Source organism: Rhodoferax sp. GW821-FHT10B06 (assembly GCF_059415605.1).
Genome location: NZ_JBWKNO010000007.1, coordinates 112624 through 169290, shown reverse-complemented (window position 1 = coordinate 169290; position 56667 = coordinate 112624). Strand labels below are relative to the sequence as shown.

At 61.1% G+C, this 56667-nt stretch carries 55 protein-coding genes (2 of these 55 cut by a window edge); 39 read left to right on the top strand and 16 right to left on the bottom strand.

Features of this window, described 5'->3' with window-relative positions; translation table 11 throughout:
- Nucleotides 1-451, bottom strand: the 5' end (the start) of a protein-coding gene (locus AC07O2_RS13395) for an aldehyde dehydrogenase (NADP(+)) (protein WP_495076235.1). The gene continues 1022 nt to the left of window position 1, outside the view; 451 of the gene's 1473 nt are visible here — the first part of the coding sequence; it begins with the start codon at nt 449-451; its stop codon lies off the left edge, out of view.
- Between the two features lie 161 nt (nt 452-612).
- Between AC07O2_RS13395 and AC07O2_RS13390 the strand changes: the two genes are divergently transcribed.
- Entirely contained in the window at nt 613-1845 is a 1233-nt protein-coding gene (locus AC07O2_RS13390) for a cystathionine gamma-synthase family protein (protein WP_495076234.1), read from the top strand.
- On the opposite strand, the gene AC07O2_RS13385 is transcribed toward AC07O2_RS13390, so the two are convergent.
- Nucleotides 1842-3047, bottom strand: a complete 1206-nt coding sequence (locus tag AC07O2_RS13385) for a GNAT family N-acetyltransferase (RefSeq protein ID WP_495076233.1) — start codon at nt 3045-3047, stop codon at nt 1842-1844. The genes AC07O2_RS13390 and AC07O2_RS13385 overlap by 4 nt on opposite strands.
- A gap of 45 nt (nt 3048-3092) precedes the next feature.
- Between AC07O2_RS13385 and AC07O2_RS13380 the strand changes: the two genes are divergently transcribed.
- Nucleotides 3093-4757 (top strand): NAD+ synthase, encoded by a 1665-nt coding sequence (locus AC07O2_RS13380; protein ID WP_495076232.1) that lies wholly within the window; start codon nt 3093-3095, stop codon nt 4755-4757.
- Between the two features lie 26 nt (nt 4758-4783).
- Nucleotides 4784-5122, top strand: a complete 339-nt coding sequence (locus AC07O2_RS13375) for a P-II family nitrogen regulator (protein WP_495076231.1) — start codon at nt 4784-4786, stop codon at nt 5120-5122.
- Nucleotides 5123-5127: 5 nt separating this feature from the next.
- Here the strand turns inward: AC07O2_RS13375 and AC07O2_RS13370 are convergent, their stop codons facing one another.
- The 5 genes from AC07O2_RS13370 to AC07O2_RS13350 form a co-directional block, all read right to left on the bottom strand.
- Nucleotides 5128-5535 carry a diacylglycerol kinase gene (locus tag AC07O2_RS13370; protein ID WP_495076230.1) on the bottom strand — a complete coding sequence of 136 codons (408 nt, stop codon included), beginning with the start codon at nt 5533-5535 and terminating at the stop codon, nt 5128-5130.
- Between the two features lie 47 nt (nt 5536-5582).
- A complete protein-coding gene (locus tag AC07O2_RS13365) occupies nt 5583-6101 on the bottom strand; it encodes an RDD family protein (protein ID WP_495076229.1) in 519 nt (172 codons plus the stop codon).
- Nucleotides 6098-6703 carry a DUF3106 domain-containing protein gene (locus AC07O2_RS13360; protein WP_495076228.1) on the bottom strand — a complete coding sequence of 202 codons (606 nt, stop codon included), beginning with the start codon at nt 6701-6703 and terminating at the stop codon, nt 6098-6100. Before AC07O2_RS13360 ends, AC07O2_RS13365 begins: the two co-directional genes overlap by 4 nt.
- 112 nt (nt 6704-6815) lie before the next feature.
- Entirely contained in the window at nt 6816-7256 is a 441-nt protein-coding gene (locus AC07O2_RS13355) for a DUF3619 family protein (RefSeq protein ID WP_495076227.1), read from the bottom strand.
- On the bottom strand, nt 7253-7813 hold the full coding sequence (locus AC07O2_RS13350) for an RNA polymerase sigma factor (RefSeq protein ID WP_495076226.1): 561 nt from the start codon (nt 7811-7813) through the stop codon (nt 7253-7255). Before AC07O2_RS13350 ends, AC07O2_RS13355 begins: the two co-directional genes overlap by 4 nt.
- A gap of 299 nt (nt 7814-8112) precedes the next feature.
- On the opposite strand from AC07O2_RS13350, the gene AC07O2_RS13345 reads away from it, so the two are divergent.
- The 3 genes from AC07O2_RS13345 to ilvC all read left to right on the top strand — a co-directional run bounded on the left by AC07O2_RS13345 (nt 8113) and on the right by ilvC (nt 11702).
- Entirely contained in the window at nt 8113-9909 is a 1797-nt protein-coding gene (locus tag AC07O2_RS13345; protein ID WP_495076225.1) for an acetolactate synthase 3 catalytic subunit, read from the top strand.
- Nucleotides 9910-10063: 154 nt separating this feature from the next.
- Nucleotides 10064-10555: an acetolactate synthase small subunit gene (gene ilvN, locus AC07O2_RS13340; RefSeq protein ID WP_295960339.1), complete on the top strand. Its 492-nt coding sequence runs from the start codon at nt 10064-10066 to the stop codon at nt 10553-10555.
- Nucleotides 10556-10685: 130 nt separating this feature from the next.
- Entirely contained in the window at nt 10686-11702 is a 1017-nt protein-coding gene (gene ilvC, locus AC07O2_RS13335) for a ketol-acid reductoisomerase (protein WP_495076224.1), read from the top strand.
- Between the two features lie 96 nt (nt 11703-11798).
- Here ilvC and AC07O2_RS13330 read toward each other — a convergent pair whose 3' ends face one another.
- Nucleotides 11799-12554 (bottom strand): PP2C family protein-serine/threonine phosphatase, encoded by a 756-nt coding sequence (locus AC07O2_RS13330; RefSeq protein WP_495076223.1) that lies wholly within the window; start codon nt 12552-12554, stop codon nt 11799-11801.
- A 130-nt stretch (nt 12555-12684) separates the two neighbouring features.
- Between AC07O2_RS13330 and AC07O2_RS13325 the strand changes: the two genes are divergently transcribed.
- Together AC07O2_RS13325 and yoaA are read left to right on the top strand one after the other, a co-directional pair.
- Nucleotides 12685-12888, top strand: coding sequence for a YdcH family protein (locus AC07O2_RS13325; protein ID WP_495076222.1), 204 nt, complete (start codon nt 12685-12687; stop codon nt 12886-12888).
- The gene (gene yoaA / locus AC07O2_RS13320; protein ID WP_495076221.1) at nt 12888-14897 is read left to right on the top strand and encodes a DNA repair helicase YoaA; all 2010 of its coding nucleotides are present in this window, start codon (nt 12888-12890) and stop codon (nt 14895-14897) included. The genes AC07O2_RS13325 and yoaA overlap by 1 nt, the downstream gene beginning before the upstream one ends.
- Here the strand turns inward: yoaA and AC07O2_RS13315 are convergent.
- Nucleotides 14860-15666 (bottom strand): outer membrane protein assembly factor BamD, encoded by an 807-nt coding sequence (locus AC07O2_RS13315; protein ID WP_495076220.1) that lies wholly within the window; start codon nt 15664-15666, stop codon nt 14860-14862. The two genes, yoaA and AC07O2_RS13315, sit on opposite strands and share 38 nt — an antisense overlap.
- An 86-nt stretch (nt 15667-15752) precedes the next feature.
- Between AC07O2_RS13315 and AC07O2_RS13310 the strand changes: the two genes are divergently transcribed.
- The 22 genes from AC07O2_RS13310 to AC07O2_RS13205 all read left to right on the top strand — a co-directional run bounded on the left by AC07O2_RS13310 (nt 15753) and on the right by AC07O2_RS13205 (nt 37064).
- A complete protein-coding gene (locus AC07O2_RS13310; protein WP_495076323.1) occupies nt 15753-16694 on the top strand; it encodes an RluA family pseudouridine synthase in 942 nt (313 codons plus the stop codon).
- Between the two features lie 135 nt (nt 16695-16829).
- Nucleotides 16830-17519 (top strand): SMC-Scp complex subunit ScpB, encoded by a 690-nt coding sequence (gene scpB, locus AC07O2_RS13305; RefSeq protein ID WP_495076219.1) that lies wholly within the window; start codon nt 16830-16832, stop codon nt 17517-17519.
- Entirely contained in the window at nt 17512-18852 is a 1341-nt protein-coding gene (locus AC07O2_RS13300; protein ID WP_495076218.1) for a pseudouridine synthase, read from the top strand. Before scpB ends, AC07O2_RS13300 begins: the two co-directional genes overlap by 8 nt.
- A gap of 128 nt (nt 18853-18980) precedes the next feature.
- Nucleotides 18981-19406: a nucleoside-diphosphate kinase gene (gene ndk, locus AC07O2_RS13295; RefSeq protein ID WP_490593745.1), complete on the top strand. Its 426-nt coding sequence runs from the start codon at nt 18981-18983 to the stop codon at nt 19404-19406.
- 76 nt (nt 19407-19482) lie between these two features.
- Nucleotides 19483-20631: a dual-specificity RNA methyltransferase RlmN gene (gene rlmN / locus AC07O2_RS13290; RefSeq protein ID WP_495076217.1), complete on the top strand. Its 1149-nt coding sequence runs from the start codon at nt 19483-19485 to the stop codon at nt 20629-20631.
- A gap of 3 nt (nt 20632-20634) precedes the next feature.
- Nucleotides 20635-21468, top strand: coding sequence for a type IV pilus biogenesis/stability protein PilW (gene pilW / locus AC07O2_RS13285; RefSeq protein WP_495076216.1), 834 nt, complete (start codon nt 20635-20637; stop codon nt 21466-21468).
- On the top strand, nt 21461-22369 hold the full coding sequence (locus AC07O2_RS13280) for a helix-turn-helix domain-containing protein (protein ID WP_495076215.1): 909 nt from the start codon (nt 21461-21463) through the stop codon (nt 22367-22369). The genes pilW and AC07O2_RS13280 overlap by 8 nt, the downstream gene beginning before the upstream one ends.
- Nucleotides 22369-23634, top strand: a complete 1266-nt coding sequence (ispG, locus tag AC07O2_RS13275; protein WP_495076214.1) for a flavodoxin-dependent (E)-4-hydroxy-3-methylbut-2-enyl-diphosphate synthase — start codon at nt 22369-22371, stop codon at nt 23632-23634. The genes AC07O2_RS13280 and ispG overlap by 1 nt, the downstream gene beginning before the upstream one ends.
- A gap of 78 nt (nt 23635-23712) precedes the next feature.
- Nucleotides 23713-25002: a histidine--tRNA ligase gene (gene hisS, locus AC07O2_RS13270; RefSeq protein WP_495076213.1), complete on the top strand. Its 1290-nt coding sequence runs from the start codon at nt 23713-23715 to the stop codon at nt 25000-25002.
- A gap of 13 nt (nt 25003-25015) precedes the next feature.
- On the top strand, nt 25016-25714 hold the full coding sequence (locus AC07O2_RS13265) for a YfgM family protein (protein ID WP_495076212.1): 699 nt from the start codon (nt 25016-25018) through the stop codon (nt 25712-25714).
- Nucleotides 25714-26850, top strand: coding sequence for an outer membrane protein assembly factor BamB (gene bamB, locus AC07O2_RS13260; RefSeq protein WP_495076211.1), 1137 nt, complete (start codon nt 25714-25716; stop codon nt 26848-26850). The genes AC07O2_RS13265 and bamB overlap by 1 nt, the downstream gene beginning before the upstream one ends.
- Before the next feature lie 31 nt (nt 26851-26881).
- Entirely contained in the window at nt 26882-28222 is a 1341-nt protein-coding gene (der, locus tag AC07O2_RS13255; protein ID WP_495076210.1) for a ribosome biogenesis GTPase Der, read from the top strand.
- A gap of 108 nt (nt 28223-28330) precedes the next feature.
- Nucleotides 28331-28582 (top strand): RNA chaperone Hfq, encoded by a 252-nt coding sequence (gene hfq / locus AC07O2_RS13250; RefSeq protein WP_490593736.1) that lies wholly within the window; start codon nt 28331-28333, stop codon nt 28580-28582.
- 107 nt (nt 28583-28689) lie between these two features.
- A complete protein-coding gene (gene hflX / locus AC07O2_RS13245; protein ID WP_495076322.1) occupies nt 28690-29859 on the top strand; it encodes a GTPase HflX in 1170 nt (389 codons plus the stop codon).
- A 20-nt stretch (nt 29860-29879) separates the two neighbouring features.
- A complete protein-coding gene (hflK, locus tag AC07O2_RS13240) occupies nt 29880-31244 on the top strand; it encodes an FtsH protease activity modulator HflK (protein WP_495076209.1) in 1365 nt (454 codons plus the stop codon).
- A gap of 9 nt (nt 31245-31253) precedes the next feature.
- Nucleotides 31254-32159 carry a protease modulator HflC gene (gene hflC / locus AC07O2_RS13235; protein WP_495076208.1) on the top strand — a complete coding sequence of 302 codons (906 nt, stop codon included), beginning with the start codon at nt 31254-31256 and terminating at the stop codon, nt 32157-32159.
- 2 nt (nt 32160-32161) lie between these two features.
- A complete protein-coding gene (locus AC07O2_RS13230) occupies nt 32162-32353 on the top strand; it encodes a DUF2065 domain-containing protein (RefSeq protein WP_495076207.1) in 192 nt (63 codons plus the stop codon).
- Nucleotides 32354-32461: 108 nt separating this feature from the next.
- Nucleotides 32462-33610, top strand: coding sequence for an ATP phosphoribosyltransferase regulatory subunit (locus AC07O2_RS13225; protein ID WP_495076206.1), 1149 nt, complete (start codon nt 32462-32464; stop codon nt 33608-33610).
- Between the two features lie 13 nt (nt 33611-33623).
- Nucleotides 33624-34967 (top strand): adenylosuccinate synthase, encoded by a 1344-nt coding sequence (locus tag AC07O2_RS13220; protein WP_495076205.1) that lies wholly within the window; start codon nt 33624-33626, stop codon nt 34965-34967.
- A gap of 72 nt (nt 34968-35039) precedes the next feature.
- Entirely contained in the window at nt 35040-35564 is a 525-nt protein-coding gene (locus tag AC07O2_RS13215) for a phosphoribosyltransferase (RefSeq protein WP_495076204.1), read from the top strand.
- A 22-nt stretch (nt 35565-35586) separates the two neighbouring features.
- Nucleotides 35587-36810: a PLP-dependent transferase gene (locus AC07O2_RS13210; protein WP_495076203.1), complete on the top strand. Its 1224-nt coding sequence runs from the start codon at nt 35587-35589 to the stop codon at nt 36808-36810.
- A gap of 74 nt (nt 36811-36884) precedes the next feature.
- Nucleotides 36885-37064, top strand: coding sequence for a hypothetical protein (locus tag AC07O2_RS13205; protein WP_495076202.1), 180 nt, complete (start codon nt 36885-36887; stop codon nt 37062-37064).
- Between the two features lie 15 nt (nt 37065-37079).
- Here the strand turns inward: AC07O2_RS13205 and AC07O2_RS13200 are convergent, their stop codons facing one another.
- Nucleotides 37080-37712 carry an arylesterase gene (locus AC07O2_RS13200; protein WP_495076201.1) on the bottom strand — a complete coding sequence of 211 codons (633 nt, stop codon included), beginning with the start codon at nt 37710-37712 and terminating at the stop codon, nt 37080-37082.
- Between the two features lie 15 nt (nt 37713-37727).
- On the opposite strand from AC07O2_RS13200, the gene AC07O2_RS13195 reads away from it, so the two are divergent.
- Complete coding sequence (locus tag AC07O2_RS13195; protein ID WP_495076200.1) at nt 37728-38408, top strand: ABC transporter ATP-binding protein; 681 nt, start codon at nt 37728-37730, stop codon at nt 38406-38408.
- Nucleotides 38409-38487: 79 nt separating this feature from the next.
- On the opposite strand, the gene pobA is transcribed toward AC07O2_RS13195, so the two are convergent.
- Nucleotides 38488-39675: a 4-hydroxybenzoate 3-monooxygenase gene (gene pobA / locus AC07O2_RS13190; RefSeq protein ID WP_495076199.1), complete on the bottom strand. Its 1188-nt coding sequence runs from the start codon at nt 39673-39675 to the stop codon at nt 38488-38490.
- 136 nt (nt 39676-39811) lie between these two features.
- On the opposite strand from pobA, the gene AC07O2_RS13185 reads away from it, so the two are divergent.
- Nucleotides 39812-40588: an IclR family transcriptional regulator domain-containing protein gene (locus AC07O2_RS13185; RefSeq protein WP_495076198.1), complete on the top strand. Its 777-nt coding sequence runs from the start codon at nt 39812-39814 to the stop codon at nt 40586-40588.
- Nucleotides 40589-40691: 103 nt separating this feature from the next.
- On the opposite strand, the gene AC07O2_RS13180 is transcribed toward AC07O2_RS13185, so the two are convergent.
- The 3 genes from AC07O2_RS13180 to map all read right to left on the bottom strand — a co-directional run bounded on the left by AC07O2_RS13180 (nt 40692) and on the right by map (nt 44413).
- Nucleotides 40692-40835: a hypothetical protein gene (locus AC07O2_RS13180; protein WP_490593722.1), complete on the bottom strand. Its 144-nt coding sequence runs from the start codon at nt 40833-40835 to the stop codon at nt 40692-40694.
- 124 nt (nt 40836-40959) lie between these two features.
- Nucleotides 40960-43578 (bottom strand): [protein-PII] uridylyltransferase, encoded by a 2619-nt coding sequence (locus tag AC07O2_RS13175; protein WP_495076197.1) that lies wholly within the window; start codon nt 43576-43578, stop codon nt 40960-40962.
- A 19-nt stretch (nt 43579-43597) separates the two neighbouring features.
- The gene (gene map / locus AC07O2_RS13170) at nt 43598-44413 is read right to left on the bottom strand and encodes a type I methionyl aminopeptidase (RefSeq protein WP_495076196.1); all 816 of its coding nucleotides are present in this window, start codon (nt 44411-44413) and stop codon (nt 43598-43600) included.
- 85 nt (nt 44414-44498) lie between these two features.
- Here map and purL point away from each other — a divergent pair, with 85 nt between their 5' ends.
- On the top strand, nt 44499-48575 hold the full coding sequence (gene purL / locus AC07O2_RS13165) for a phosphoribosylformylglycinamidine synthase (RefSeq protein ID WP_495076195.1): 4077 nt from the start codon (nt 44499-44501) through the stop codon (nt 48573-48575).
- Between the two features lie 280 nt (nt 48576-48855).
- On the opposite strand, the gene AC07O2_RS13160 is transcribed toward purL, so the two are convergent.
- Both AC07O2_RS13160 and AC07O2_RS13155 read right to left on the bottom strand, forming a co-directional pair.
- Nucleotides 48856-49551 carry a Bax inhibitor-1/YccA family protein gene (locus AC07O2_RS13160; protein WP_495076194.1) on the bottom strand — a complete coding sequence of 232 codons (696 nt, stop codon included), beginning with the start codon at nt 49549-49551 and terminating at the stop codon, nt 48856-48858.
- 127 nt (nt 49552-49678) lie between these two features.
- On the bottom strand, nt 49679-50038 hold the full coding sequence (locus AC07O2_RS13155; protein WP_495076193.1) for a hypothetical protein: 360 nt from the start codon (nt 50036-50038) through the stop codon (nt 49679-49681).
- Between the two features lie 258 nt (nt 50039-50296).
- On the opposite strand from AC07O2_RS13155, the gene AC07O2_RS13150 reads away from it, so the two are divergent.
- The 6 genes from AC07O2_RS13150 to AC07O2_RS13125 form a co-directional block, all read left to right on the top strand.
- A complete protein-coding gene (locus tag AC07O2_RS13150; RefSeq protein ID WP_495076192.1) occupies nt 50297-51937 on the top strand; it encodes a methyl-accepting chemotaxis protein in 1641 nt (546 codons plus the stop codon).
- Between the two features lie 189 nt (nt 51938-52126).
- Nucleotides 52127-53299, top strand: coding sequence for an ABC transporter substrate-binding protein (locus tag AC07O2_RS13145; protein ID WP_495076191.1), 1173 nt, complete (start codon nt 52127-52129; stop codon nt 53297-53299).
- A gap of 186 nt (nt 53300-53485) precedes the next feature.
- Nucleotides 53486-54358 (top strand): branched-chain amino acid ABC transporter permease, encoded by an 873-nt coding sequence (locus AC07O2_RS13140; RefSeq protein WP_495076190.1) that lies wholly within the window; start codon nt 53486-53488, stop codon nt 54356-54358.
- Nucleotides 54358-55338 carry a branched-chain amino acid ABC transporter permease gene (locus AC07O2_RS13135; RefSeq protein ID WP_495076189.1) on the top strand — a complete coding sequence of 327 codons (981 nt, stop codon included), beginning with the start codon at nt 54358-54360 and terminating at the stop codon, nt 55336-55338. The genes AC07O2_RS13140 and AC07O2_RS13135 overlap by 1 nt, the downstream gene beginning before the upstream one ends.
- Nucleotides 55335-56129 (top strand): ABC transporter ATP-binding protein, encoded by a 795-nt coding sequence (locus AC07O2_RS13130; protein WP_495076188.1) that lies wholly within the window; start codon nt 55335-55337, stop codon nt 56127-56129. The genes AC07O2_RS13135 and AC07O2_RS13130 overlap by 4 nt, the downstream gene beginning before the upstream one ends.
- Nucleotides 56122-56667, top strand: partial view of an ABC transporter ATP-binding protein gene (locus AC07O2_RS13125; RefSeq protein ID WP_495076187.1) — the 5' portion only. It continues 180 nt past the right edge of the window; 546 of the gene's 726 nt are visible here — the first part of the coding sequence; it begins with the start codon at nt 56122-56124; its stop codon lies beyond the right edge, outside the window. Before AC07O2_RS13130 ends, AC07O2_RS13125 begins: the two co-directional genes overlap by 8 nt.

The following is a 56667-nucleotide window of genomic DNA, read 5'->3' as shown; positions in this document are numbered from 1 at the left end:
CGCCACCCAGTACCGAGAACGCAAACGGAAAGTTGCTGGCCGAGAACATGGCGACAGGGCCCACGGGTACGCGGACCTTGGCCAGGCGTGGGCGGCCTACGGGCGGGGCACCGGCAACGGCCGGATCGTCCACCACGGCGTGGGCAATACCTTGGTCCAGCACATCGGCAAAGCCGCGCAATTGGAAGGCCGTGCGGTCCAGCTCGCCGTTCAGGCGTGGCAGGCCCAGGCCGGTTTCGCGGTCGGCCAGGGCCACCAGGCTTTCACGGCTGCCTTCCAGTGCGACGGCCAGGGCACGCAGCAGGCTGGCACGTTGGGTGGCCGAGGTGGCGGCGAAGGCGTCAGCGACGGCAACTGCAGCGGCTACGGTCTGGTCGATTTCAGCGGGAGTGGATTCAGGAAATTGTGCGCCAACGGGGGTGCCGGTTCGGGCTTCTATGGATTGCAGCATGGTGTTGTAACGAGGCAAGAAGTTGCAAGAAGTGGCCGAAGCAGGGTGACATGGCCGCGAAGGCAGAATGTAACACCGGCATGGTCTGCTGGCGGGCTGACTGGATACGCCCGTAGGGATGATTTAATTGCTGCTACTGATATGAATTCAAGGAAATGAGCATGGCTACGCAAGGATTTACCACCACCATCGTGCACGGCGACAAGGCCATGGGCGTGGAGCACGGAGGGGTGCACAAACCCATCCACACCTCGGTGCAGTACGGGTTTGACAAGGTTGAAGACCTGATTGGCGTGTTCCAGGGTACGGTCAAAGGCGGCTTCAACTATGCCCGCCAGGGCACGCCCACCACGGCGGCGCTGGAGGCCAAGATCACGCGCATGGAAGGCGGCCTGGGCTCGGTCTGCTTTGCCACCGGCATGGGTGCCATCGCGGCGATATTTTTGACCCTGTTGAAGGCGGGCGACCACCTGGTAGCCAGTCGCTATGTGTTTGGCAATACCAACAGCGTTTTCGGCACGCTGCGCAGCCTGGGCATAGAAGTCACGACGGTGGACGCCACCGACGTGGCCCATGTGGAAGCCGCCGTGCAGCCAAATACCCGCATGGTTTTCGTCGAGACCATTGCCAACCCCGGTACCCAGATTCCCGACCTGGCGCCCATCGGCGCGCTGTGCCGCAGCAAGGGCCTGGTGTACGTGGTGGACAACACCATCACCTCGCCCGCGTTGTTCCAGCCCAGGACGGTGGACGCCAGCCTGGTGGTGAACTCTCTCACCAAGACCATTGCTGGGCACGGCACGGCGCTGGGTGGCGCGGTGACGGATACCGGTTTGTTCGACTGGTCGGCCTATCCCAATATCTTTCCGGCCTACCGCAAGGGCGATGCGCGCCAGTGGGGCTTGGCGCAGATTCGCAAAAAGGGGCTGCGCGACATGGGCGCGTCGCTGTCGTCCGAGCAGGCGCATAGCATTTCCGTGGGGGCCGAAACCATGGCTCTGCGTGTGGCCCAGACCAGTGCCACGGCGCTGGCGCTGGCGCAGTTTCTGGAGACCCACCCGGCGGTCGTCAAGGTGTTCTACCCCCGGCTGGAGTCGCATCCGCAATACGCCGTGGCCCAGCAGCATTTCAGCGCCGGATCCTGGCTGCTGTCGTTCGAATTGGCCGATGCCGATGCCTGTCTGGCCTTCATCAATCGGCTGCAGCTTCCGGTGAAGGCCACCGGCATGGGCGACACCCGCACGCTGATCATCCCGGTGGCACCCACCATTTTCTGGGAGGCCGGCGCTGAGGTGCGGGCCCAGATGGGCATTGCCGATGGCCTGATTCGCCTGTCCGTGGGCCTGGAAGACGCAGCCGACCTGCTGGCTGACTTTGCGCAGGCGCTTTCCTAACTTTCTTGCCGGAGCGGACTGCGCTGAGCCAGCTCGCCCAGGTAGTCCGTGATGCCTGCGCCCTCGCGCTCCAGGAAACGCTCCACCGCATCGGCAAATGCCGGGTGGGCCAGCCAGTGCGCGCTGGTGGTTTTGACTGGGAGCAGGGCGCGGGCCATTTTGTGCTCACCCTGGGCGCCGCCTTCGAAGCGTGACACGCCGTGTTCTATGCACCACTGCAGCGGCTGGTAATAGCAGGCCTCGAAGTGCAGGCAGTCCACCCGCTCCAGGGCACCCCAGTAGCGCCCATAGGCCACCAAATCTTGCGGGCTTTTTAGGCCGCTAGCGCAATCAATATCTGCGCTGATAGCTATTAAACTTGTAGCAATAGGCTTGGCGACACCATCGAGCTCGCGTTCGGCTACAAACAGCACCCAGTTCTCCGGCATGGTGTCGGCCATGCGCTGGAAGAAGTCGCGGCTCAGGTAGGGCGCGTTGCCGTGCTCGTAATAGGTGCGTTCATAGCAGCTGTAGAAAAAGTCCCAGTCCTGCGGCGTGATGTCGCGCCCGCGTGCCCAACGGAAGCGGATGCCCGCGTCGGCCACCTTGCGCCGCTCCTGGCGTATTTTCTTGCGCTTGTCTTGCGCCAGCGAGGCCAGGAAGTCGTCGAAATCTCGGTAGCCGTCCACTTTGTTTTGCCAATGAAACTGCACGGTGTGGCGTAGCATCAGTTTGGCATCTTGGGCCGCGGCTATGTCGTCCGGGTTGGCAAACAGCATGTGCAGGGACGAGAGGCCTTGCTCCTCGCACCAGGCAACCGCCGCCTGAATCAAAGCGGCCCGCGCGCCAGGGTCACGCGCCAGCAGGCGTGCGCCGGGCACTGGGGTGAAGGGCACGGCAATCACGGCCTTGGGGTAGTAGGGCACACCGTGCTGCTGGTAGGCGCTAGCCCAGGCCCAGTCGAACACGTATTCGCCATAGGAATGGCTTTTCAGGTACAGCGCGGTGGCCGCGTGCAGCGTGTCACCGTGCCAAAGCGTGATGAGCTGTAGCGTCCAGCCGGTGGCGGGCAGGGCGCTGCCGCTTTGGTGCAGCGCGGCCAGGTATTCCCAGCGCATGAAAGGGCTGGCGTCGGCCTGCAAAGCCAGCAGCCCGTTCCAGTCTGCGGCAGGCAGCTGTAGCGGCGAGTTCAGTACCCGGATGACATAATCAACCGAACTCATTTCCCACCCCGCAGGCCTGCTGCTGCCACCGTCTTTTTTGTTTCCATGACTCTCAAACTCTGTGTTGCCCAGCTCAATTTTGTCGTCGGCGACCTGGCCGGCAACGCGCAAAAGATCGTCGATGCGGCACGCACCGCCTATGCCGAAGGAGCGCGCCTGGTGTTGACGCCGGAACTCTCGATTTGCGGCTATGCCGCCGAAGACCTTTTTTTGCGTCCGGCCTTCACCGCTGCCTGTGATGATGCCGTGAAAACAGTGGCCCGCGAGCTGGCCGGGTTAAAAGGCCTGGTGGTGGTAGTCGGCCACCCCAGCGGCGGCGATGATCGCACCAAATCCGTGGCGGTGCAGCGCCGCTTCAATGCGGCCAGCGTGCTGCGCGAAGGCCAGGTGCTAGCTACCTATGCCAAGCGCGAGCTGCCAAATTACCAGGTGTTCGACGAACGCCGCTATTTCACGCCCGGGCATGGGGTCTGCGTGTTCGAGGTAGAGGGCGTGAAGGTCGGCCTGTTGATCTGTGAGGACGCCTGGTTCGACGAGCCTGCCGCGCTGGCCAAGCAGGCTGGGGCAGAGCTGCTGGCCGTCATCAACGCCTCGCCGTTTCATGTGGGCAAGGGCGGCGAGCGGGTGCTGCGCATGGCCGACCGGGCGCGCGCTGCTGGCCTGCCGCTGATTTACGCACACATCGTGGGCGGACAGGATGAGGTGGTGTTCGACGGCAATTCCTTCTGCGTGGATGCCGACGGCGTGCTGAGTGGCCACGCCCCGGCATTTAAGGAAGATCTGTTCTACGTGCAGGCAGTACCTGCGCAGGCTGCTATCAAATTGGAAGCGAGCATAGTGCCCGAGCGCAGCCTACAGGCCGACTTGTGGGACGCGTTGGTGCTGGGTCTGCGCGACTATGTGGGCAAGAACCGTTTCCCTGGCGTGCTGCTGGGGCTGTCGGGTGGTATCGATTCGGCCCTGGTGCTGGCCATTGCGGTGGACGCGTTGGGCAAGGAGCGTGTACGCACGGTGATGATGCCGTCGCCCTATACCGCCGATATTTCCTGGATCGACGCGCGCGACATGGCTTCGCGCCTGGGTGTGCAGTACGACGAAATCTCCATCCTGCCCGAGTTTGAGGCCTTCAAAGCCTCGCTGGCGCCGCATTTTGTGGGCCGAGCCGAAGACACGACCGAGGAAAACATCCAGGCGCGTATCCGCGGCACACTGTTGATGGCCATGAGCAACAAGTTCGGCAGCATTGTGGTCACCACCGGCAACAAGAGTGAAATGGCCACCGGCTACTGCACCTTGTACGGCGATATGGCCGGCGGCTTTGCCGTCATCAAGGATGTTGCCAAAACCCTGGTGTTCGCCCTGGCGCGTTGGCGCAATGCCAATGATCCTTATGGCACCGGCAGCAACCCGATCCCGGAGCGCATCATCACCCGCCCACCCAGCGCCGAGCTGCGTGCCGACCAGACCGACCAGGATAGCCTGCCCCCTTACGAAGTGCTGGACGCGATCCTGGAGCGTTATATGGAGAATGACCAAAGCCTGGAGGCCATCATCGCCGCCGGCTTTGAGCGCGCCGATGTGGAGCGCGTAACCCGGCTCATCAAGATTAATGAATACAAACGCCGACAATCTCCAGTGGGAATTCGCGTGACCCACCGTAGCTTTGGTAAGGATTGGCGCTATCCTATTACCAGCAGCTTCCGGGCTTAACTTTTCCACTCTATAGCGAGAAAACCATGAAACAAATTACCGCCGTTCTGAAACCGTTCAAGCTCGAAGAAGTCCGTGAAGCCCTGGCTGAATGTGGCGTGACCGGCCTGACGGTGACCGAGGTCAAGGGTTTTGGTCGCCAAAAAGGCCATACCGAGCTCTACCGTGGCGCCGAGTACGTGGTGGACTTTCTGCCCAAGGTAAAGGTCGAGGTGGTAGTCAAGTCGGATGACGTGGACCGCTGCGTGGATGCCATCGTGCGTGCAGCTCGCACCGGCAAGATCGGTGACGGCAAGATTTTCATCACCAGTGTGGAGCGCGTGGTGCGAATCCGCACCGGCGAACAGGACGAAGCCGCCGTCTAAACCATTTAGATCCAGGCCGTAAAGCGCTGGACCAGCGCCATGCCCCAGATGGCAATGGTCATCAGCAGGCTCAGCAGCACGGCCGCGCTGCCCATATCCTTGGCGCGTTTGGACAGCGAATGCCATTCCGGCCCGATACGGTCGATGGCGGTTTCAATTCCCGTATTCAGCAGTTCCACCACCATCACCATGACGATGGAGCCTGCCAGCAACGAAAACTCCACCCAGCTATGGGCCAGCCATACGGCCACAGGAATCAGCACCATGGCGGCGATGGCTTCTTGGCGAAAAGCGGTTTCATGCCAGCCTGCGCGCAAACCGGCGAGCGAATAGCCTGCGGCGTGCCAGATACGGCTTAGGCCGGTGCGGGATTTTTGGGGATTGGCTTCGGAGTGCATGGGGGAAGAGGACATGGCCTGATTGTCGCCGAGCCAAGGCACCATAAGTGCCTTAACGACCCTTAACGGCTTAAGGGCGGTGAGGCAACCAGGCGAGTGCCCGCTAGCGCATCGTGCCAGAACTGACGCTGCGGATGGAAGCGGCTCAAAACTGCCCAAACGGCAATCCAGCCGAAGAGCACCCACACTTTTTCCTGCACCGAAATTTCGAACGGCGCCAGTGCCGCCAGAGGTGGCAAGAACCACAGCCAGCTGGACAGGTAACGCATAAATGCCCTGCGTTGCGTGATGCCAACACCGTTTTTGTCTACGACCCGCATATGCCAGGTTTTCATGGCCAGGGTTTGTCCTTTGGACCAGAACCAGGTGAAGTAGATGCCGAATATGACAAACAAGAAGGCTTGCAAGGCACCTCGATTGTCCATGGCGTTGCGGGTTTGGCTGAGTGTGCTGAACAAGTAGCCGGCTATGAACACCACGCCGAACATCAGCATGCCCTCGTACAGCCAGCAGGCCATGCGCCGGCGCAAGCTGGGCGCCGTGAGTGTGTCGCCACCCAGCACGGAGGCAGGGGGCGTCATTGGGCCGTTGTTTTGGCGGGAGTGGATCCGGCCGAGTTACCCAGTTCTACGCGCTGTAAAGCCAGGGGGAGCAGGGTTTTGGGATCGATTTGGTGCGCTTCCGTCACGATGCTGGGATTTTTGATGACGTCTTTGCGCGCGGCTGGAACCACTACCAGTTTTTGCGGCGAAATAGGCCGTACCGCGGTGGCTGCACCGGGTAACTTGGTGGGTGCTTGTTTGGCCAGCTGGTGTTTTTCTTCGGCCGACAGCGTTTGGTAGGCCTCCCATTTGGCCTTTTTCTCGGAAGGTGTCAGACGTTTGGCTTCGGCGAAATTCAGGCGAGCACGGCTGCGTTCGGCCACACTTAGTGAGCCCCAGTCCAGCATGCGTTCATGCAGATTGGCCCGCTCAGTGTCATTCATTTTTCCGTAATTGGCAGACAAGGCCAGCCATTTGCGCTTCTGGGGCTCGCTGATATCGTTCCAGTGCATGGCCAGGGGCTTGAGAGCCTCTTGCTGGGCGGGCGTCAACTCCTTCCACAGCGGTCGCAGTTCGGTCTTTGCCGTGACCGCCAGGGGAATGGAGGCTGGGCCATTGGAAATAGCGGCGACTTGCGCCATTGCGGGCGCAGATATGGCCCAACCCGCCAGACACAAGCTTGCCACAGCTGCATAAGCTTGCAGCGAAAGAAATTGACCGTTGCTCGAAAGGAACATCCGTATCTGGTCCGGGTTATTGGGTGGTGTCTCGGCTGGTTTTGAGGAACTCTACAAATCCAGGGTCGGTGTAAGCCGCGGTCGGCAGGTCGTCCGTTAGCAAGGCGGAGTCCACTTCGGCCAATTCGTCAGTGCGATTGTCGTTTTGCACAACGTAAATGGTCAGCATGCCAACGACCAGCGCAAAAATCGGGACAGCAGAGGCAAGTCGGCTCCACCAGCCTGGGTTTTCGTTGCCCATACTCAGTGTTGCGCTGCCGCCTTGGCCCAGCACCACGGTGGCCGTACGGATGGACGGCGCCACCTTGCGTTTGGCCAGGGCCTGCATGCGAGCCACGCGCAGGCGCTCGGAAATATCGTGCGGCAGTTCGCTACTGCCTTCAGAGAGGCGCGCCGTGAGCTTGAGTGCATAACGGTCTTCCGCAGAAAGCGTGCGGGGTGCTAGCAGCTGTGTCATAAAAATATTCCTCGTGCCTTGAGTGCTTTGCTGAGCGATTGGACCGCGCGTGAGCAATGGGTTTTGACACTGCCTTCCGAGCAGCCCATGGCGCTGGCGGTTTCCGCAACATCCATTTCCTCCCAGTAACGCATGAGGAACGCTTCTCGTTGACGTGCTGGGAGTTCTTGTACCTGCGCATCGATTTCACGCAAAACTTGTGCCCGGCGGGTGGAGTCTTCCGCGCTTTCCGTTTGTTCGGAGCTATCGGAGAGCTCAAAGGTTTCCAGTAGATCGAACTCGCCGTCGCCGGACTCGAAATCGCTCATGTTGGAGAACAGTGTGTTTCTGGTTTTTTGGCGGCGAAACCAGTCCAGGGTGCAGTTGGACAGAATCCGTTGAAACAGCATGGGCAGTTCTTCTGCCGGCTTGTCGCCGTAGTGTTCGGCCAACTTCATCATGCTGTCTTGCACGATGTCCAGCGCAGATTCTTCATTGCGCACGTGGTACAGCGAGCGCTTGAACGCCCGTTTTTCGACGCCTTTGAGGAAATCAGAGAGTTCGCGTTCGGTAGCCAAGAAGATCGGGTCTGAAGGACGTTTGGTAAAGGCGGTGGACTCTCAGTGGGGAAATATGCACCGAGAAAGGGCTTGTCGGGCGAGATTATGGCATTGGGATCGCATTTTCTTGGACTGTTATGGATTTTGTGCGTTGCACAGTGACATAATCCAAGGCGCAAGTAAAACGCAAACGGATCATGGTTCGGTGGTGCAAGCAGCCCACCCATGGCTTTGGTCTTAAGTTTCAACACGTCTCCAAAAGAGTTCGTGAAGAAGCACCCAAGGTATTTCGTTAGAGAAATTCACAAAGGTTCATCATGGAAATGTCAAAAGCCGAAATCACTTCGGCGGCCGCAGCGTCTAGCGCCGCACAAAATACTCCGCGTACTACCGCCCAAGAGCTCATGGGTGCAGAGGTTCTGGTGAAATGTCTCCAGGCCGAGAACGTCAAGCACATCTGGGGCTACCCCGGCGGCGCCGTTCTGTACATCTACGACGCGTTCTACAAACAAGACACTATCCAGCACGTGCTGGTGCGCCACGAGCAGGCTGCCGTGCACGCTGCCGATGGCTATGCGCGCGCTACCGGTGATGTGGGTGTGGCGCTGGTCACCTCCGGCCCCGGCCTAACGAATGCAGTCACCGGTATCGCCACGGCGTACATGGACAGCATTCCCATGGTGATCATCAGCGGCCAGGTGCCGACCCACGCCATCGGCCTGGATGCGTTCCAGGAATGCGATACCGTGGGCATCACCCGCCCCATCGTCAAGCACAACTTCCTGGTCAAGGATGTGCGCGATCTGGCGGAAACCATGAAGAAGGCCTTCCACATCGCCCGCACCGGCCGCCCCGGCCCGGTGGTGGTGGACATTCCGAAAGACGTGTCCTTCAAGAAGACGCCTTACCACGGCTACCCAGAAACCGTCGCCATGCGCTCGTACAACCCGGTGCGCAAAGGCCACGGCGGCCAGATCCGCAAGGCCTTGCAGCTGCTGTTGGCGGCCAAGCGCCCATATATCTATACCGGCGGCGGCGTGCTGCTGAGCAATGCCTCGCAAGAGCTGCGCACCCTGGTGGACATGCTGGGCTATCCCTGCACAAATACCTTGATGGGCCTGGGTGCCTACCCGGCCAGCGACAAGAAATTCCTGGGCATGCTGGGCATGCACGGCACTATCGAAGCCAATAACGCGATGCAGCATTGCGATGTGCTCTTGGCCGTTGGCGCCCGGTTTGACGACCGCGTGATCGGCAACACCAAGCATTTCGCCCAGAACGAACGCAAGATCATCCACATCGACATCGACCCGTCGAGCATCTCCAAGCGCGTCAAGGTCGATGTCCCCATCGTCGGCGATGTGAAAGAAGTGTTGACCGAGCTGATCGCCATGATCAAGGAAGCCGGCACCAAGCCCGACGCCGATGCCTTGGGCAGCTGGTGGAGCACCATCGAAGGCTGGCGCAGCCGCAACTGCCTGAAGTACAGCATGGGCTCCAGCGACGTAATTAAGCCCCAATATGTGGTTGAAACCCTGTGGAACATGACCAAGGATGCCGACACCTACATCACTTCCGATGTGGGCCAGCACCAGATGTGGGCTGCGCAGTACTACCGCTTTGACGAACCGCGCCGCTGGATCAATTCCGGTGGCCTGGGCACCATGGGCGTGGGCATTCCCTACGCCATGGGTGTCAAGCTGGCCAAGCCCGACAGCGAAGTGTTCTGTATCACCGGCGAAGGCTCGGTGCAGATGTGTATCCAGGAACTGTCGACCTGCCTGCAGTACAACACGCCGATCAAGATCTGCTCGCTGAACAACCGCTACCTGGGCATGGTGCGCCAGTGGCAAGAGGTGGAATACGCCGGCCGCTACAGCAGCAGCTACATGGACGCACTGCCGAACTTCGTCAAGCTGGCCGAGGCCTATGGCCATGTCGGCATGCTGATCGAGCGCCCCGAAGATGTGGAGCCCGCACTGCGCGAAGCCCGCAAGCTGAAGGACCGCACGGTGTTCATGGACTTCCGTACCGATCCCACCGAGAACGTGTTTCCGATGGTGCAGGCCGGCAAGGGCATCACTGAGATGCTGTTGGGCAGCGAGGATCTGTAACCAGGTCTTCAAGCCAAATATGGCTCTGGCGCAGGTACTGCCTGCGCTGGCAGCTATCAATTCGATAGTATTAACTTTCTGACGAATCTATTGCCCGCCAAGCCCGCGCATTACCGTGCACGGGGGAGGGCGGCGAAAAGAGGAATCTAGTCTTATGAAACATATCATTGCTGTCTTGCTGGAAAACGAACCCGGTGCGCTGTCGCGCGTGGTCGGCCTGTTTTCCGCCCGTGGTTACAACATCGAGTCGCTGACGGTGGCTCCGACCGAAGACGCCACCTTGTCGCGCATGACCATCCAGACCTCCGGCTCGGACGACGTGATCGAACAGATCACCAAGCACCTGAACCGCCTGATTGAAGTGGTCAAGGTGGTCGATCTGACCGAAGGCGCGTATACCGAACGTGAGCTGATGATGGTCAAGGTGCGGGCTGTCGGCAAGGAGCGCGAAGAAATGAAGCGCATGGCCGATATCTTCCGTGGCCGCATCATCGATGTGACCGAGAAGAGCTACACCATTGAACTCACCGGTGACCAGGGTAAGAACGATGCTTTCCTGGAAGCGCTGGATAGCGGCGCGATTCTGGAAACCGTGCGTACCGGTGCCAGCGGTATCGGCCGTGGCGAGCGCATCCTGCGGGTTTAGTTTTGAGTTGTCCGTACGCGCGTTTCGACGGGCTCAACGCGAACGGACTATTTTTGGCGATTGCGTATTACGTTCGCCCTGGGCCTGTCGATGGGCATTTCGCCAAACCTTTAATTTTTGAAAGCAGAACATGAAAGTTTTTTACGACAAAGACTGTGACCTCAGCCTGATCAAGGGCAAGACGGTCGCCATCATTGGTTACGGCAGCCAAGGCCATGCGCACGCGCAAAACCTGAACGACAGCGGCGTCAAAGTCGTGGTCGGTCTGCGCAAGGGCGGCGCTTCCTGGGACAAGGTTGGCAAGGCCGGCCTGAACGTGCTGGAAGTCAACGACGCGGTCAAGGCCGCTGACGTGGTCATGATCCTGCTGCCTGACGAAGACATCGCTTCCGTCTACAAGAACAACGTCGAACCCAACATCAAGCAAGGCGCTTCGCTGGCCTTCGCCCACGGCTTCAACGTGCATTACAACCAAGTCGTGCCCCGCGCTGACCTGGACGTGTGGATGGTTGCCCCCAAGGCCCCTGGCCACACCGTGCGCAACACCTACACCCAGGGTGGCGGCGTGCCCCACCTGGTGGCCGTGCACCAGGACAAGACCGGCAAGGCCCGTGATCTGGCCCTGTCGTACGCGATGGCCAATGGTGGCGGCAAGGCCGGCATCATCGAAACCAACTTCAAGGAAGAAACCGAGACCGACCTGTTCGGCGAACAAGCCGTGCTGTGCGGCGGCGCTGTCGAACTGATCAAGATGGGTTACGAGACCCTGGTCGAAGCCGGCTACGCTCCTGAAATGGCCTACTTCGAGTGCTTGCACGAACTGAAGCTGATCGTGGACCTGATCTACGAAGGCGGCATTTCCAACATGAACTACTCGATCTCGAACAACGCCGAATACGGCGAGTACGTGACCGGTCCTGAAGTGATCAACGCCGAATCCCGCGAAGCCATGCGCAACGCCCTGAAGCGCATCCAGACCGGCGAATACGCCAAGATGTTCATCCTGGAAGGCCGTACCGGCTACCCCAGCATGACCGCTCGTCGCCGTCTGACGGCCGAGCATTCGATTGAAAAGGTCGGTACCCAGTTGCGCGCCATGATGCCTTGGATTGCCAAGAACAAGCTGGTTGATCAAACCCGCAACTAATTTTCCTGCGTGCGGCTGCTACAGCGGCACGCGGTGAGAATGGCAAAGAGCCCGCCAACCTTCAGGTTGGCGGGCTCTTTGTGTATGGAGGCGCGCTTACAGTGTGGAGATGTGCACCAAAACCAGGGAAAGATTGTCACCCGTGCCTCGGGCGCGCTTACGCGCTTGCTCTATCAGGATTGCGCTGGCCTCGCGCGGTGGCAGGCTGGACAAGATGCTGCCCAATTCATTGTCTGTAAAGTAGTGCCAAAGACCGTCGCTGCAGGCCAGTAGCGTATCGCCAGGTTGTAACTGCAGCTGCAGGTGCTCGTCTACAGGCGGGTCGGCCTCTGTGCCCAGGCAGCCCAGCAGGATGTTGGCGTTGGGGTGTGTATTGGCTTCTTCGGGTGTGATTTCGCCACGCTCCACCAGGTTTTGCACAAAGGAATGGTCTAGCGTGCGCTTGACGAGTTGCTCCTTGTGGAAGTGGTAAATGCGAGAGTCGCCGGTATGCGCCCAGTGGCACTGGCCTTGTGGGGTAATCAAAAACAAGGCGGCGGTGCTGTGTGGCTCTTCCTCCGCAGAAATGGCGGTCAGCTTGATGACCAGGTGGGCCTCCGCAATGATGTTCTTCAGCAGGTTGCGCGGGTCGTCGTTATAGGGATCAAAGCGTTCGAAGAGTTGGCGGGCGGTCATCATGACCTGGTCGGATGCCTTGCGACCACCGCTTCGGCCACCCATGCCATCGGCTACCGCAGCCAATACACAGCCGTGCACGCGGGCATGGCTGAGCAGTAGGAGCTGGTCTTGTTGGTATTCGCGATCGCCTTTGTGAAGGCCCGTCGAAGCGGTAATCCGAAAACCTGGGGACATATATGAAATGCTTAGTTCTATGGTTGGCGCAGGGAGCGGGTCCGCACATAATGTGTGGATAAACTTTACTTGTCCGTATTATCCAGCCAAGCTGGAATGCGTCTGGCTCTTCTTGTTCTAGATCGTCGCCTTGAATCCCAACCTCCACTCCCCTGAACGCCAACTGATCGAATTGCGCATGGAGCACGCCGATTTAGACGCCAGCATTGACCACTTGGTTGAGCATAAACCACTGGATGAATTGATGCTGCAAAGGCTGAAAAAGCGCCGCCTGGCCCTGCGGGACAAAATTGCGCGCTTGGAAATGTCACTTGATCCCAAAGAGCCAGCTTGATGGGCCTGGGTCAGCGGGTTCAAGAGGTCTTTGCGTCTGACGGGGTTCTGGCGCGCACCACCAGTAATTACAAGCTCCGTCTTGGCCAATTGGATATGGCTTTAAGTGTGGCCAAGACCATTGAAGAGGGCGGGGTATTGGTGGCCGAAGCCGGGACCGGCGTAGGCAAAACTTTTGCGTATCTGGTGCCGGCGTTGCTGAGCGGGGAGCGTATCCTGCTGTCTACAGCAACCAAGAATTTGCAAGACCAATTGTTTGCACGTGACCTGCCATTCTTGGTCCGTGTTTTGGGGCTACCCTTGCGCATTGCTTTGCTTAAAGGGCGTGGCAGCTATTTGTGCCTGCAGCGCCTGGAGCAGGCTCGTTTTGATTTCCATCCGGTGGACCGTTCTGAACTGCAGAACTTGGCCGATATTGAGCGCTGGTCCCTTGTGACCCGCAGCGGAGATATGGCTGAACTTGACGCTTTGGACGAGCGTTCAACCTTACTGCCGAGGGTGACATCAACACGTGAGAATTGTCTAGGCTCCCAGTGTCCCAGGGTTCGCGATTGCCATGTCAATCTGGCCCGTCGAGAGGCGTTAGCGGCGGATGTGGTGGTGGTGAACCACCATGTTTTTTTTGCCGATCTTGCTGTACGAGAGAGCGGGATGGCCGAATTGTTGCCTACTACGCGGGTAACAATTTTTGACGAAGCACATCAGCTTAACGAAACCGGAGTTCAGTTTTTGGGCACCCATTGCACAACCGGGCAGTTGCTGGATTTTGCCCGAGACCTGCTTGCCACAGGCTTGCAGCAGGCGCGGGGCCTGGTGGATTGGCTGCAAACAGTTTTTGCAGTGGAACGCGCCGCGCGTGAGCTGCGGCTGGTGGTGGGGAAGGCCGGCCCGAATACGCGCTTGCGCTGGACGGGTCCGGCGCCAGAAGGTCTGCAGGAGGATGTTTGGTGTGAGGCCATGGCGGACATGGTTGAAGCTTTGCAGCAAGCGGCGATGGCTTTGGATATGGTGAGTGAGCTGGCTCCTGACTTTGTGCGACTGCATGAGCGGGCTATGGCACTGCGCGATGTGATTTTGCAGTTTTCGCGGGAAAACTCTTTACAGGGTGTGCGCTGGCTGGAGGTGGGCATGCATCTGCGCCTGACAGAGGCTCCTTTGGATATTGCGTCGGCTGTCAAAGCAAGACTTTTCGGGGCGGATGTTGCGGACACCGGAAAATCCTGGGTATTTACGTCAGCGACCTTGGGCGATGATGCGCAATTGAGCTGGTTTACCGAACGCTGTGGACTCCATGGTGCAAGCTGTGTTCGCGTGGCGAGTCCATTTGACTATGCTGAGCAGGCTGGCTTTTATGTTCCACGCCATTTGCCCAAACCTGGCGAGTCATCGCACAGCGCCCAGGTGGCGCTCTTTGCGGCAGACGCCGCGCGCAGTTTGGGTGGGCGCACCATGGTTTTGACTACGTCTCTGCGTGCCTTGCAGGTGATAGGCGATGCGTTGCAGGTAGCGTTTGCCGGCGATCTGGCGCTAGAGGTTTTGGTGCAAGGGCATAAGCCTAAGCGCCGCTTGATCGAGCGCTTCCGCCAAGGGGCATTCAACGGCCAGCCAGGCTGTGTGTTGGTGGCTTCGGCATCATTTTGGGAGGGGGTTGATATTCCTGGCGACGTGCTACAGCTCGTCATCATCGATAAGCTGCCGTTTCCGCCACCCAATGATCCGGTGGTAGAGGCGCGAGCTCAGCGAATTGAATCAGAGGGGGGAAATCCCTTTATGGAATATTTCGTGCCAGAGGCCGCCATTGCATTGAAGCAGGGTGCCGGGCGCTTGATTCGCCACGAAACAGACCGAGGCTTGCTAGTGGTTTGTGATGTGCGTCTTGTCAGTATGGGCTATGGCAAGCGTCTGCGAGCCGCATTGCCGCCCATGCGGATCTTGAAAACGGAAGCCGAATTTCAGACGGCCTTACAGGCGCTTACCAAATCTTCCACCACGGAGAATCCTTGGCCTTGAAGCCTTGGCTCACGTATTCACTTTTGGGATAGTTTTGCGCCAGTATGCGTTGCGTGTCATCGCGCAGCTGCGTCATGCCCAGGGCTTCGTATGACTTGACCATGATGTACAAGGCCTCTTCACGTGCAGGGGCATTCTGGTAGTCCACCAGGGCGGACTGGGCGCGGTTGATGGCTGCTACATAGGCTCCGCGGCTGTAGTAATAGCGCGCAACATGCACTTCGTATTGGGCCAGCGAGTTGACGATATAGACCATGCGCTGCAGGGCGTCGGGCGTAAAGCGAGACTCGGGGAAGCGGGTGCTCAGCTCCTTGAAGGACTCAAAGGATTCCTTGGCTGCTTTCTGGTCGCGTTCGGACAGATCTTGCCGGGTTACGAAGGAGAATAGTCCTAGGTCTTCGTTGAAATTGACGATGCCTTTGAGATATAGCGCATAGTCCAGTGCAGGGCTGGCGGGATGCAGCTTGAGGAATCGGTCCAGCGTGGCCAGGGCTTGCGCCTTGTCGCCTGATTTGTAGTATGCGTAAGCTTTTTCTAGCTGAGCCTGCTGTGCCAACGGCGTGCCTGCGGCGCGGCCTTCCAGCTTTTCAAACAAGCCAATGGCCTTGTCATAGGCGCCGGAGTTGAGCTCATCCTTGGCTTCGGAGTAAATCTTGTTGGGGCTCCATCCCACCGTTTTATCTTCGGTCACGGTGGAGCAGGCAGATAGGCCGAAAGCCAGAACGACGGCCAACAGGCCAGGGAACACCGATAATCTAGAGCGCAACATCACTGGCCACTTTCTTGAAACTAAGCGATTTGATTATATCGACCGACCTTGCTGCTGACGGCTCGGCAGAAAACCTTCCGGATCCTCTGGAGGTGGAGTCAGAGCAGCGCGCATTACATATTGCCGAAGCTTTGCATGGGCAGAGGCTGGACCGCGCTTTGGTAGAGCTGGTGCCGGAGTTTTCGCGCAGTTATCTGCAGCAATTGATAGAGGCTGGGGCGGTGACTCTGAATGGCCGGCCTGCACTAAAGCCTGCGGCCAAAGTAAAGGCCGGGGATGCAGGTGTTATTGAGTTGCGCCCTACGCAGCAAAGCCAGGCTTTCAAGCCCGAGCCCATGCTATTGGATGTGGTTTTTGAAGACGCTTTTTTGCGCGTAATCAATAAACCTGCTGGCTTGGTGGTGCATCCGGCTCCGGGAAACTGGAGCGGAACTTTACTCAACGGACTGTTGGCGCGCGATGTGCAAGCCCAGATGCTGCCGCGGGCAGGCATCGTTCATCGGCTGGATAAAGACACCAGTGGTTTGATGGTCGTGGCCAGAAGTCGGGCCACTATGGATGCACTGGTGGCCATGATCGCGTCCCGAGACGTGAGTCGCCAGTATCTGGCTTTGGCGCACAAGGCCTGGACTGGCCCCGCAAACCGTAGTTTGGACGCATCGATTGGGCGTGATCCGCGCAATCGCCTGCGCATGGCCGTGGTTGATTTGGCCTTGCATACGGGTAAAACTGCCAGGACCGATGTGGCTCTGCTGGAGAATTGCGACCAAGGCTGCCTGGTTCGCTGCACCTTGCATACGGGCCGCACCCATCAGATCCGGGTGCATATGGCTGCCGCTGGGCACCCTCTGGTGGCGGATGCTGTGTATGGCGGTACCGCTGCTGCCGGAATGGCCCGCCAGGCATTGCATGCGACCCAGCTCGCATTTGTCCATCCGATGACGGGGGAGGCTTTGCGATTCCATGCGCCACTGCCGCAGGATATGCGCCTTGCCTTGGTCGACTGGGGTCTCAGTTACAATGGCTAAAAGCGTTTGATGCTCGGGCTTGGGTCCTGACGCTATCAGTTTTTTGACGACACCCCAGCGGGTCGCGTGTACCGTGAGTTCCGCGCTGTCGATTTTGCGTCCTTGAATGGCGTTTTCCCCGGAATAGTTACATACATGAATACGGCAGAGGCCAAGCGCGTCCTCGAGGCTGCACTGATTTGTTCGCAGCAACCTTTGTCTGTGCGCGATATGCGTGTCCTGTTTGACGATGCTCTTAGTGCAGACACTGTGAAGTCCCTGCTGCAGGATTTGCAAAGTGAATGGTCACAACGCAGCGTGGAGCTGGTCAATGTGGCGAGCGGCTGGCGTTTTCAAAGTCGCCCTGAGATGCGTGAGTACTTGGATCGTTTGCATCCCGAAAAACCGCCGCGTTATTCGCGCGCGACATTAGAAACCTTGGCCATCATTGCCTATCGTCAGCCGGCTACCCGAGGGGACATGGAGGAGATCCGCGGTGTCACCATTAGTGCGATGATCATCAAGCAACTGGAAGACCGTGGCTGGATTGAGGTCATTGGTCACCGTGAGACGGTGGGGCGTCCCGCATTGTTTGCAACCACGCGCCAGTTTTTGGACGATTTGGGCCTAGCCTCCCTGGACCAGCTGCCTCTGGCGGATGACCCTGTGCAAAGTGCCGAGTTGCTGGCCTCTTTGACGCAAGCTGAAGACTTTGCGCAAGCGGCATTGCCGATTGATAACCCCGCTGTGGATGTTTCCCCAGCTTCGCTGGAGCCCTCCGAGCCTCCTTTTGCTCCCCTCACCGCCAGCGGTGATTCTCCGATAACAAGTTCGCCCCATGCATAACACTCCTGTTGACCCCGCGCCGTTTACGCCTCCTGCTACGGAAGATCTGCCCGTGGGTGTCGAAGCCAGCTCTCGGCCCGCGCCGGCACCGTCGGATGACGCTGAAAATCGTTTTCTGGATGTGGTGTCGGGGCAGTTTGATGCCGACGAAGAAAGTGCCGACATTCCACCGCTGAAACGCGTGCTGGCGCCTCTTGCGGAGAGCCCGAAGTTGCACAAGGTGTTGGCCCAGGCTGGTATGGGCTCGCGCCTGGAGATGGAGCAGCTGATTCTGGAGGGTCGCATTTCGGTTAACAACGAACCTGCCCATATTGGTCAGCGCGTCCAGTACGGGGATTCGGTCAAGGTCAATGGCAAGCCGGTGCGTTTTCGCATCGAGCCGCCTCCGGCTCGGGTGATTGCGTACCACAAGCCTGTAGGCGAGGTGGTGACTAATGACGACCCGCAAAATCGTCCTACCGTGTTCCGTAAATTGCCGAAATTGTTCCAGGGTAAGTGGCAGTCAGTGGGGCGGCTGGACCTGAATACCGAAGGTCTGTTGCTATTCACCAGTTCGGGCGAGCTGGCAAACCAGTTGATGCACCCACGTTTTGGGCTGGAGCGCGAATACGCGGTGCGCGTGCTGGGTGCCTTGAGCAAGGAAGAAAAGCAGCGCCTGCTCGATGGCGTCAAGCTGGATGACGGTATGGCTTCGTTTGGCAGCATCGAAGATGGTGGTGGTGAAGGTTCCAATTGCTGGTACCGTGTGACCATTTCCGAAGGCCGTAACCGTGAGGTTCGCCGCATGCTGGAAGCCGTGGGCCATGCGGTCAGCCGGTTGATTCGCATTCGCTACGGTGCCATGTTGTTGCCCCGCGGCCTCAAGCGCGGCGGTTGGATGGAGCTCGACGATCGCGATATCCAGGCCTTGGTGCATGCGGCCAACAAGGCGCCCGCGAGTGAGTTCGATGAGGTGCCGCGCCAGGCCCGTGCCCCTAGCCGCCGCCCGCCCAATCCTGCCGATGCCCGTAGTGCCCCGAACCGCACACGGGGTGGTCGCAACACGGGTGGACGAGGCCCCCGTCCATCGGGTGTCAACCCACCTGTAGGCCCGAATCCATTGGTGACCAACCAGATTGGCGGCAAAGGCCGTGGTCAAGGTCGTAAGGATATGGCGGACCGGACTCCTAGTGGTGGTCAGCCAGATCCGATGAAGACCGCTTTTGGCTACATCGGTGCCGATAGTTTTACCCGGCAGCGCAAAGAGCCGAACCAGGGTGGGCCACGACGCAGTGGGGGCTCTGGTGGCAGCGGTAACGGCGGGCCACGCCGCAGTGGTGGCCGTAACCGCTAATTGTGGATGAGAGCAAGGCAATTGCTCGCACCACTACAACCTATTCATAAAGTGGGCATGCCGGCGGGTTAAACTCGCAGGCTTTGCTTTGTTGGCAAAATTTCAAAAAACCTAAGTTCAGGAAAATCATGGCTATCGAACGTACCCTCTCCATCATCAAGCCCGACGCAGTCGCCAAGAACGTGATCGGTCAAATCTATGCACGCTTTGAAGCAGCTGGCCTCAAGGTTGTGGCAGCCCGCATGGCGCACCTTTCGCGCGGCGAAGCTGAAGCGTTCTACGCTGTGCATAAAGCCCGTCCTTTCTTTAAGGATCTGGTGGACTTCATGATTTCCGGTCCTGTGATGATCCAGGCCCTGGAAGGCGAAAACGCCATTCTGAAGAACCGTGACCTGATGGGTGCAACGGACCCCAAGAAGGCTGACGCCGGCACCATCCGTGCTGACTTCGCTGACAGCATCGACGCCAATGCCGTGCATGGTTCTGACGCTGCTGAAACCGCCAAGGAAGAAATCGCCTTCTTCTTTGCTGGCCTGAACGTTTACTCCCGCTAACTATGTGCACCCTCATGCTTCGCTGCCTCTGCAAGAGGGCATCGCTGGTGGGGGTGAGCCCTGAGCGGCGCCTGAAATGACGACCAATCTGCTCGAGTTTGATCTCGACGGCTTGGCCGCATTTTGTGAACGGCTCGGGGAAAAGCGTTTTCGCGCGACACAGTTGTTCCGCTGGATACACCAGCGTGGAGCCACAGAATTTGACCAGATGAGTGATCTGGCCAAGTCTCTGCGCGGTAAATTGGCCGGCAGCGCGCATGTGCAGGGCTTGCCGGTCATCAGTCAGCATGCATCCACTGATGGCACCATCAAGTGGTTGTTTGATGTGGGCGAGGGCAATGCCGTTGAGGCGGTGTTTATCCCTGAGAGCGACCGCGGCACGCTGTGCATTTCATCCCAGGCCGGTTGCGCTGTAGGCTGTCGATTTTGTTCCACCGGGCACCAGGGCTTCAGTCGCAATCTGACCACCGGTGAAATCGTGGCCCAGCTATGGTTTGCTGAGCACTTCTTGCGTAAACACCTCAAAACCGAAGATCGCGTCATCTCCAACGTCGTCATGATGGGGATGGGCGAGCCTTTACAGAATTACAACGCTTTGGTGCCAGCTCTGCGGGTGATGCTGGACGACCATGGTTATGGTTTGTCGCGCCGCCGGGTGACGGTTTCTACTTCTGGCGTGGTGCCCATGATCGACCGCCTGGCGCAGGATTGCCCTGTAGCCCTGGCGGTGTCGTTGCATGCGCCGAACAATCCCCTGCGTGACAACCTGGTTCCATTGAACCGTAAGTACCCCTTGGCCGAGCTGATGGAGTCGTGCAACCGCTATTTGGAGCGTGCCCCACGGGACTTCATCACCTTTGAATACTGCATGCTGGATGGCGTCAATGACCAACCCGAGCATGCCCAGGAGCTGATCGCACTGGTGCAGCAATACCGCCACCCCGGCGTGTGGTGTAAGTTCAATCTGATTCCCTTCAACCCCTTCCCAGCGTCGGGCCTGTTGCGTTCGCCCCTGGCCCGCGTGGCGGCATTTGGCAAACTGTTGAGTGACGCCGGTATCGTGACAACGGTGCGTAAGACCCGGGGTGACGATATCGATGCGGCCTGTGGTCAGCTGGCCGGTGACGTCAAGGACCGCACCCAGGTGGTGAAACGCATGGCCCAGCAGCGTATGGTGATGATGGCGCAGGTGCCGCCAGTGGTTGAATCGTCCAAAGGGGTCTGAGGAATGCAAAAAAAACTGCGGGGTAACAGCCTATTGGGGCTGTTGGCTGGATGTGCCATGGTGCTGTGGCTGGCCGGGTGCGGCGCGCCTGGGCATGTGACGCCTGCGGTCGCCGCCAATCCAGGCACCCAGACTGACATCGTGACGGCGTCAGATGAACCAGAGGCTCGCAAGCATGCACGTACCCGCCTGCAATTGGCGATCGGCTATTTCGAGCAAGGCCAAACTACGGTGGCACTGGACGAGCTGAAGCAGGCCCTGGTGATTGACCCCTCGTTCTCTGATGCTTTCAATCTGCGCGGCCTGATTTACATGCGCTTGAACGATTTGCGTCTGGCGGAAGACAGTTTCCGCCGGGCTCTTGCCTTGAACCCGCGTGAGCCCAACACCATGCACAACTATGGCTGGTTGATGTGTCAGCAAGGCCGATACGCGGAATCCGTGCAGATGTTCGAACAGGCCTTGGCCAACCCCATCTATAGTGCGCGCGCCAAAACACTGATGACGGAAGGTCTTTGCCAGCAGCGCGCCAATTTGTTGCCCGAGGCGGAACGCAGTTTGTCACGCTCTTATGAGCTCGATCCCGGCAACCCCATCACCGGCTACAACCTGGCGACTTTGTTGTACCAACGTGGCGAATGGACACGTGCCCAGTTCTATATCCGCAGAATCAATAATTCCGAGCTTGCGAATTCCGAGTCCTTGTGGCTTGGCATCAAGGTGGAGCGCCGCATGGAGAACCGTGAGGCAATGATGCAGCTGGTGGATCAGCTGCGAAAGCGTTATGCACAATCCCGCGAGCTGGCGGCGTATGAGAGAGGGGCATTTGATGAATGAGTCAGTGGTGCCTGCGGCACCCGTTGCAGTGGAGTCTGAAACCCTGGCCCAGGGTGAGCCTTCGGCTGTGCGGGCCGGGCAGCTCTTGCGGCAGGGACGTGAGGCTGTGGGCCTGCATGTGGCAGCCTTGGCGGTGTCGCTCAAGGTGCCGGTGGGTAAGCTGGAGGCCCTGGAGGCCGGCCGCTTGGATGCCTTGCCTGACGTCATGTTTGCGCGAGCCTTGGCCGCCAGCGTATGCCGTAGTCTCAAGATCGACGCTGCACCAGTGCTGGCCCATTTTCCCCAGGGAGCTGCCTCGCGCCTGGGCGCGGCGGACTCGGCGATCAATGCGCCTTTCAGGCAGCCGCATGCGGGGCCACGTTTCGGCCTGAAGGGGCAGATGCCCAGTCCGTCCGTCGTGGCCGTTGCGCTGTTGTTGATTGCGGCTTTGGCTGTCTTCTTGTGGCCGAAAAGCAAGGAAGAGGCGTCGGAGGTGTCCCAAGGTGTGGATACCTCTACGGTTGTTGCTACACAGGCTCCTGTTTCGGAACCCTCGGCGGAGCCTGCGCCGGCGGCTTCTGCTGCGCTGCCAACTCCGGTCGCGGTGGCGCCTGTTGCAGCGCCTGTGGCCTCGGCGCCCGTTGTGGCTGCTGCTGCCAGTGCTCCGCTCACTGCTGCCAGCGCACCCTCCATCATGGTCATGACGGCTACGGGGGAATCCTGGGTGAAGGTCACCGATGCCAAGGGCGTAGTGGCTTTTAGCCGTACGCTGAATGCGGGCGAGGTCGTCCAGCCATCAGGTACCCCGCCGTTCAATATGGTGGTGGGGCGTGTGGATGCCGTGCAATTGCAAGTACGTGGCCAGGCTTTTGACATGACGCCTTTTGCCAAAGACCATGTTGCCCGATTCGAGGTGAAGTAATGGACTTCCTGACGCCTGTAGAGGCTGCCGCGCCGCGCGCGCGCAATAGCTACCAAGCCCATGTGCGCTGGGGCTCCCGCGATGTCACAGTGGGCGGCAACGCCCCCGTGCGCATCCAGTCCATGACGAACACCGACACGGTGGACGCCATCGGCACGGCCATCCAGGTGAAAGAGTTGGCCCTGGCCGGCTCGGAGATGGTGCGCATTACCGTCAATACCCCCGAGGCCGCCCAGGCCGTGCCCTATATCCGCGAACAGCTGGACCGCATGGGCATCGATGTGCCGCTGGTCGGTGACTTCCATTACAACGGCCACCGTCTGCTGACCGAGTTCCCGGCCTGCGCCGAGGCTTTGTCCAAATACCGTATCAACCCTGGCAACGTGGGCAAGGGCGACAAGCGCGATCGCCAGTTCGGTCAGATGATCGAAGCCGCGGTGCGCTGGAACAAGGCCGTCCGCATCGGCGTCAACTGGGGCAGTCTGGACCAGGAGCTGCTGGCCGGCCTGATGGACGAAAACAGCCGCCGCGCTGTGCCCTGGGACGCCAAACCGGTGATGTACCAGGCGCTGATCACCTCGGCCGTGGAATCCGCCAAGCTGGCCGAATCCATGGGCTTGGCGCCCGAGCAAATCATTCTGTCTTGCAAGGTCAGTGGCGTGCAGGACCTGATCTCGGTCTACCGCGCCCTGTCGCAGCGCTGCCGCTATGCGCTGCACCTGGGCTTGACCGAAGCCGGCATGGGCACCAAGGGCACAGTGGCTTCCAGCGCTGCCCTGGCTGTGTTGCTGCAAGAAGGCATTGGCGACACCATCCGCGTCTCGCTGACGCCGCAGCCCGGCGAAGCCCGTACCCAAGAAGTCGTGGTCGCGTCGGAAATCTTGCAGGCCCTGGGCTTGCGCAGCTTTGTGCCCAGCGTCACCGCCTGCCCCGGCTGCGGTCGCACCACCAGCACGACATTCCAGGAACTGACCAAGCAGATCGACGACTTCCTGCGCGCGCAGATGCCGGTCTGGCGCAAGCAGTACCCAGGCGTCGAGGCCATGAAAGTGGCCGTGATGGGTTGCATCGTCAATGGCCCGGGCGAGAGCAAGCATGCCGACATCGGCATCAGCCTGCCGGGCACCGGCGAGGCGCCGGCCGCGCCGGTGTATATCGACGGTGAAAAAAGCGTCACCCTGCGCGGCGACAACATCGCCCAGGAATTCCAGGTCATCGTCGAAAACTACATCGCCAAGCGCTTCGGTGCGGCTGCGATTGCGTAGTCAGATTTAAGCATCAAATCGGCCTCTAGCGCATATTCGGTATGCGCTAGTAGCTATCAAATAATAGTAATTGGATTTATGGCTGACAAACTCACTGCCGTCAAAGGCATGAACGACATACTGCCGCCCGACTCTGCGCGCTGGGAATGGCTGGAAGACAAGGTCCGCACGCTGATGGCGCGCTCGGCCTACCGCATGATCCGCACGCCGATCGTCGAGCCCACCGCCTTGTTCGTGCGCGGCACCGGCGAGACCACCGACATCGTCGAGAAGGAGATGTACTCTTTTGAGGACCGATTGAATGGTGAACAGCTGACGCTGCGGCCCGAAAACACGCCCGGCGTGGTGCGCGCGGCGATCCAGCACAACCTGACCTATGACGGTGGTAAGCGCCTGTACTACATGGGCCCGATGTTTCGCCACGAGCGGCCCCAGCGCGGCCGCTACCGACAGTTCTACCAATTGGGCGTGGAGGCCTTGGGTTTTTCCGGCCCTGAGGTCGACGCCGAGATCATGCTGCTGGCCAGCGAGCTGTTTGCCAACCTGGGCCTGCGCAATGTGCGCGTCGAGCTGAACAGTCTGGGCGTGCCGGCCGAGCGCCAGGCGCACCGCGCCGCGCTGATCGCCTATTTCGAACAGCACCGCGACTTGCTGGACACCGATGCCCAGCGCCGTTTGCTGACCAATCCGCTGCGCATTCTGGATACCAAGAACCCAGCCATGCAGGCCATGGTGCAGGACGCGCCGCAGCTGCTCAGCTACCTGGGCGAGTCTTCGCTCAAGCATTTGGACACGGTGCAAACCTTGCTGACCGGCTGCGGTGTGCAGTGGACCGTGAACCCGCGTCTGGTGCGCGGCCTGGACTATTACAGCCACACGGTGTTCGAATTCATCACCGACGAGCTGGGCGCGCAGGGCACCTTGTGCGGCGGCGGTCGGTATGACGGTCTGTTCGAGCTGCTGGGTGGCAAGCCTACACCGGCTGTCGGCTGGGGCATGGGCATCGAGCGCGTGCTGGAACTGATCAAGGAGCAGGGCGCCGAGTTGCCTGCGCAAGCGGCCGACGCTTATGCGGTCGTGCCTGATATCGCCGCCTTGCCGGTCGCCATGCAAACCTTGCAGACCCTGCGCCGCGCCGGCGTGCAGGTGCAAATGCACGCTGGAGCCGGCGAGGGCATGGGCAGCATGAAGTCGCAGCTGAAGAAGGCCGACGGCAGCGGCGCCCGGTTTGCGTTGATCTTTGGCGCCGACGAGCTGGCGCAAAACCTGGTGACGGTCAAATCCCTGCGCGACGGCAGCGGAGTGCAAACCACCCAGTCCCTGGCCGATGTGGCCACCTGGGCACCGACCCTACAATCGAACGCTTGACTCTTAGAACCTTATGGCAAACCACCTCGACCTTGAAGAACAAGAACAGCTTGACGAGCTCAAAGCTTTCTGGAACCGTTTTGGCAATTTGATCACCTGGTCCTTGATTGTGGTGCTGGCCGCATTCGCCGGCTGGAACGGCTACCAGTACTGGCAGCGCAGCCAGGCGGCCCAGGCGGCCGCCTTGTACGACGAGGTGGACCGCGCATCCAAAGCCGGTGACGTGGCCATGGTGGAGCGCGCTTTTTCCGACATGAAGGACAAGTTCGGCCGTACGGCATTCGCCCAGCAGGCCGGCCTGCTGGCTGCCAAGAGCCTGTATGAAAAGAGCAAGCCAGATGAAGCCAAGGCGGCCCTGACCTGGGTGGCCGAGCAGTCTTCTGACGAGGGCTACCAGGCCATCGCCCATTTGCGTCTGGCCAGCGTGCTGCTGGAGGCCAAGAGCTACGACGATGCTTTGAAGCAGTTGTCGGGCAGCTTCCCCAAGGATTTTGAACCACTGGTCGCCGACCGCAGGGGCGATATCTACCTGGTGCAAGACAAGAAGACCGACGCCATCGCCCAGTACCAGATCGCCTACAAAGGCCTGGACGAACAAGACCAGTACCGCCGTCTGGTAGAGGTCAAGCTCAACAGCCTGGGCGTGGACCCGCGTCCTGCAGTCCCCGTGGTCACGCCTGCAGGCCCTGTCTCTGTGGAAGTCAAAAAATAATGAAAAATATGCCTTTTGTGCAGATATTTCGTGCGCCGGTAGCTATTGTTTTGGTAGCGGTGCTGGCTGCCTGCTCCAGCACCCCCGAAAAACCCAAGCCCGTAGATTTGCCCGCCAACGTGGCCTTGCTGGGCGTTCGTACTGCCTGGAACGTAAGACTGGGTGAGGCGGGGTTCCCAATGTCCGTCAACGTCTCGGGTGGGACGGTTACCCTGGCGGGTGCCGATGGCGCGGTGTCGGCGCTGGATGCGAAAAGCGGCCAATCGCTGTGGCGTGTGGCTGTAGGCGGTCCCTTGTCTGCCGGCGTGGGCAGCGACGGCACATTGACGGCCGTGGTCACGCGTGACAACCAGGTAGTCGGCCTGCAGGCCGGTCGCGTGTTGTGGCGCCAGCGCCTGGCAGCCCAGACCCTGACCGCGCCGCTGGTGGCCGGCGGGCGTGTGTTCGTGTTGGCTGCTGACCGTTCCGTCAATGCCTTTGATGGCGCCACGGGCCGCAAATTGTGGAACCAGCAACGCACCGGCGAGGCCTTGGTGCTGAGCCAGTCAGGCGTGCTGATGGCCGTGGGCGATACCTTGGTCGCCGGCATGTCCGGCCGCCTCGTGGGCCTGAACCCGAACAATGGCAGTACCCGTTGGGAGGCGCCGATCGCTTCGCCCCGTGGTACCAATGACGTGGAGCGTCTGGTGGACCTGGTGGGTGGCGTCAGCCGGGTTGGTGATGTCGTGTGCGCACGGGCCTTCCAGGCTGCGGTGGGCTGCGTGGATGCGTCTCGTGGCGCTCTGTTGTGGACCAAGCCTGACGTGGGCTCCGTTGGGGTGCATGGAGATGACCGCTTTGTTTATGGCTCCGAAGACGATGGCAATGTCGTCGCTTGGCGCCGTATCGATGGTGAGCGCGCCTGGGTTTCCGAGCGTTTGCGTTACCGCAACCTGTCTGCGCCGCTGGCAGTGGGCCGCTCGCTGGTGGTGGGCGATGGTACGGGTCTGGTACATTTCGTCTCCCGCGAAGACGGTTCTCTCTTGAACCGCTTGCCCACCGATGGCTCGCCCATCGTGACTCCCCCCGTATTGGCGGGCAACACCGTTGTCGTTGTGACCCGCAGCGGCGGTGTTTTTGGCTTTCAGCCTGAATAACTAATTTGCGTCAGCCGATCTGCGCCATACCATGAAACCAGTCTTGGCCTTAGTCGGTCGCCCCAATGTGGGCAAATCTACACTCTTCAATCGCCTCACCAAGTCGCGTGATGCGATCGTGGCGGACTTCGCCGGTCTGACCCGCGACCGCCACTACGGCAACGGCCGCCAGGGCAAGCACGAATACATCGTGATTGATACCGGCGGCTTCGAGCCGGATGCCGAAAGTGGTATCTACAAGGAAATGGCCAAACAGACGCGCCAGGCGGTTGCCGAGGCTGATGTGGTGATCTTCGTGGTGGATGCCCGCGGCGGCCTGTCTGCCCAGGACCACGATATTGCCAAGTACCTGCGTCGCCTGGGCAAGCCCTGCATACTGACGGCCAACAAGGCCGAAGGCATGAAGGAAGGCCACCAGTTGGTGGATTTCTATGAACTGGGTCTGGGCGAGGTGTATCCCGTCTCGGCAGCGCACGGGCAGGGCATTCGCGGCCTTGTCGATCTGGCGCTGGCTCCCTTGAATCTGCCCGATCCGGATGAAGAGGTCGAGGCCGAAGACATCGGCGTGACCAAGCTGGCCGTGGCGGGCCGCCCGAATGTGGGCAAATCCACGCTGATCAATACCTGGCTGGGCGAAGAGCGACTGGTGGCATTTGATATGCCCGGTACGACCCGTGACGCCATCAGTGTGCCCTTCGAGCGCAACGGCCACAAGTTCGAGTTGATCGACACCGCCGGCCTGCGCCGCAAGGGCAAGGTTTTTGAAGCCATCGAGAAGTTTTCGGTGGTGAAGACCTTGCAGGCGATCGAGACCTGCCATGTGGTGCTGCTGCTGATTGACGCGACCCAGGGCGTGACCGACCAGGACGCCCATATCGCTGGCTACATCCTGGAAAGCGGGCGCTCGGTGGTGCTGGCAATCAACAAATGGGATGCTGTGGACGCCTACCAGCGGCAACTGGTGCAGCGCTCGATCGAGACCCGACTGGCGTTTTTGAAGTTTGCGTCCATGCATTTCATCTCGGCGACCAAGCGCCAAGGCCTGGGACCTTTGTGGGCGTCCATTCTGCAGGCGCACCAGGCGGCGATGTGCAAGATGTCCACGCCGGTGCTCACGCGTCTGCTGCTGGAGGCTACGGCCTTCCAGAGCCCGCAGCGTGCCGGTATGTTCCGTCCCAAGCTGCGCTATGCCCACCAGGGCGGCATGAACCCACCGGTCATCATCATCCACGGCAATTCGCTGGAGCATGTGACCGACGCGTACAAGCGCTTTCTGGAAGGTCGTTTCCGCAAGGCCTTCAATCTCACCGGTACGCCATTGCGTATCCAGATGAAGTCGGCAGCCAATCCTTACGCCGATAAAGACGACTGAACGAGTCTCAACAATTTTGGTGGGGCCTTAGGCATACCTAGTGTAAGTACGGGTATCGCTGTGGTAAGGTCCAACCTTCTTTAACATCTTCACAACACGGAGAATATCGTGAGCAATAAAGGGCAGCTTCTTCAGGACCCATTTCTCAATACTTTGCGTCGCGAGCATGTGCCAGTGTCGATTTACCTCGTCAATGGCATCAAGCTGCAAGGCCAGATTGAGTCTTTTGACCAGTACGTTGTGCTGTTGCGCAATACCGTGACCCAGATGGTGTACAAGCACGCCATTTCGACTATCGTTCCTGGCCGTGCTGTGAATTTCTCCGCTGCGGATGAGTCGGCCCCCGACGCAGCCGCCTGAGATTGCCGGTCATTCTTTTGGTGACCGGGCTTCTGCAACGCTGCCCGGTCCACTAAAACCTCCCCCTCTACCTGTTTCCTGATTTGAGTTCTCTTGATTCGCCTGACATGCCACTGGCCGTACTGGTCGGTGTTGATTTGGGGGCACCGCATTTTGACAAAGAACTTGAAGAGCTGGGCCTGTTGGCAGACACCGCGGGTATGCGTGTGGTTGCCCGCATCACCTGCAAGCGCCAGGCACCCGATGCTGCGCTGTTTGTAGGCAGCGGCAAGGCTGATGAGATCAAGCTGCTGGCGCAAATGCATGGCGCGACCGAGATTCTCTTCGACCAGAGCTTGAGCCCCGCGCAGCAGCGCAATCTGGAACGCCACTGTGAGTTGCCGGTCAACGACCGGACCATGCTGATCCTGACCATTTTTGCCCAGCGCGCGCGCAGCCACGAAGGTAAGTTGCAGGTGGAACTGGCCCGGCTGCAATACCTGAGCACACGTTTGGTCAGGCGCTGGTCGCATTTGGAGCGACAGAGCGGCGGTATCGGTATGCGCGGAGGCCCAGGTGAAAAGCAAATCGAGCTGGATCGCCGTATGCTGGGCGAATCCATCAAGCGCACCAAAGAGCGCTTGCAAAAAGTGGTGCGCCAGCGCAGCACGCAGCGGCGCCAACGTTCGCGCCGCGATGCCTTTACGATTTCTTTGGTCGGCTATACCAACGCCGGCAAATCCACACTATTCAACACCTTGGTGAAGGCACGGGCCTACACCGCCGACCAGTTGTTTGCCACGCTGGACACCACTACTCGTCAGCTATACCTGGGTGAGGCCGGGCGGTCCGTGTCCTTGTCCGACACCGTGGGGTTTATCCGCGATCTGCCGCACGGATTGGTGGATGCGTTCCGAGCAACCCTGCAAGAAGCAGCCGATGCCGACTTGCTGTTGCATGTGGTGGATGCCTCCAACCCGAACTTTCCTGAGCAGATGGCCGAAGTCGGCATGGTGCTGAGAGAGATAGGTGCTGACGACGTGCCCCAACTGCTGGTATTTAACAAGCTGGATGCCCTTGATAAATCGCGTTGGCCGCTCCAGATGCAAGATGAAATCGAGGTAGATGGCCAGCAGGTCCCTCGAATTTTTTTAAGTGCCCGTACCGGAGACGGAATGCCGGCGTTGCGGCAGAAGCTGGCGGAACTGTCCTTGGCCAAAATGTCCAAGGCAGATGCCCCCACGCAATCCCCGGAATGGCTCGGCGATGGTGTTTCCATAGGCACAATACAGGAATGACAACCGAGAGACTTGCGCGAATGAATCTCAATTTACGGGCTTTTACTATGGCCATCCTGCCAGGACGACTCCGGGGTATGTTCAACTTGAACGACCCGCGCTGGGGCCGTGGTGACGACAATGGGTCCGATGGCTCTCAAAAACCGGAAGAGCCGGCCAAGAACACGCCCAACCGCGGCCAGGGCCCGAACCAAGGCCCGCCGGACCTGGATGAGCTGTGGCGTGACTTCAACCGCAAATTGGGCGGGCTGTTTGGCGGCAACAAGAATAATTCTCGCGGCAACGGATCTTCCGGTGGCGGTGGCGGCGGTTTTCAGCCCGACATGAAGAATGCGGGTGTCGGCATCGGTTTGATTGCTGGCGTGGTTCTGCTGATTTGGCTGGGCACCGGCTTTTTCATCGTGCAGGAAGGCCAACAGGCCGTGATCACCCAGTTTGGCAAGTACAAATCTACGGTGGGGGCGGGCTTCAACTGGCGTCTGCCTTACCCCGTGCAGCGCCACGAGCTGGTTTCTGTGACCCAGATCCGTTCTGTGGATGTGGGTCGCGATTCCATCATCAAGGCCACTGGCTTGCGTGAATCCGCCATGCTGACCGAAGATGAAAACATCGTCGAGATCAAGTTCGCTGTGCAATACCGTTTGAACGATGCGCGTGCCTTCCTGTTTGAAAGCAAGGACCCCAGCGGCGCCGTGGTGCAGGCCGCAGAAACGGCGGTCCGCGAGGTGGTGGGCAAGATGCGCATGGATACGGCCTTGGCCGAGGAGCGTGACCAGATTGGACCGCGTGTGCGCGTGCTGATGCAAACCATTCTGGACCGCTATAAGTTGGGTGTGGAGGTGGTTGGCATCAATATGCAGCAAAGTGGCGTGCGTCCGCCCGAGCAGGTGCAGGCTGCGTTTGACGATGTGCTGAAGGCCGGTCAGGAGCGTGAACGTGCCAAGAATGAAGCCCAGGCCTATGCCAACGACGTGGTGCCACGCGCCGTGGGTTCCGCGTCGCGCCTGCAAGAAGAGTCTGAGGCATACAAGGCCCGTATCGTGGCCCAGGCCGAAGGTGATGCGCAGCGTTTCCGCTCGGTGTTGACCGAATACCAGAAGGCCCCCCAGGTCACGCGCGATCGCATGTATCTGGACACCATGCAGCAAATCTATACCAATGTCACCAAGGTCTTGGTGGACTCCAAACAGGGCTCCAATCTGCTGTACATGCCGATAGACAAGATCATGCAGATGTCAGGTCAGGCCGCTGTGGGTGCCGCAAATAGCAGCACTACGGCAGATCCGTTGGCAAGCAGCTCGGTGGTGCCGGTTGCGCCAGCGATCGTGTCGAATGATGCCCGCACGCGCGACAATTCGCGCTCGCGTGACCGTGACGTGCGTTAGGAGAATACTTTGAACAGAGTTGGTTTTATTGCATCGTCCCTGCTGGTGGTCTTCGCGCTGCTGAGCTCCATGTTGTTCGTGGTGGATCAGCGCCAGTTTGGTGTGGTCTATGCCCTGGGCCAGATCAAAGAGGTGATAACTGAGCCCGGTCTGAACTTCAAGTTGCCGCCACCGTTTCAGAATGTCACTTATCTCGACAAGCGATTGCTGACCCTGGACAGCACCGACGCCGAGCCCATGCTGACCGCTGAAAAGCAACGCGTGGTGATTGATTGGTATGTACGCTGGCGCGTTTCGACGCCGTCCGACTACATCCGTAACGTGGGCCTGGATGAGAACGCCGGCGCCAATCAGCTGAATCGCGTGGTGCGCAATGCCTTCCAGGAAGAAGTCAACAAGCGCACGGTGAAGGAGCTGCTGTCACTGAAGCGCGAAGCATTGATGGCCGATGTGAAGCGCGAAGTCCAGGAGGCCGTGCAGGGCTCCAAGCCTTGGGGCGTGGATGTAGTGGATGTACGTATTACGCGTGTGGACTACGTGGAGGCCATCACCGAATCGGTCTACCGTCGCATGGAGGCCGAACGCAAGCGCGTGGCCAACGAGCTGCGTTCCACGGGTGCTGCCGAGGGTGAAAAGATCCGCGCCGATGCCGATAAGCAACGTGAAGTGACCATCGCCAATGCCACCCGTGAGGCCCAGAAGATCAAGGGCGAGGGTGATGCCGAGGCTTCTCGCATTTATGCCGATGCATTTGGCAAAGACCCCCAGTTTGCCCAGTTCTACCGCAGCCTGGATGCCTACAAAGCCAGCTTCAACAAGAAGAGCGATGTGATGGTCTTGGACCCATCGTCGGACTTCTTCAAAGCTATGCGTGGTAGCGGCAGCAGTGCTGCTGCGCCTGCCGGTAAGAAGTAATCTTGGAAGACGGCAATAGCCTTTGGGCCGCTCTGGCCCTGGTGCTGGTGATAGAGGGGCTGTTGCCTTTTCTATCACCGTCTACCTGGCGCAATATGTTCAAGCAGCTTTTGGAGCTGCAAGACGGCCAGCTACGCTTCTTTGGTCTGTGCAGCATGCTGCTCGGGCTGGTTTTGTTTCTGCTGCTGACTTAGGGACTGCGTCCCGCTTGAACGCCACGGATTGCAGGAAAAGTACCGTGGCGATTTTTACCTGTGCCCAAGCCCGGTAAAATCTCTTTTTTAACAGCCTCCCCAAATCCCATGTCTGCTTGGGTCCTCCCGGATCACATTGCCGATGTCCTGCCTTCCGAGGCACGGCACATCGAAGAACTGCGTCGCGCCTTGCTCGACACCGCCCGTGGCTATGCGTACGAGCTGGTCATGCCGCCTCTGTTGGAGCATCTGGAGTCCTTGCTGACCGGTACCGGCGAGGCATTGGATCTGCAAACCTTCAAACTGGTAGACCAGCTGTCCGGACGGATGTTGGGCGTGCGCGCTGACACCACGCCCCAGGTTGCACGTATCGATGCCCATTTGCTCAACCGCAAGGGTGTGACGCGCCTGTGCTATTGCGGCCCTGTGGCCCATACCCGGCCAGACCGTCCGCATGCCACCCGCGAACCACTGCAACTGGGCGCCGAAATTTACGGCCATGCCGGCCTGGAAGCCGATCTGGAGGTTTTGCAGCTGTCGCTGGACTGCCTGCGGGCGGCTGAGGTCCAAGGCATCACGGTCGATATGGGTGACGCGCGTATTGCACGTGCCCTGCTGGCAGAAGTGGCGCCTGCGCCCGATCTGTTGGCACGTATCCATGCTGCGCTGGCCAACAAAGACGCTACTGAGCTGGCCGAGTTGTGCCAGGGCTTCCCGGCGGTGACGCGTGACGCCCTGTTGGCTCTGGTGCAGTTGTATGGCGATGCCAGCATCCTGCAGCAGGCACTTCGTGTGCTGCCAAGTTTGCCGGCCATCCAGGACGCGTTGCGTGATCTGCAGTGGCTGGCGGAACAGCTGGCCGGCACGCCGGTCAGCTTTGATCTGGCCGATCTGCGCGGTTATGCCTACTACAGCGGTGCACGCTTTGCGATTTATGCGCAAGGCGCTGGCGATGCCTTGGTGCGTGGCGGCCGTTATGACGAGGTGGGAGCGGTCTTTGGTCGTAACCGCCCGGCGGTTGGGTTCAGTCTGGACCTGAAGCAGTTGGTGGGGGCCGTGGGCCCACGTCCGCTGCGGGCCGCCATCCGCGCGCCTTGGGGCCATGCCGACGATTTGCGCGCGGCTATTGCTGCACTGCGCGCCGAAGGTGAGATCGTGGTCTGCGTGTTGCCAGGTCACGAAAGTGAAGTTGATGAGTTCCATTGCGATCGCGTGCTTCAGCAAGCGGCTGGGCAGTGGGTCGTGCAAGTTATTTAAGAAAATTTCTGAGATGAACACCCAAACAAATCTGGTTCCTGGTCGCAATGTCGTCGTGGTGGGTACGCAATGGGGCGATGAAGGCAAGGGCAAGCTGGTCGATTGGCTCACCGAAAGCGCCCAGGGCGTGGTGCGCTTCCAAGGCGGTCACAACGCGGGCCACACCTTGGTCATCAACGGCGTGAAGACGGCCTTGCACCTGATTCCCAGCGGCATCATGCGCGCTGGCGTCAAATGCTACATAGGCAATGGTGTGGTGTTGTCGGCAGCCAAGCTGTTTGAAGAAATCGAAGGTCTGGAAAAGGCGGGTGTCGAAGTGCGTTCGCGCCTGCGCATCAGCGAGGCCTGCCCGCTGATCCTGCCGTTCCACGCGGCTATCGACATCGCCCGCGAAGCGCTGCGCGAAAAGGGCGGCACCGAGAAGATCGGCACCACAGGTCGCGGTATCGGTCCTGCCTATGAGGACAAGATTGCCCGCCGTGCGCTGCGCGTGCAGGACCTGAAATACCCCGAGCGTTTCGCTACCAAGCTGCGTGAGCTGCTGGAGCTGCACAACTTCGTGCTGACCCAGTTCCTGCATGCTCCTGCGATCGATTTCGACACGGTCTATGCCGAGTCCATGCGCCATGCCGAGTTGCTCAAGCCGATGATGGCCGACGTGTCGCGTGAATTGAATGACGCCCACAAAGCCGGTGCCAACCTGCTGTTTGAAGGTGCGCAAGGCACGTTGCTGGACGTGGACCACGGAACCTACCCCTACGTGACTTCCAGCAACTGCGTGGCTGGCAATGCCGCTGCCGGTTCCGGCGTGGGCCCGGGCATGCTGCACTACATCCTGGGCATCACCAAGGCCTATTGCACCCGCGTGGGCGGCGGTCCGTTCCCGACCGAACTTGAATGGGAAAAGCCCGGCACGCCTGGCTACCACATGAGCACTGTCGGAGCTGAAAAGGGCGTAACCACCGGCCGCAGCCGCCGTTGCGGCTGGTTTGATGCGGCCCTGCTCAAGCGCAGCGCCCAGGTCAATGGCCTGAGCGGCCTGTGCATTACCAAGCTGGATGTGCTGGACGGCATTGACGTGCTGCAACTCTGCACCGGCTACATGCTGGACGGCGAGCTGGTTGATATCCTGCCCATGGGTGCAGACGATATCGCGCGCTGCGTGCCAGTGTACGAAGCCATCGATGGCTGGACCGATTCCACCGTGGGCGTGACCGACTACAGCAAGCTGCCCGAGAATGCGCGCCGCTACCTGAGCCGCATTGAAGAGGTGACGGGTGTGCCCATCGCCATGGTCTCGACCAGCCCGGACCGCGACCACACCATCATGATGCAGCACCCTTACAAGGCTGCTTGAGTTATTGAATAAATTGGTCGCTGGCGCAGATAGCGCCAGCGCCAGTAGCTATTATTTCAGGAGTAATTCCCCATGTTGACAGAAGACGGCAAGCACCTGTACGTCAGTTATGACGAATACCACAGCCTGATCGAAAAGCTGGCCCTCAAAGTCCACCAGTCGGGGTGGGAATTTGACAATATCCTGTGCCTGGCGCGTGGTGGTTTGCGCCCTGGCGATGTGCTGTCACGCATCTTCGACAAGCCTCTGGCCATCATGTCCACCAGCTCGTACCGCGCGGATGCCGGCCGCCAGCAGGGCGTGCTGGATATCGCCCGCTTCATCACTACACCCAAGGGTGAAATTGCTGGCAAGGTGCTGCTGGTGGATGACTTGGCTGATACCGGCCACACGCTGAACGCGGTGGTGCGTCAGCTCAAGAGCGACTACGCGCCCATCACCGAGCTGCGCAGCGCCGTGATCTGGACCAAGGCGGTTTCCGTCTTTACGCCCGACTATTCGGTCGAGTTTTTGCCCACCAATCCCTGGATCCACCAGCCTTTCGAGGGCTACGACGCCATGCGTCCAGCCCAACTGATGGAAAAGTGGAAGCTGTAAGCGCGGCAGACGCAAGCGATCCGTGGCGAGCCGTCCCCATCCTTCTACCCAGCTGATCCACCACCCGTACGCGCCGCCAGCGGCGTTTGCGGCGCCGCAGCCTGGCGTGTTCAAGGCGTCGACCGTCATCTTTCCGTCCGTGGCCGCCATGCGCGAGTACGAATGGAAAGACAAGTCGGCCTACACCTACGGCCTGCACGGTACGCCCACCACCTACACGCTGGAAGAGCGCATCGCGACGCTGGAAGGCGGCAGCTACTGCGTGCTGGTGCCCAGCGGCTTGGCGGCCATCGCCAATGTGGCTTTGGCCCTGCTCAAGGCCGGCGACAGCATGCTGCTGCCCGACAACGTCTACGGCCCCAACAAGGCCTTCTCGGAAGGCGAGTTGGCGCGCTGGGGCATCAGCACCCAGGTCTACGACCCCATGAATCCAGGCGATCTGGCGGCCAAGATCACGCCGACCACCCGGCTGGTGTGGGTCGAGGCTGCGGGCTCCGTTACCCTGGAGTTCCCAGACCTGCCGGCTTTGCTGCAGGTCTGCCGTGATCGCCAGGTCTGGTGTGCGCTGGACAATACCTGGGGTGCGGGCCTGGCCTTCAACCCCTTTGATCTGTTGTCTGGCAGCGGGACCACGCTCGGCGTGGACCTGTCCGTCCATGCGCTGACCAAGTACCCCAGCGGGGGAGGCGATGTGCTGATGGGCAGCGTCGTCACCCGCGACCCTGCGCTGCACCGCAGGGTTCAGCGCACCCATATGCATTTGGGCCTGGGTGTTGCGGCCAATGATGCCGAGCTGGTGCTGCGCTCCTTGCCCAGCATGGCATTGCGCTACCGGGCCCACGACATGGCGACCCGCGCCTTGGTGCAATGGTGCAGCCAGCAGGCCGAGTTTGTACAGGTGCTGCACCCCGCGCTGGCGGGTTCGCCTGGCCATACGCACTGGCAGGCGCTGTGTGGCGCGCAGGATGCGGCCGCCGGCTTGTTCAGCGTGGTGCTGGACCCGCGCTATACCTCGGCACAGGTGGACGCCTTTTGCGATGCCCTGGCTTTGTTCAAGCTGGGTTATAGCTGGGGCGGTCCGATGAGTCTGGTGGTGCCTTACGAACTGGAGCGCATGCGGGTAGGCTGGCCGGACCATCTGGCGCGAGGCACGCTGGTACGCTTCTCCGTGGGTTTGGAGGCGGTGGCGGACCTGCAAGCAGACTTGGCGCAGGCGCTGCGGAAACTGGCGCAGCCCAGCGGCTAGATCCTGGGGCCACCGAATATCCGGGCGCTGGCCAAGCTGTTAAAGTGGTAGCCTTATTTTGAAAGAAGACCACCTTGGCAACACCAAATTACGGATACGAAAAGCGTCAAAAAGAGCTGGCCAAGAAAAAGAAGAAGGAAGATAAGCTGAAGGCTAAGAGCGAGCGCAAGCACGACGGCGTCACGGACGACGGTGTGCAGGATCAGGGCGATGCAACGCAAACCCCGCCGCCCGACGCCTCCAGCGACGCCTGATCTTTCCTTCGTTTTTTAGTTCAGCAGCTTTTTCAGCTCCGGCCACACGTTGTTCAGCAACGTAGGATGCGCCTCCGCCTTGGGGTGGATGCGGTCTGGCTGGAACAAAGCCACCGGGTCCGGCGCATCCGCCACGCCTTTCAGCAAGAAGGGCACCAAACCGGTTTTCTCCGTCTTTGCCACCCTCTCGAACGTGCTCTGGAAGCGATTCGCGTAATCACGTCCGTAATTCGGCGGCACTTGCATGCCGACCAGTAGCACCTTGGCACCGGCTTTCTGGGCGGTTTCGGTCATCTGGCGTAAATTGTCTTCGGTGGACTGTAGGGGCAGGCCGCGCAGCGCATCATTGCCTCCTAGCTCAATCACCACCAGTGTCGGTTGGTAAAAGCCCAGCAGGCCGGCCAGACGCGAGCGGCCACCCGAAGTGGTGTCTCCGCTGATGCTGGCGTTGTGCACCACAGCCTGGATTTTTTGTTCGGCCAGGCGCTTCTCCAGCAAAGCCACCCAGCCCGTGCCGCGAGGCAGGCCGTATTCGGCGCTGATGCTATCGCCCACCACCAGAATGTTCGGCGTGGTCTTGGCCCAGGCACCGGATGACCCCACAGCGGCGGCCAGGGTCCATGTCGCGATAAAGTGTCTACGTTTCAAAACTCAAAGCCTTTCATGCCAAATCTGTCCCCAGGTGCTGTGATTTCTGTAGAGCATGTCTCCAAGTCGGTGACCGACTCTACCGGCACGCTCTCCATTTTGCGTGATATCGATTTCTCACTAGCGCCCAGGGAGACTGTGGCCATCGTGGGCGCGTCTGGTTCCGGCAAAAGCACCTTGTTGTCCATCATTGCAGGCTTGGATACACCCACGCAGGGCACAGTTCACATTGCCGGCCAGGATATTTTTGCGCTGAGTGAAGACGCCCGGGCCGCATTGCGGGCGCAGAAGCTGGGTTTTGTGTTCCAGAGCTTCCAGCTGATGGGCAATTTGACCGCGTTGGAGAACGTGATGCTGCCGCTGGAACTCATAGGCCGCAAGGACGCGCGCAAAGCCGCCACCGAGATGTTGGGGCGCGTCGGCCTGGGCCAGCGGCTAGGCCACTACCCCAAGCTGCTCAGCGGGGGAGAGCAGCAGCGCGTGGCCCTGGCGCGGGCCTTTGTGGTGCAACCGGCCGTGCTGCTGGCCGACGAGCCCACCGGCAGCCTGGACTTTGCCACCGGCGAGACGGTGATGGAGTTGATGTTCGCGCTAAACCGTGAGCAGGGTACGACCCTGGTACTGGTGACGCATGACCGCGCTATCGCCGCCCGTTGCGAACGCCGCATCACCATTGAAGCTGGCACCTTGGGCTGAGTGGTTTTATGAGAAATAGGCTGCTAGCGCAGGTATCGCCTGCGCAAGTGGCTATTTATTTGATAGCAAATGGCAGGGCTCAGCGCCCCAGGTTCAGCGGCAGGCCTACATAGTTTTCCGCCAGCACCGTGGAGGCGGCGGTGGAGTTCACCAGATATTCCAGTTCGGCTTCCTGCATGCGCTGACCAAAGGCGCCGGTGTCGGGGAACTTGTGCATCAGCGAGGTCAACCACCAGGAAAAGCGCTCGGCCTTCCAGATGCGTGCCAGGGCGCGCTGTGAATAGTTGTCGATGCCGGCCGCGCTTTTCTCCGCATAGAACTCGATGAAAGCGCTGGACAGATATTTCACATCACTGGCGGCCAGGTTCAGGCCCTTGGCGCCTGTGGGCGGCACGATGTGGGCAGCGTCGCCGGCCAGGAACATGCGGCCAAAGCGCATCGGCTCGGCCACGAAGCTGCGCAGCGGGGCGATGCTTTTCTCTAGCGTAGGGCCGGTGACGATGCGCTCGGCCAGGTCCGGGTCCAGGCGGCTGCGCAGCTCGTCCCAGAAGCGCTGGTCGCTCCAGTCCTCGGCCTTGTCGGTCAAAGGGCACTGTACGTAGTAGCGGCTGCGCGTCAGGCTGCGCATCGAGCACAGCGAGAACCCGCGTTCGCTGTTGCCGTAGACGATGGCGTGCGGCGACACGGGCGGCACATCGGCCAGTACACCCAACCAGCCAAACGGGTAGACCTTTTCGTATTCGGTGATGGAGCCCTCGGGCACACTGGCACGGCAGACGCCGTGGAAGCCGTCGCAGCCGGCGATGAAGTCGCATTCCAGCTCGAAGTTCTGGCCATCCTTCTGGTAGCGCACTGTGGGGTGCTCGCTGTCGAAATCGTGCACGCTGACATTGGCGGCCTGGTAGATGGTTGCCAGGCCAGTGGCGCTGCGTGCATCCATCAGGTCGCGGGTAAGTTCCGTTTGGCCGTAGGCGGTGACTACCTTGCCGTTGGTCAGTCCATGCACGTCGATCGCATGCCGCACGCCGGAGAACACCAGCTCAATGCTGTGGTGCACCACACCTTCGGCCTCCATGCGGGGCCCCACACCGGCTTCGCGCAGCATGTCCACCGTGGTTTGTTCCAGTATGCCGGCGCGGATGCGGCCCAGCACGTAGTCAGGGCTTTGGCGTTCGATGATGATGTTGTCTATGCCGGCTTTGTGCAGCAACTGGCCGAGCAGCAGGCCGGACGGGCCGGCTCCGATGATGGCAACCTGGGTTCGCATGGGGTGTCTCCTGAGGGCGTAATTTGCCTGTTAGCTTAGGCTGCCGGGAACGTTCTGTGGCGGCCATTCGGCGCTCTTTGTGCGATCATCGAGACTGCTGCGCGATCACCGCGCAAGTATCCGCAGGAGGGCGCCCATGGATATTCAGAAAGCCGATTTGATCGAAGGCATGGCCAAAGGCATGGCGGTGCTGGAGAGTTTTGACACCCAGCGCCAGCGCCTGAACGCCACCCTGGCGGCGCAGCGTGCGGGCCTGACGCGGGCTGCCGCCCGGCGCCATCTGCTGACCCTGGCGCACCTGGGCTACCTGGATACCGATGGCAGCTACTTCTGGCTTGCGGCCAAGGTGCTGCGTTTTTCAGGTAGTTATCTGGCTTCGGCCCAGCTGCCGAGGGTGCTGCAGCCCACGCTGAACCGCCTGGCCGCGCAGACGCTGGAGTCGTTCTCGGCCGTGGTGCGCGACGGCGACGAGGTGGTCATCGTGGCGCGTAGTGGCAATGACCGCAGCGGCGGGCCTTTGCGCGTGCTGGCGTATGGCCTGCACCTGGGGGCGCGCTTGCCAGCCCATGCCACTTCCACCGGGCGGGTGCTGCTGGCGGCGGAGACCAAGTCCAGCTTTAATGCCTGGATGAAGGGGCGTAGCCTGGCCCGGCTGACCGCGCACACTATTACCGACACAAAAGTTTTTCGCGCGGTGGTTGCGCAGGTACGCGTTGACGACTATTGCGTGGCCAGTGAAGAGCACGAATTGGGCGTGCATGCCCTGGCGATTCCGCTGCGCAATCTGCAGGGCAAGACGGTGGCTGCGCTGAATGTGGTGACCACGCCGCAACGGCTGCAGCAAGAGGTGCTGCGCGAAGAGCTGTTGCCGGTGTTGTTGGAGGCGGCAAGGGAGCTGCGTCCCTTGCTGTGAGCGGCTCCATCCGCAGTCGGGATATTTAAGAGAAATCAGGCACTGGCGCCCGTATATCCTGCGGAGGCAGCTATTGATTCAATAGCAGTGGCCTGGGAAACCTTTAAACCTTCTTGAGCTTGCCGCGCACTGGCACCACGGTAGTGATGGTGGGGCGCACGGCTTCACCCGAAATGGGCTTGGGTGGAGATGTGTCCTTCTTGGGTTTCTTGGCTTCTTTATTGGTTTTTTGTTGACCTTTGGCCATGGTTTTCTCCGGTGGATAGGTGGAAACAGGCTGGCCGCCCCAAGTGCAGGGCGGACCAGTTCAGAAGGATTTCTGTGATCTGGAGCTTATCAGTTTGGCACCAGTTTTTAGCTGACGTCTTGCTTCATTTGGCGGCCAGTGCGTCCAGCAGCTCGGTCTCGATCTCGATCTGGTTGCGGTTGTACTGCAGCTCCGGGCCTTGCACCAAAAAGCTGTCTTCCACGCGCTCGCCCAGGGTAGTGACCTTGGCCAGCAGCACGCTGAGGTTGTGCTTGGCCAGCACGCGGGCCACCAGGTACAGCAGACCGGCGCGGTCGCTGGCAGAGATGTTCAGCAGCCAGCGCTGGCCTTTCTCATCAGGCCGCAGGTCCACGCGCGGCGCGATGGGGAAGCTCTTCACCCGGCGCGACACCCGGCCCTTGCTGGGCGGTGGCAGCGGGCCTTGCTGGGCCAGGGTGTGGTCCAGATCGTTTTCCACCATGCTGGTGAGCTCGCGGTAGTGCTCGGGCAGCATGGCCGTGACCACCTGGAAGGTGTCCAGCGCGAAGCCGTTGCGGGCGGTATGCACTTTGGCGTCCACGATGCTGAAGCCGGCCTGGTCGAAGAAGCCGCAGATGCGCGCAAACAGATCCGGCTGGTCGGGTGTATAGACCATCACCTGCAGGCCTTCGCCGACTGGCGACAGGCGGGCGCGCACCACCGGTTTCACCGCATGCGGCGGCACCGTCAGCGGCGCCGGGAAGGCCAGGTGGCGTGACAGTTGGCGCGTATGCCAGGCGATGTCGGCCGCGTCGTGGCGCATGAAGTAGCCCACGTCCAGCGTGTCCCACAGGGCTTTGTGCGACTCAAAAGGCTGGGCGTGCAGGGCCAGCAGCACCAGGGCTTCGCGCTTGCGCGCCTCTACCTCGGCCTGCGGATCGGGTGCGCGGCCACCCAGGCTGCGCAGGGTGGTGCGGTACAGGTCTTCCAGCAGCTTGCCCTTCCAGGCGTTCCAGACCTTGGGGCTGGTGCCGCGGATGTCGGCCACGGTCAGCAGGTACAAGGCGGTCAGATAGCGCTCGTTGCCTACGCGTTTGGCGAAGGCGCTGATGACGTCGGGGTTGCTGAGGTCGGCCTTTTGCGCCACGCGGCTCATGGTCAGGTGTTCGTTGACCAGGAATTCGATGAGTTTGCCGTCTTCGCGGTTGATGCCATGCTGGCTGCAGAAGTGCCGTACCTCCAGCGCGCCCAGCTCGGAATGGTCGCCACCACGTCCCTTGGCGATATCGTGGAACAGCGCCGCCACAAACAAGATCCAGGGCTTATCCCAGCCGGCGCCCAGCTGCGAGCAGGCCGGGTATTCGTGGGCGTGCTCGGCCATGAAGAAGCGGCGCACATTGCGCAGCACCATCAGGATGTGCTGGTCTACGGTATAGACGTGGAACAGGTCGTGCTGCATCTGCCCGACGATGCGTCGGAACACCCACAGGTAGCGGCCCAGCACGGAGGTATCGTTCATCAGCCGCAGCGCATGGGTGATGCCAGCCGGCTGCTGCAGTATGCGCATGAAGGTGGCGCGGTTTACCGGGTCCTTGCGGAACTGCGAGGTCATCAGGCTGCGCGCGCCGTACAGAGCCCGCAGCGTGCGCACCGACAGGCCGCGCACGCCCAGCGTGCAGGCGTAGACCTGGAAGGTCTCCAGAATGGCGTGTGGGTGCCGGTGGTACAGGTCGTCGCTGGCGACTTCGATCATCCCGGCTTTTTCAAAAAAGTGCTCGTTGATCGGCCGCAGCAGGTGGGTGGAGGGGTTCAGCCGTTCCTCGATATTCAGCAGCAGGATATGGCTGAGTTGGGTCACGGCCTTGGCCGCCCAGTAGTAGCGGCGCATCAGCGCTTCGCTGGCACGCACTGGCTGGCCATCATCGTCTTCGGAGCTGTAGCCGAAGGACTCGGCCACGGCGGTCTGCAGGTCGAACACCAGGCGGTCTTCTCGGCGCTGAGCCGTCAGGTGCAGGCGGGCGCGTATCAGGCACAGCAGGTCTTCGTTGCGCTTGATCTGCTTGGCCTCGTGCGGCGTGGCGATGCCGCTGCGCACCAGTTCTTCCCAGCTCTTGCCCAGGTTGGCGGCCTTGGCCACCCACAGAATGGTTTGCAGGTCGCGCAGGCCGCCTGGCGATTCCTTGCAGTTGGGCTCCAGTGAGTAGGGCGTGTTTTCAAACTTGTTATGCCGCTGGCGCATCTCCAGCGTCTTGGCCACCAGAAAGGCGCGCGGGTCGGACACCGTGCCCAGGCGCTGGCGGAAGTCGGCATACATCTTGGCGTCGCCGGTGACCAGGCGCGACTCGATCAGCGCGGTCTGCACCGTCACATCCTTGCTGCCTTCGGCCAGACAGTCTTCCAGGCTGCGCACGCTGGAGCCGATCTCCAGGCCCGCGTCCCAGCAACTGCCGATGAAGTCTTCGATGCGCGATTTCAATGCCTCGTCTTGCTCGGGCGATTCGCCGTCGGGCAGCATCAGCAGCACGTCGATATCCGAGTAGGGGAACAGCTCGCCGCGGCCAAAGCCGCCCACCGCCACCAGGGCAAACGAGGCTGTGAAGCCGGCGCGTACCCATAGCTTGCGCAGCGTGTCGTCCGCTAGGTGGGACAGGTTTTGCAAAGCCTTGCGCAGACCCCGGGTGCTGGGGCCGCTGTCGCGCACGGTTTGCAGCAAACGCGATTTTTCCTGCAGGTAATGCGCCCGCAGCGCCTGGATGTCGGTCATGGTGGGGCGCGTAGAAGCTTCAGGCTTGGGCTGGCACGAATGCTGGGATGGGCGGGCTGCCCGCAGAGACGGTCAGTACCTCGTAGCCGGTCTCGGTGACCAGGATGGTGTGTTCCCATTGGGCGGACAGGGAGTGGTCTTTGGTGACGATGCTCCAGCCGTCTTTTTCCGGGCCTTCCTTGATCTCCTTCTTGCCGGCGTTGATCATCGGCTCGATGGTGAAGGTCATGCCGGGCTTCAGCACTTCCAGCGTGCCTGGCTTGCCGTAGTGCAGTACCTGCGGTTCTTCGTGGAACACGCGGCCAATACCGTGGCCGCAGAACTCGCGCACCACGCTGAAGCCATTGCTCTCGGCAAAGCGCTGGATGGCGTGGCCGATGTCGCCCAGGTGGACGCCGGGTTTGACCATCTTGATGCCGTGCCACATTGCGTCATAGGTCAGCGCCGCCAGGCGTTTGGCCAGGATGCTGCCTTCGCCAGCAATGAACATGCGGCTGGTGTCGCCGTGCCAGCCGTCCTTGATGACGGTCACGTCGATGTTCACGCTGTCGCCTTTTTTCAGCGGCTTGTCGTTCGGGATGCCGTGGCAAACCTGGTGGTTCACCGAGGTGCAGATCGACTTGGGGTAGGGGACATTGCCGCCGCCGGTGTAGTTCAGCGGGGCCGGAATGCCGCCCTGCACCTGGGTGATGTAGTCGTGCGCCAGCTTGTCGAGCTGGTTGGTGGTGACGCCCGGCACCACGTGGGGGGTCAGGTAGTCGAGTACTTCAGAAGCCAGGCGGCCTGCGATGCGCATGCCTGCGATGCCTTCCGCGTCTTTGTAGGTGATAGTCATGGCTGTAATTATCCTAGATGCGGGAAGTACGCTTTGACCGTGCCGTTAAAATCAGAGGCTAACTTCCCCAACCCGGGCCGCTACAGTGACCTTGCACATTTCCCAGTTTGAGGGCGGCAATGCCCTCAGCGACTTCCGCGTTCAACAAATTCTTCCCCGGCTGCAAGCCATCCACGACAAGATCAGCGGTGTTGCCGCGCGTTTTGTGCATCTGGTGGCCAGCGATGCGCCCCTGACGGAGGCCGTCAAGTCCCAATTGGACGGCCTGCTGACCTATGGCGACCCTTACGCCGGCCCGGCCGAAGGCCCGCTGCTGGTGGTCACCCCGCGCTTCGGCACCGTGTCACCCTGGGCCTCCAAGGCCACCGATATCGCCCACAACTGCGGCCTGGCGGTGCGCCGGGTCGAGCGCTTCGTCGAATACCGCCTGACCGTCAAGCAGCCCTTGCTGGGCAAAACTGTGTTGTCCGCCGAACAATTGGCCCGGGTGGCCGACCTGCTGCACGACCGCATGACCGAAAGTGCCATGCTGGACCGCAGCCAGGCGCAAGAGCTGTTCACCTCGCTGGGAGCCGCGCCCCTGGCCCAGGTCGACGTGCTCGGCGGTGGTCGCGCCGCGCTGGAGGCGGCGAACACCGAATTCGGCCTGGCCCTGGCCGACGACGAAATCGACTACCTGGTCAACGCCTTCACCGCCTTGCAGCGCAACCCCAGCGATGTCGAGCTGATGATGTTCGCCCAGGCGAACAGCGAGCACTGCCGCCACAAGATATTCAACGCCGAGTTCACCATCGACGGCGTGGCGCAGCCCAAAAGCCTGTTTGGCATGATCCGCAACACCCACCAGCTGGCGCCGCAGCACAGCGTGGTGGCGTACTCGGACAACGCCTCGGTGATGGAAGGCTTCGAGATCGAACGATTTTTAGCCAAATCGGCTGAATTTGGGAATTCGGCCAAATTGGCCTCAGGCGCAGGTACTACCAGCGCCAGTAGCTATGAAAAGAGTAGCGCCCAGCACCATGTGCTGATGAAGGTCGAAACCCACAACCACCCGACGGCCATTTCGCCATTCCCCGGTGCCTCCACCGGCGCTGGCGGCGAGATCCGCGACGAGGGCGCGACGGGCCGCGGCTCCAAGCCCAAGGCGGGCTTGACCGGCTTCACCGTCTCCAAGCTCTGGCCGCAGGATGGCGACGTGTCCATCGGCAAACCCGAGCACATCGCCAGCCCGCTGCAAATCATGGTCGAGGGCCCGCTGGGTGGCGCGGCCTTCAACAACGAATTCGGCCGTCCCAATCTGCTGGGCTACTTCCGCGAGTACGAGCAGACCGTCACCTCTGACGTGGACAGCATCCGCCGCGGCTACCACAAGCCCATCATGATCGCCGGTGGCCTGGGCACCATCGACGCCACGCAAACCCACAAGATCGAATTCCCCGCCGGCTCGCTGCTGGTGCAGCTGGGCGGCCCCGGCATGCGCATCGGCATGGGCGGCAGCGCGGCCAGCTCGATGGCTACCGGCGCGAATGCCGCGTCGCTGGACTTCGACTCGGTGCAGCGCGGCAACCCGGAAATCGAACGCCGGGCCCAGGAAGTCATCAACCAGTGCTGGATGCAGGGCGACAAGAACCCCATCCTGGCGATCCATGACGTCGGCGCCGGCGGCCTGAGCAATGCCTTCCCCGAGCTGACCAATGACGCCGGCCGGGGCGCGCGCTTCGACCTGCGCGCCGTGCCGCTGGAAGAAAGCGGCATGAGCCCCAAGGAAATCTGGTGCAATGAGAGCCAGGAACGCTATGTGATGGCCATCGCGCCGGATTCGCTGGTGGCGTTTACCGCGCTGTGCGAGCGCGAGCGCTGCCCGTTCTCGGTGGTCGGTGTCGCTACCGAAGAGCGCCAACTGATCGTGGCCGATGACGGCGCGGCCAGCCCGGTCGACATGCCCATGAACGTGCTCTTGGGCAAGCCGCCCAAGATGCACCGCGATGTGAAGACCGTGGCGCGCACCTTTGCGCCAGTGGAACTGACCGGCGTGGATCTGCAAAAAGCCGCCATCGCCGTGCTGGCCCACCCGACGGTCGCCAGTAAGCGCTTCCTGATCACCATCGGCGACCGCACCGTGGGTGGCATGAGCCACCGCGATCAGATGGTCGGCCCCTGGCAGGTGCCGGTGGCAGATTGCGCCGTCACCCTGGCCGACTACAAGGGCTTTGCGGGCGAGGCCATGGCCCTGGGCGAGCGTACGCCGCTGGCCGCCGTGAATGCGCCTGCCTCTGGCCGCATGGCGGTGGCCGAGGCCATCACCAATCTGCTGGCTGCCCCCTTCGATCTGCCCCGCGTCAAGCTGTCGGCCAACTGGATGGCCGCCTGCGGCGAACCCGGCGAAGACGCCGCGCTGTACGCCACGGTCAAGGCCGTCGGCATGGAGCTGTGCCCGGCGCTGGGCATCTCGATCCCGGTGGGCAAGGACAGCTTGTCCATGCGTACCCAGTGGACCGACGCCGATGACAAGAAGAAAGTCACTTCGCCGGTCAGCCTGATCGTCACCGCATTCGCCAGCCTGCCCGATGTGCGCGGCACCTTGACGCCGCAGCTGAATGCGACGGAAGACACGACGCTGATCTTGGTCGACCTGGGCAAGGGCCAGAACCGCATGGGCGGCAGCATCCTGGCGCAGACCTTGAACCAGGTCGGCGACGCCGTGCCCGATCTGGACGATGCGCAAGACTTGGTCAACCTGGTGAACGCCGTCAATGCCGTGCGTCCGCAAATCCTGGCCTACCACGACCGTAGCGATGGCGGTCTGTTCGCGGCAGCCTGCGAAATGGCTTTTGCCGGCCACGTGGGCGTGGCGCTGAATGTCGATCTGCTGGTGACAGAAGGCGACGGTATTAGCGACAGCCGCATGGATGTGGGCGACAGCAAGAACTGGGCAGGCCAGGTCGGCCCGCGCCGTGAAGAGCTGACCTTGAAGGCGCTGTTCAACGAAGAACTCGGCGTGCTGCTGCAGGTGCGCACGTCTGACCGTGACGCCGTGGTCCAGACCCTGCGCGCGCATGGCCTGGGCAAGCACAGCCACGTCGTGGGCAAGACCCGGCCCATACCAACAAGTTCAGACAGCGCGATCAGCGCCGGCGTGGGCGAAGTCCAGGTCTGGCGCGATGCGAAAGCCGTGTTCAGCGCCAAGCTGGCCGATCTGCACCAGGTTTGGGACAGCGTCAGCTGGCAGATCTGCCAGCAGCGCGACAACCCGGCCTGCGCCGATGCTGAGCACGCAGCAGCCGGTGCGGCCAACGACCCAGGCTTGCATGTGTTTATAGAGCCAAACAGTGCTCTGGCGCAGGTACTGTCTGCGCCGGAAGCTACGAAAACCGTAGCGGCGCCGGCCTTGAAGCTGACGCGCCCCAAAGTCGCCGTGCTGCGCGAGCAGGGCGTGAATTCGCACACCGAGATGGCCTACGCTTTCACCGAGGCGGGCTTCGATGCTTTTGACGTGCACATGACCGATCTGCAAACCGGCCGCGTGCACTTGCAGGATATGCAGGCCGTGGTGGCCTGCGGCGGTTTCAGCTACGGCGACACCCTGGGTGCCGGCATAGGCTGGGCGCGCAGCATCACCTTCAACCCGGTGCTGGCGGCAGAGTTCAAGGCCTTCTTCGCCCGCCAGGACACGCTGGCGCTGGGCGTCTGTAACGGTTGCCAGATGTTTGCCGAGCTGGCCGACATCATCCCCGGCGCGCAAGCCTGGCCACGCTTCACCACCAACCGCAGCGAGCGCTTCGAAGCGCGGCTGTCGATGGTGGAAATCCTGGAATCGCCCAGCGTGTTCCTGCAAGGCATGGCCGGCAGCCGCATGCCGATTGCCGTGGCGCACGGCGAAGGCTATGCCAACTTCGCCTACCGTGGCGACGCGACCAAGGCGATTGCGGCCATGCGCTACACCGACAACCATGGTGTGGCTACCGAGGCCTACCCGTTCAACCCGAACGGCAGCCCTGGTGGCCTGACCGCGGTGACCACGGCCGATGGCCGCTTCACCGCGATGATGCCGCACCCCGAGCGCGTGTTCCGCAACGTGCAGAAGAGCTGGACCTGCGGCGACGTCAGCAGCTTCAGCCCCTGGATGCAGCTCTGGCACAACGCGCGTCGCTGGCTGGATTAACTAGACCGTCAAGCGGACACCGTAGCCTGGTTTTCGGTGTCCGCTTGACACTCGCGTGTGCGTCGCTTGACGAGCGTCGTGATCTTGCAGGGCAGTGCCTCGGTCTTTGCCTGCGCAGAGCCGTACGCCGATCCTCGGCGGGGTAGCCGTTGCAACCGACAAGGCCAGCCGTGGCCAGAAAAATGCAGCTGAGCTAGTAGCTGCGCAGTAAGAGCGTGTGCATGGTTTTTGTGCCGCTCCCTGGGCTACCGGTATGCCGATGGCCCAGGGAGTTCGTCGCTTATTCGTCGCGGCTGCCGCCCATGCCCAGCAGTGCCAGCAAGGACTGGAACACGTTGTACAGGCTCAGGTAGACACCCAGTGTGGCACTGATGTAGTTTGTCTCGTAACCGTCTTGTACGCGCTTCAGGTCGTGCAGGATGAAGGCGGAAAAGATGCCTATGGCCAGTACCGACAGCGTCATCATCAGCGCGCTGGACTGTATGAAGAAGTTGGCAACGCCGGCTACCAGCAACAGGATCGCGCCGATGAACAGCCATTTACCCATGGCGCTCAGGTCGCGCTTGATGACGGTAGACAGGACCGCCATGCCCAGGAAGATGCCGCCGGTACCGGCAAAGGCAGTCATCACCAGGCTGGCGCCGTTGTTCAGGCCCAGCACCGTGCCGACCATACGCGACAGCATCAGCCCCATGAAAAACGTGAACGCCAGCAGCACCGGCACGCCGGCTGCCGAGTTCTTCGTCTTCTCGATGGCGTACATGAAGCCGAACGCGCCGCCCAGGAAGACGAGCATGCCGATGCCGGGCGACATGGCGCGGGAAATGCCGGTTGTTACGCCCAGCCATGCGCCGAGCACGGTGGGCAGCATGGACAGTGCCAGCAGCCAATAGGTGTTGCGCAAAACGCGGTTGCGCTGCGCCGTGCTGGGCAGGCTTTCAGCCGCGCCATAGGTGTTGGAGTGGAGTGTGTTCATCGGTAAGCTTTCGGTGGAATGCAAATAGCCGCCGCTACAGCAGCAGGCCGGACAAGAGAGTCAGTGAGAGGGCCCGCAGCCTAGGGTTTGGGCGGGTGTTTCTCTTGCAGAGAAACGCTGCGCCGCACTAGGTGCGGAGCAGGGCCAAGCGCGGTGGCCTGCGCAAGCCATCCGAGAGTGGTTGCAGGAAAGCGGTGGGTGTGAAAGGTATGGCCGCAGCTGACTTGCGGCCAAAAGTCAGGCCGGACGGCGCCGAGTGGCACAGCGCGGGGCTGTCAAAACCACTGTCGGTCTCAGCGGTGTCGGACTGCTGGTCTGTGAGCAACGGCTTGTTGTCGGTGGAGCTTTCGCCGCAGGCATCTACCTGCAAGGGTATCTGTTCCTGCACCACATGGTGCTCGGCCATTGTCGGCTCGCCTGCCCAGGCGTACAAGCCGGATGCCAGCATGGCAAAGAACAGAACGACCGCAAAGACACAACGAAACATGCTGTGCATTTTACCGTCGGCCACCACTTGGGCCGTGTAGGACCATGGCGCTTAAAGCCTGCTCCTAGGGATATCCTGAGCCGAAAAACCAATTGCGTACCAGCAATCGACAAATCGGTATGCATCCGGCACGGGCGCCAAATGTAAGCTGATGTATCTGGGTGGAGTTAGCCATCCGTATGCATCCTGGCCTGGTGTATGTGTTGGTGTTGGACGGAGGCGCTGGGGCCGCTGCAGCGCACAAAGGTGAATTCCAAGATGCTTTCCAGAATGAGTGTGGGGCGCCAACTGGGCTTGGCCTTTGGCATGGTGATTGTGCTGGTGGTGGTACTGGCCTTGACGGCCTACAGCCGCATTACGTCCATGCATGCGGATTTTGATGGCCTGGTGGACACCAGCTTGCCCGCGCTGACGGCTCTGGGGGAGGTGAACGACAAACTGCAGGCGGTGCGCATATCCGAGCTCAAGCATTTGGCGGCGTTGAATATGCCCTCCAAAGACCGTGAAGAGCTGGTGGTGAAAGCCGCCGTGAAGGAGCTGGATGCCGCATTGGCGCGTTACAAGGCGGGCAGCGGTATATCGGCGAACCCGGCGCTACAGGCCAATTTGCTGGGTGCCATCGCCAAATACCATGCGCTGCGCAGCACCTTCTTCCAGATGTCGAATTCCGCCGCAGGTGCCGAGGGCGAGCGGGCCATGGAAGCCAGTGATTTCTTCGACGGGCCCAGCCAGCAGGTGTATGTGGCGGCCTACCAGGCTTTGCAGAAGCTGTGGCAAGACCAGCTGGCACAGGCGGAACAAGACAAGGCCCGGGGCCGACAAGCCGTGACCCAGGCCCAGCTGGTGCTGATGGGCGTGACGCTGGCCTGCGTGCTGCTGTCGATCGTGCTGGCTGTGCTGATCAGCCGGCATTTGCTGCGCCAATTGGGTGGGCAGCCGGATGCCGTGGTGGCGCTGGCAACGTCCATCAGCCAGGCCGATTTGAGCAGCCCGGTGCAGGTGCAGCCGAACGACCAGCGCAGCGTGGTGTTTGCGATGGCCGGCATGCAATCGTCTTTGACGCAGATCGTGCAATCCATACGCATGGGGGCGGACGAGGTAGCCCGGGCCAGTGCCGAGATTGCCCAGGGCAACCATGACTTGAGCGCGCGGACCGAGCACCAGGCCAGTGCGCTGGAGCAGACCGCGGCGTCGATGGAGGAGCTCAGTAGCACCGTCCGGCAGAACGCCGACAGCGCCCACAGCGCCAACCAGCTGGCGCTGGAGGCTTCGCAAGTGGCCGTGCGCGGCGGTGATGTGGTGGGTAAGGTGGTTGAGACCATGCAGGGCATCAACCAGTCTTCGCGCAAGATTGCCGACATCATCAGCGTGATTGACGGCATCGCCTTTCAGACCAATATCCTGGCGCTGAATGCTGCCGTGGAAGCCGCCCGCGCGGGCGAGCAGGGGCGCGGCTTTGCGGTGGTGGCGTCTGAGGTGCGTTCGCTGGCGAGTCGCTCGGCCGATGCCGCCAAGGAGATCAAGTCGCTGATCGCCGCCAGCGTGCAGCGGGTGGAGCAGGGCGTGGGCCTGGTGGACGAGGCCGGTAGCACCATGGCCGAGGTGGTGTCCAGCATCCGCAAGCTCGCTGCCATTGTGGGCGAGATCAGCGTGGCCAGCGCCGAGCAGAGCAGCGGTGTGTCGCAAATCGGCGAAGCCGTGGCCCAGATGGACCAGGTGAATCAGCAGAACGCTGCGTTGGTGGAGCAGATGGCTGCCGCGGCCAGTGGCCTAAAGGGGCAGGCCGGCGATCTAGTGACGGCGGTATCTGTGTTCCGGTTGGAGTTGACCCCTGTCGCGGAAGCCAATGGCCCGGCCCGGTCGCCGCAGGCATCAATAGCCGCCATCGCAAGCGCCTGAGGGCGCTGGGCGCAATAGGGTTAGCCCTGGTGATGGGGTACAGCTGTTATATATCTGCTATACAACTGTTAGCGATTGCTTTATGTTGCAGCCACTTACACTTGATCGTGTAGTCGGATTTGCGGTGCAAGGTACTTGTGTGCCGGGGGCTGCCAGAGCGTTTGATTCCCATCCACCAGGAGACAAGATATGCCCAAGAATTTCTTTATTCGCGCCACAGTGCTCGCCGTTTCTGCGCTGGGCGCTACTGTTTCGATAGCGCAAGACAATGCCTTCAAGATTGGTCTGATCCTGCCCATGACTGGCCAGCAGGCTTCCACCGGCAGGCAGATCGAAGCCGCAGCCAAGCTCTATATGGCGCAGAACGGCGATACCGTGGCCGGCAAGAAGATACAGCTGATCGTCAAGGACGACACCAGCGTGCCCGACGTCACCAAGCGCCTGGCGCAGGAACTGGTGGTGAATGACAAGGTGAATGTGCTCGCCGGTTTCGGCATCACGCCGTCGGCTCTGGCCACCGCGCCCATCGCCACCCAGTCGAAGACGCCCGAAGTGGTGATGGCTGCCGCCACCAGCAGCATCACCCAGGCCTCGCCCTACATCGTGCGCACCAGCTTCACCTTGCCGCAGGCAGCGGTCAGCATGGCCGACTGGGCACCCAAGAACGGCATCAAGACGGTGGTGACTTTGGTTAGCGACTACGGCCCGGGCCTGGACGCCGAGAAGTACTTCAAGGAACGCTTTTTGTTCAATGGCGGCCAGGTGCCAGAGTCTCTGCGCGTGCCTTTGCGCGGTCCGGATTTCGCTCCATTCCTGCAAAAAGTGCGTGACCTGAAGCCAGATGCGCTGTTTGTCTTCGTGCCCTCCGGCGCCGGTGCAGCGGTGATGAAGCAGTTTTTGGAGCGCGGCATGGACAAGGCCGGCATCAAGCTGATCGGTACCGGCGACGTGACCGATGACGACCAACTCAACGACATGGGCGACGGCGCGCTGGGCGTGGTCACCTCGCACCACTATTCAACCGACCATCCTTCGGCCTTGAACGCCAAGTTTGTCGATGCCTTCGGCAAGGCGAACAAGGGGCTGCGCCCGAACTTCATGGCCGTGGGTGGCTATGACGGTATGCGCGTAATCTACGAAGCACTGCGCGCCACCAAGGGCCAGGGCGGCGGCGATGCGTTGCTGACGGCAATGAAGGGCCAGATTTTCGAAAGCCCGCGCGGCCCGATCTTCATCGACGCGCAAACCCGCGACATCGTGCAAAACATCTATCTGCGCAAAGTGGAGCGCAAGAACGGCCAGCTGTACAACGTGGAATTCGCGGTCATCAAGGACGTGAAAGATCCGGGCAAGGCTAAGTAACACCCCCAGGCTACAGTGCTGCGCACTTTCCGCCACCCCCCATCGTATCGGTTTGAAAAACCGATACGACACGCAGGGGGCACAACCGGCGGCCCGGCAAAGCCGGTTCCGCGGTTGTTCTGGGTAAGGCAGTCGCGCCTCCGGCGGGCTCGAATTCCTGCGGATACTTGAGAGATTGGCTATCGCATGTTGACAATTCTTTTTGACGGCATTGCCTACGGCATGCTGTTGTTCATTCTGGCTGTCGGCCTGGCGGTGACGATGGGGTTGATGAATTTCATCAACCTGGCGCACGGCGCTTTTGCCATGGTCGGCGGCTATATCACGGTGCTGCTGATGCAGCGCCTGGGTGTGCCGTTTCTGGTGTGCCTGCCCTTGGCTTTCCTGGGCTCGGCCCTGCTGGGTGCGGTGCTGGAGCGCACGCTGTACCGGCCGCTGTACCGCAAGCCGCATCTGGACCAGGTGCTGTTTTCCATTGGGCTGACCTTCATGGCGGTGGCCAGCGCCGATTATTTCATCGGCTCCAGCCAGCAGATCATCCAGCTGCCCGAATGGCTGAAGGGCCGCACCGAAGTGGGCGAGGGTGCCTGGATGCTGGGCATGGGCCACTACCGGCTGTTCATCATCGCCGTGTGTACCGCGCTGACAGTGGCGTTGCAGTATGTGCTGGCGCGCACCCGTTTCGGCAGCCGCCTGCGTGCTTCGGTCGACGACCAACGCGTGGCGGCCGGCCTGGGCATCAATGTGAACCTGGTGTTTTTGGGCACCTTTGCCGTGGGCTCGGGCCTGGCCGGCCTCGGCGGCGCGCTGGGTGCCGAGGTGCTAGGTCTGGATCCAAGCTTTCCGTTGAAATTCATGATTTACTTTTTGATCGTGGTCGCTGTCGGCGGCACCTCCAGCATCACCGGGCCGCTGCTGGCCGCGCTGCTGCTGGGCGTTGCCGACGTGGCCGGCAAGTACTACATCCCCAAGCTCGGGGCCTTCATCGTCTACAGCCTGATGATCGTGATTTTGATCTGGCGGCCCCAAGGCCTGTTCGTTCGCCAAGGGGGCAAGTGATGCAGTCTGAATCGCAAAACCTGCTGCTGAAAAGCGGCCGCTGGAAACCCTGGGAATACGCGCTCTGGCTGCTGGCGCTGGCCGCGCCCTGGCTGCTGTCGCGCCACGCGCTGATCATCAACGAGATTGCCATCGTTGCGCTGTTCGCGCTGTCGCTGGACTTGATCCTGGGCTACACCGGCATCGTCTCGCTGGGCCACGCCGCCTTTTTCGGCATGGGTGCCTATTCGGCCGCGCTGTTCGCCAAGTTGGTGATGCCCGACCCGTTGCTCGGCCTGGTGTTCGGCATCGCCACCGCAACGCTGTTGGGCGCGTTGTGTAGCGCCACCATCTTGCGCGGCACCGATTTGACGCGACTGATGGTGACGCTCGGCGTCGGCCTGATCCTGATGGAGCTGGCCAACAAGCTGGACTGGCTGACCGGCGGCGCCGACGGCCTGCAGGGCGTGGTGATGGGGCCGTTGCTGGGCCGGTTTGAATTCGACCTGATGGGCCAGACCTCGGCCTGGTATTCGCTGTGCGTGCTGCTCGTGCTGTTCGTGCTGGCGCGGCGGCTGGTGCATTCGCCGTTTGGCGCCACGCTCAAGGCGATTCGCGACAACCGGCTGCGCGCCATGGCCATCGGCATCCCGGTACACAGCCGGCTGGTGGTGGTCTACACCGTGGCGGCGGGCATGGCCGGTGCGGCTGGCGCCTTGCTGGCGCAGACCACGGGCTTTGCCTCGCTGGATCTGTTCGAGTTCCACCGTTCGGCAGACGTGATGCTGATCCTGGTGGTGGGGGGCGTCGGCTGGCTGTATGGCGGAGTGCTGGGTGCGGTGGTGTTCAAGCTGATGCAGGACTTTCTGTCCAGCATCACACCGCAGTACTGGACCTTCTGGATCGGCTTGTTCCTGGTGGTGCTGGTGTTGGTCGGCCGCGAACGCCTGCTGCGCCCCTGGACCTGGCGTTTGCCGCGCCGGACGGGAGGCCGGCCATGAGTGCAGATACCGTGCTGTCCGCCGAAGGCCTGGTGATGCAGTTTGGCGGCATCACCGCTACCAACAACGTCAACCTGGACTTGAAAAAAGGCGCTCGCCACGCGTTGATCGGGCCCAACGGCGCAGGCAAGACCACGCTGATCAATCTGCTGACCGGTGTATTGCAACCCACTTCTGGTCGCATCGTGCTGGAGGGGCAAGATATCACCCAACTGGCGCCACACCAGCGCGTACGCCGCGGCATGGTGCGCACCTTCCAGATCAACCAGCTGTTCGACACACTGACGCCGTTGGAAACCCTGGCCATGACGGTGTCGCAACACCAGGGCCTGGGCGGCAAATGGTGGCAGGCACTGGGTGCACGCCGCGACGTGACGCAGCGCTGCGAGCAACTGCTGGAGCAATTCCACCTGACGGCCGTGATGGCCCAGGAAACCCGCGTGCTGGCTTACGGCAAGCGTCGGCTACTGGAGATTGCCATCGCACTGGCTTGCGAGCCGCGCGTGCTGCTGCTGGACGAGCCGGTGGCCGGCGTGCCCGCGGGCGAGCGCGAAGAGCTGCTGCAAACTGTGGCCGCGCTGCCGGCCGAGGTATCGATTTTGTTGATTGAGCACGATATGGACCTGGTCTTCAGTTTCGCCAAACGCATGACGGTGCTGGTTAACGGTACGGTGCTGACCGAAGGCGACCCGCAAACCATTGCCAACGACCCGCAGGTCAAGGCGGTGTACCTGGGCCATGGCGATGACGAGACGCCTGTGACCAGCCAGGGAGGGTTCGCCCATGGCTGAGCTGCTGAATGTGCAAGGCCTGAGCGCCGGCTATGGCGAGGCGGTGGTGCTCAATGGCATCGCGCTGAGTCTGAACGAAGGCCAGACCCTAGCCTTGCTGGGTCGCAACGGCACTGGCAAAACCACGCTGATCAACACCCTGGCTGGCGCCACGCGCCAGCACGGGGGCAGCATCCAGCTTGGTGGCATCGCCTTGCACAAGCTGCCATCGCACGAGCGTGCTGCGGTCGGCATCGGTTGGGTGCCGCAGGAACGCAATATCTTCAAATCGCTGACGGTGCACGAGAACCTGACCGCGGTGGCGCGGCCGGCGCGGGCAGGGCGCGCGTCCAGCCCGTGGACGCCAGAGCGGGTCTATAGCCTGTTCCCGCGTCTGGCAGAGCGCAAGACGAATCTGGGTACGCAGCTTTCGGGCGGCGAGCAGCAGATGCTGGCCCTGGGCCGGGCGCTGGTGCTGAACCCGACGCTGCTGCTGCTGGACGAGCCCTGCGAAGGCCTGGCCCCCATCATCGTGCAGGAGCTGCTGCGGGCCATCCGC

Bases quoted from the DNA above. Each gene is read 5' to 3' on its own strand.
- AC07O2_RS13390 (WP_495076234.1), top strand. From the start codon at position 613: ATGGCTACGCAAGGATTTACCACCACCATCGTGCACGGCGACAAGGCC.
- AC07O2_RS13385 (WP_495076233.1), bottom strand. From the start codon at position 3,047: ATGAGTTCGGTTGATTATGTCATCCGGGTACTGAACTCGCCGCTACAG.
- AC07O2_RS13380 (WP_495076232.1), top strand. From the start codon at position 3,093: ATGACTCTCAAACTCTGTGTTGCCCAGCTCAATTTTGTCGTCGGCGAC.
- AC07O2_RS13375 (WP_495076231.1), top strand. From the start codon at position 4,784: ATGAAACAAATTACCGCCGTTCTGAAACCGTTCAAGCTCGAAGAAGTC.
- AC07O2_RS13370 (WP_495076230.1), bottom strand. From the start codon at position 5,535: ATGTCCTCTTCCCCCATGCACTCCGAAGCCAATCCCCAAAAATCCCGC.
- AC07O2_RS13365 (WP_495076229.1), bottom strand. From the start codon at position 6,101: ATGACGCCCCCTGCCTCCGTGCTGGGTGGCGACACACTCACGGCGCCC.
- AC07O2_RS13360 (WP_495076228.1), bottom strand. From the start codon at position 6,703: ATGGCGCAAGTCGCCGCTATTTCCAATGGCCCAGCCTCCATTCCCCTG.
- AC07O2_RS13355 (WP_495076227.1), bottom strand. From the start codon at position 7,256: ATGACACAGCTGCTAGCACCCCGCACGCTTTCTGCGGAAGACCGTTAT.
- AC07O2_RS13345 (WP_495076225.1), top strand. From the start codon at position 8,113: ATGGAAATGTCAAAAGCCGAAATCACTTCGGCGGCCGCAGCGTCTAGC.
- ilvN (WP_295960339.1), top strand. From the start codon at position 10,064: ATGAAACATATCATTGCTGTCTTGCTGGAAAACGAACCCGGTGCGCTG.
- ilvC (WP_495076224.1), top strand. From the start codon at position 10,686: ATGAAAGTTTTTTACGACAAAGACTGTGACCTCAGCCTGATCAAGGGC.
- AC07O2_RS13330 (WP_495076223.1), bottom strand. From the start codon at position 12,554: ATGTCCCCAGGTTTTCGGATTACCGCTTCGACGGGCCTTCACAAAGGC.
- yoaA (WP_495076221.1), top strand. From the start codon at position 12,888: ATGGGCCTGGGTCAGCGGGTTCAAGAGGTCTTTGCGTCTGACGGGGTT.
- AC07O2_RS13315 (WP_495076220.1), bottom strand. From the start codon at position 15,666: ATGTTGCGCTCTAGATTATCGGTGTTCCCTGGCCTGTTGGCCGTCGTT.
- scpB (WP_495076219.1), top strand. From the start codon at position 16,830: ATGAATACGGCAGAGGCCAAGCGCGTCCTCGAGGCTGCACTGATTTGT.
- AC07O2_RS13300 (WP_495076218.1), top strand. From the start codon at position 17,512: ATGCATAACACTCCTGTTGACCCCGCGCCGTTTACGCCTCCTGCTACG.
- ndk (WP_490593745.1), top strand. From the start codon at position 18,981: ATGGCTATCGAACGTACCCTCTCCATCATCAAGCCCGACGCAGTCGCC.
- rlmN (WP_495076217.1), top strand. From the start codon at position 19,483: ATGACGACCAATCTGCTCGAGTTTGATCTCGACGGCTTGGCCGCATTT.
- pilW (WP_495076216.1), top strand. From the start codon at position 20,635: ATGCAAAAAAAACTGCGGGGTAACAGCCTATTGGGGCTGTTGGCTGGA.
- AC07O2_RS13280 (WP_495076215.1), top strand. From the start codon at position 21,461: ATGAATGAGTCAGTGGTGCCTGCGGCACCCGTTGCAGTGGAGTCTGAA.
- ispG (WP_495076214.1), top strand. From the start codon at position 22,369: ATGGACTTCCTGACGCCTGTAGAGGCTGCCGCGCCGCGCGCGCGCAAT.
- hisS (WP_495076213.1), top strand. From the start codon at position 23,713: ATGGCTGACAAACTCACTGCCGTCAAAGGCATGAACGACATACTGCCG.
- AC07O2_RS13265 (WP_495076212.1), top strand. From the start codon at position 25,016: ATGGCAAACCACCTCGACCTTGAAGAACAAGAACAGCTTGACGAGCTC.
- bamB (WP_495076211.1), top strand. From the start codon at position 25,714: ATGAAAAATATGCCTTTTGTGCAGATATTTCGTGCGCCGGTAGCTATT.
- der (WP_495076210.1), top strand. From the start codon at position 26,882: ATGAAACCAGTCTTGGCCTTAGTCGGTCGCCCCAATGTGGGCAAATCT.
- hflX (WP_495076322.1), top strand. From the start codon at position 28,690: ATGCCACTGGCCGTACTGGTCGGTGTTGATTTGGGGGCACCGCATTTT.
- hflK (WP_495076209.1), top strand. From the start codon at position 29,880: ATGAATCTCAATTTACGGGCTTTTACTATGGCCATCCTGCCAGGACGA.
- AC07O2_RS13225 (WP_495076206.1), top strand. From the start codon at position 32,462: ATGTCTGCTTGGGTCCTCCCGGATCACATTGCCGATGTCCTGCCTTCC.
- AC07O2_RS13220 (WP_495076205.1), top strand. From the start codon at position 33,624: ATGAACACCCAAACAAATCTGGTTCCTGGTCGCAATGTCGTCGTGGTG.
- AC07O2_RS13215 (WP_495076204.1), top strand. From the start codon at position 35,040: ATGTTGACAGAAGACGGCAAGCACCTGTACGTCAGTTATGACGAATAC.
- AC07O2_RS13195 (WP_495076200.1), top strand. From the start codon at position 37,728: ATGCCAAATCTGTCCCCAGGTGCTGTGATTTCTGTAGAGCATGTCTCC.
- pobA (WP_495076199.1), bottom strand. From the start codon at position 39,675: ATGCGAACCCAGGTTGCCATCATCGGAGCCGGCCCGTCCGGCCTGCTG.
- AC07O2_RS13185 (WP_495076198.1), top strand. From the start codon at position 39,812: ATGGATATTCAGAAAGCCGATTTGATCGAAGGCATGGCCAAAGGCATG.
- AC07O2_RS13180 (WP_490593722.1), bottom strand. From the start codon at position 40,835: ATGGCCAAAGGTCAACAAAAAACCAATAAAGAAGCCAAGAAACCCAAG.
- AC07O2_RS13175 (WP_495076197.1), bottom strand. From the start codon at position 43,578: ATGACCGACATCCAGGCGCTGCGGGCGCATTACCTGCAGGAAAAATCG.
- map (WP_495076196.1), bottom strand. From the start codon at position 44,413: ATGACTATCACCTACAAAGACGCGGAAGGCATCGCAGGCATGCGCATC.
- AC07O2_RS13160 (WP_495076194.1), bottom strand. From the start codon at position 49,551: ATGAACACACTCCACTCCAACACCTATGGCGCGGCTGAAAGCCTGCCC.
- AC07O2_RS13155 (WP_495076193.1), bottom strand. From the start codon at position 50,038: ATGTTTCGTTGTGTCTTTGCGGTCGTTCTGTTCTTTGCCATGCTGGCA.
- AC07O2_RS13150 (WP_495076192.1), top strand. From the start codon at position 50,297: ATGCTTTCCAGAATGAGTGTGGGGCGCCAACTGGGCTTGGCCTTTGGC.
- AC07O2_RS13145 (WP_495076191.1), top strand. From the start codon at position 52,127: ATGCCCAAGAATTTCTTTATTCGCGCCACAGTGCTCGCCGTTTCTGCG.
- AC07O2_RS13140 (WP_495076190.1), top strand. From the start codon at position 53,486: ATGTTGACAATTCTTTTTGACGGCATTGCCTACGGCATGCTGTTGTTC.
- AC07O2_RS13135 (WP_495076189.1), top strand. From the start codon at position 54,358: ATGCAGTCTGAATCGCAAAACCTGCTGCTGAAAAGCGGCCGCTGGAAA.
- AC07O2_RS13130 (WP_495076188.1), top strand. From the start codon at position 55,335: ATGAGTGCAGATACCGTGCTGTCCGCCGAAGGCCTGGTGATGCAGTTT.